A 57,671-nucleotide genomic window follows, 5' to 3' on the forward strand; every position below is an offset into this window, starting at 1 on the left:
AAGTCTTTGATTCCAAGGCCAATTTTGTGCTTTTTGATGCTCATGGCTCATACAAACGAGTATTTACTGCACTTGCAGAACAAGGCATCTCAATTCGTAAATTAGGAAAAATTGGCAATCATGAAGGATGTCTTAGAGTTTCAATAGGTACTAAAGAGATGAATTCAAAGTTCTTACTTGCAATCCGTGATTTATTGGGATGACTTTAACAAAAAAATCTGATGGGGTTTACATTGATGAAGCAAGTATTGATGTATTAGATGAAATAGATGCTGTGATATTTGATTGTGATGGTGTGTTAATTGACATCACAAAATCATATGATTTGGCAATAATTAAAACTACGAAATACATTCTAGAAACTTTTGCAAAAATAAATAACACTATAGATGTTAATTTTCAAATAATTGATGGATTCAAATCTTCTGGTGGATTCAATGATGAAGTTGATCTCACATACGCTGCAATAATTTCTCTCTTTGCAGCAAACAAATTACAAAAAGATCCCTCTACTTTTATTTTTGATGTGATAAAAAATTCTGATTCTACAGGTATTGAGTCTGTAGAAAAATATATTGAAAATCTAACTGATATATCTGAAATCAAAAATCAATTATCATACCCTGGTTCACATCATGAAAATATTTTATATCAAAATTTTGATCAAATTTTTTATGGTCCTGGATTATATGAGAAATTATTTAGAAAGCCATCTAAATTTAGTGCTCCTGGCTTAATTGAACAAGATGATGTGATTTTAAATGACTCATTACTTGAAAAATTACAAAATAAATTTGATTCAAAAATTGCAATGGTTACTGGTAGGGGAAAAGAATCTGTTAGATACTCATTAAAGGAATTATTGCAGAAATTTAATTTAAAAAATTCTATATTTCTTGAAGATGAATCACGAGATTTAGCAAAACCCAATCCTAAATCTCTCTTAGATGCAATTAGTGGTATGAGTAGTGCTAGCACATTATATGTAGGAGATTCAATGGAGGATTTTATCATGGCAAAGAAATCCACTGATTTAGGACACAAAACTATTTTTTGTGGAATTATAGGTACAAGTAAAAATCCTCAAGAAAAACTTGAGTTATTTGAGAGAAATGGTGCTATATTGGCGTTGGACTCAATTAACTTGCTTCCAAAGGTATTAAATTTAGAATAAAACAAATTCTATAGTCTGAGAGAAATATGGCCCCCAGAAAAGCATCAATCAATCGAAATACCAAGGAAACTAACGTTCAAGTATCTGTAAATATTGATGGATTTGGAAAAACAAACATCAAAACTGGTATTAATTTTCTTGATCATCTAATTGTATCTTTTGGAAAACATGGTATGATGGATTTAAAAATTAATGCCAAATCCAACGATGGGATTGAGCACCATCTAATTGAAGATACTGCAATTACACTGGGACAAGCAATTGACAAAGCATTAGGATCTCGAGTCGGAATAACTAGATTTAGCTATGCCTCAGTTCCCATGGATGAATCTCTATCTGAAGCATCTATTGATTTGATAAAGCGTCCCTTTTGGAAATCAACTCTATTAATCAAACGAAATAAAATTGAAGATGTCTCAAAAGAAGATCTTGAACATTTTTTCCAATCATTACTGCAAAATCTGAATAGTTGTATTCATCTTACTGTAAAATATGGGGATAATGATCACCACAAAGTTGAAGCTGCCATTAAATCACTTGCTGTTGCATTTAGAAATGCATCTACAAAAGACAAAAAACAAAAAGGAATTCCAAGTACTAAAGGTTCAATGTAATGGTCAGAGTAGCAATTTTTGATTATGGAGCTGGAAATATTTTCAGCCTAAAAAATTCTTTAGAAAAATCAGGAGCAACAGTAAATGTAATTACAAATTTTGATGAACCTAACAATTATTCCGGTTTATTGCTTCCGGGTGTAGGAAACTTTGATCCTGCTATTAACAGTATTCGAAATTATTCTAAAACTGAATTCAAAGATTATGTGGGGGATATGCCTGTACTTGGAATTTGCCTTGGAATGGAAATGTTTTTTGAAAAGAGTGAAGAAGGAAAAGAAAAGGGATTGAATGTCATTAATGGTGAAGTAATTGTATTACCTCCATCTCTAAAAGTTCCTCATATGGGTTGGAATGATCTTGAAATAAAAAGACCCGGAAAGATCCTTGAGGGTGTTGATGATGGTTCATGGGTTTACTTTGTACACTCTTACAGAGTAAAACCTAATTCTGATAGTGTAATCACTGCAGTCTCTGATTATGGAATTAAAGTTCCAGCAGTAGTTGAGCAAGACAATTTTATTGGAACTCAATTCCACCCTGAAAAATCAAGTTCTGTTGGAAAAATAATGATTGAGAATTTTCTTGATGTGTGTAAAAAATGAAAATTATTCCTGCAATTGATTTAATGGATGGGCAAGTAGTTCGACTTTACAAGGGTGATCCAAAACAAAAAACTGTGTATAGTGATGACCCAATAGAAATTGCAAAAAAATGGGAAGTCAATGGTGCTGATATGCTGCACATCGTTGATTTGGATGCAACTTTAGGGTTGGGATCGAACATTCCGATTATTAAGAAAATTCTAGAACATATTACAATACCTGTTGAAGTTGCTGGAGGTTTAAGAGATGAATCATTAATTTTAGATCTGATCAAAATATGTGATAGGGTCGTAATTGGTACTTTGGCATTTAAAGACAAAAAATTACTCAAAAAATTACTTTTATCTTTAGGTCCTGAAAAAATTGTAATCTCGGTTGATCACAAAGATGGTGAAATAGTAATTCATGGATGGCAAGATAAGACTGAAATAAAATTAATTGATTCTATCAAAGAATTTCTTGATATGGGTTTTACAGAATTTTTATTGACAAATATAACTCGTGATGGAACTATGGAGGGTCCAGACTTGGTATTTTTAGAACAGGCTTGTAATCTTGAAAAAACAAATATTATTGCAAGTGGTGGGATATCAAATGTTAATGATGTTAAAGATGTTAAAGAAAAAAACCCCTATGGTGTAATACTTGGAAAAGCTCTTTATGAAAATAAGATTACAATAGAAGGGGCAAAGAAAATAAAATGACTCTAACAAAGAGGATCATTCCTTGTCTTGATATAAAAGATGGTAGAGTAGTAAAAGGACTCAATTTCGAATCAATAAAAGATGCCGGTGATCCTGTTGAATTGGCAGCAAAGTATAGTGATGAAGGTGCTGATGAATTAGTATTTTTAGATATTACTGCCTCAGATGAAAAAAGAGAAACAATCAAAGATTTAGTTAGAAAAGTTGCATCAGTCATTGATATTCCATTTACTGTAGGGGGTGGTGTGAATTCCTTAGAGGACGCACGAAATATTTTACTTAATGGTGCTGACAAGGTGGGTGTTAATACGGGTGCAATAAAAAATCCTCAACTTGTAACTGAACTAATGGAATTATTTGGTCGTCAATGTGTAGTAGTTGCAATTGATGCTAAAAAAAATTTTACTATTAAAGAAAATGTAACCATTTTTTCTGAAGATGATAGAAAATTTTGGTTTGAAGTTTTTATTTATGGTGGAAAAAAAGGCACTGGAATTGATGCAATTCATTGGGCAAAAAAAGTAGATCATCTGGGTGCTGGTGAAATCCTCCTTACTAGTATTGACAAAGACGGCACAAAAGATGGTTATGATATTTTACTTACAAAATCAATCGTGGATTCTGTATCAATACCTGTAATTGCTTCTGGTGGTTGTGGAAAACCAGATGATGTGGTTGATGTATTTAAAAAAACAAATGTAGATGCTGCTTTGGCAGCTTCTATTTTTCACTATGAAACTCATGGGGTAGAGGGTGTGAAAGTATTTCTAAAAGAAAAAGACATTCCTGTAAGGTTATAAAACCAATTTTTGTTTAACAAATATGCAGAAATCAATTGATGATATAGATTTTGAAAAAAGTGGAGGTCTTGTTCCAGTAATTGTTCAGGATGCAAACACAAAAGATGTTTTGACTCTAGCTTATACAAACAAGGAATCTCTGACATTAGCAAAAAAAACTGGTAACTCTTGGTTTTGGAGTCGTTCAAGGAATAAATTATGGATGAAAGGAGAAGAATCAGGAAATACACAAAAGATTAAGGAAATTTTAGTTGATTGTGATTATGATGCAATAATTTATCTTGTAGAACCATCAGGCCCTGCATGTCATTTGGGTGAAAAAATCTGTTTTCATAATTCTTTAGAAAAATAAATTAACATACAGGCTTATAGCTATCTTCATCGCCTGGAAGAATATCTTCAGTAATTCTAAATTCCAAATTTGGATAATCTGTTCCTCTAAACACCACTCTCCAATCACCAATGAAGTCATCAACTGTACAATATCCATTAATTTTTGAAAGTTGTGGTTGCAAATAATAATTGAATGCAGGCTTATTTGCACCATCAAAAGGAATAGTCCAATAAACAGAATAATGAGTACTATTCAAAGGCCTGAGAAATACAACTTGTCCTTTTTCCTCAATTCCTAATCCTCCGATCGTAAGAAAAATTTTCTCTCCTAGAACATATTCACTACGATCAATTTGAAATGGACCTGAAGTAATCCATTCTCTATCTTTTGGTGTATATTCATTTTCCAAATTTATTTTTTCAATTTCATCAAATTTTTCTTGGATCTCTGGTGTGACCTCTTCTGTTGGTCTTAATTCTTTATCTAAAACATCTTCAACTTCCATTGTATTGGATTCTTGATTAATGATAATACTAATTCCTATTATTATCAGGATTATTCCTACAGTTATTGGAATTATGATTTTGTTAAAACTCATAAAAATAATCTTCTAAAAATCACTAAAAACCTTACTCATACTAGAAACTTTATCCATTTTTTTCTTGGTTTTTCATCAAATTTTTCTTTTTTCTAATTATTTTTTTATATTTGGAATTATTTACCATTATATTTTTTAGTAGGTAAAATTAAGTATCACTTAACTTGATATTAGGATTTTTTATTTATGTTTATAGAGGAAAAATTGATCTTGACTAGGACATCGTTACAATGTAGAGAATGTAAAAAGGAATATGATAACGCTTTCAAGTATATTTGTGATGAGTGTTTTGGGCCCCTTGATGTAAAATATGATTTTCCCCAGATTACAAAGAATACATTTACAAATCGTGAACACACCTACTGGAGATATTTTGAATTATTACCAATAGAGAACAGATCTAATATCGTAAGTATTGGTACTGGAATGACTCCTCTAATCAAGGCTAATAACCTCGGAAAAAAATTGGGACTAAACAATCTTTACATCAAAAATGATTCTGTTAATCCAACATTTTCATTCAAAGATCGACCTGCAGGCGTTGCAGTATCAAAAGCAAAGGAATTTGGATTGTCTGCAGTTGGATGTGCATCAACTGGTAATTTAGCATCAGCTACTGCAGCACATGCAGCAAAAGCTGGATTACCTTGTCATGTATTTGCACCCAGTACAATTGAGATGGCAAAAATTACACAGGCATTATCTTATGGTGCAAACTATATTTCAGTTGATGGAACATATGATGATGCAAATAGAATTGCTGCCCAAATTGGTGACAGTAAAGGAATTGGAATCGTAAACATTAACATGCGTTCTCACTATGTAGAAGGCTCTAAAACATTTTCATTTGAAGTTGCCGAGCAACTTGATTGGCAAGTACCTGATCAATTGATAATTCCGGTAGGGAGTGGTGCAATGCTTAATGCAATTTGCAAAGGCTTTGAGGAATTAGAAACTGTTTCATTACTTGATGGTGTTTCTAACATGCATATGATTGCAGCACAACCTCATGGATGTGCCCCGATAGTTGATGCATTTAAGAAAAATTCCAAAGAAGTAATCCCAGTTGAAAATCCTGATACTGTTGCAAAAAGTTTAGCCATTGGTGATCCTGGTGATGGTCGATATGTTCTAAAACGATTAGCTCAATACAATGGATGTGCTGAAGAATGCAACAACAAGGAAATTCTTGATGCGATTTTACTTCTTGCACAAACTGAAGGGATATTTACTGAACCTGCAGGAGGAGTCTCAATATCGGTTCTTCAAAAAATGGTAGAGCAAGGAAAGATTGATGTAAATGACAAAGTTGTATGCTATGTAACTGGTAATGGTCTTAAAGCAACTGAATCAATCATGGAAATTTTGAAAAAACCTGATGTAATGAAAGCAGACATATCTGAAATATCGGCGGTAGTAAACTAGTGGCAAATATAATATTTACAATACCTTCTGTATTGAATCAAAGTGGAGGAGAAAAAAAGACTGAAATTTCAGCTTCTTCTCTTACAGATGCATTTGCAAAAATTTCTGAGTTGATGGGTGATGATTTTAAGAGACGTGTATTAGAAGGCGATGGCACGCCACGTTCATTGATTAATATCTATATCAACGGAAAGAATGCAAAATTCTCAGATGGAATGCAAACTGTTCTTAAAGATGGGGATGAAGTTTATATTTTACCTGCAGTTGCTGGCGGTTCTGAAGATCTATCTTCAAAAGAACTTGATAGATTTTCACGTCAAGTAATGCTTGAAGAGATTGGATATAATGGGCAATTAAAACTAAAAAATGCAAAAGTTTGTGTTGTTGGAGTTGGTGGTCTAGGAAATCCAATCACAACAAAGCTTGTAGCTATGGGTGTTGGAACTCTAAGAATTATTGACAGAGACGTAATAGAATTATCTAACTTACATAGACAAACAATGTTTGATGAAGATGATGTAGGTCAGGTGAAAGTTGAAGTAGCTGCAAAAAAATTATTGAAACTAAATCCTGAATGTAAAATAGAAGCACTTGCAGTTTCTGTTAATGATTATACTGCACTAGAAGTAGTTGAAGGATGTGATGTTGTAATTGATGCGCTTGATAGTGTTAATGCACGATATGCATTAAACAAAGCTTGTGTAAAATTTGGAATTCCATTTGTTACTGGAGCTGCAGTTGGAGTTTCAGGACAAGCATTTACAGTTTTACCAAAAGAATCTGCATGTTACTATTGCATGTTCCCTGATCTAAATGAAGATACAATGCCAACATGTAGTATTGAAGGTGTACATCCATCAATACTTTCTATCGTTGGTGGTATTGAAGTTGCAGAAACTGTAAAAATAATTATTGGAAAAAAACCAAGTTTGTCAGAAAAAATACTCCATATTGATTTGGAAAATCTTGATTTTAACTCTGTTAAAACATTCAGGGCTGAGGAGTGTCCTATTTGTGGAACAGGAACTCTCGAAGTTATTCCAAAGGAAGAATTAATTCTAGAAGAATTATGTGGGAGAAACAGAGGAAAAAGAACTTACTCCATAACTCCTACTGAAACATTTGATCTTGATGTAAACAGTGTAACTAACATGGCAAAAGAAAAAGGATTCATCGTAGAAAATCAGGGCGGACTTGGATTGTCCTTGAGGACCAATGAATTATCAGTAAGTTTTATGAAGAAAGGTTCTGCTGTTGTAGTTGGACCAAAAGATGAATCTGATGCTATTGCATTATACAAAAGTCTTTTAGGTAAAGAGATCAAAGCTTGAAAATAGCCTGTAATATTTACATAAATTTGTAAAAATACACACAAAATATACAGATCATTAATATAATTTAGTAATAATTAGAATTAAAATAGTAAAATATTATAAAATTTATAAAATTATTAAAAATTAAATGAAATAATCTCAATATTTGCCAATATTGTGGACAAATTGTCCATTAGGCTTAAATACAAACTTTAAAGAAAAATGCTAATAACATGAATAACGAAATAGGACGTAAAATAACTAGTCTTACATTAATGACAATTATGGTTGCCGGTGGACTGACATTTGCTATCCCAGGTGTAATGCCTGCAGCACATGCAGCCAACGCTAACCTATTTGTTTCCGCAGAAAACTCACAGTTTGATAACTACATGTCAGGACCTCAAGTAATTGAGGTCGTGGTCATTGACAATGATATTGATGACACAGATGAGGCAAAAGGTGAACCAGACGTTACAGTAAACGGCAAGATCCTGAGAATGGTTCAAGCCGTAGATGGTAACTGGTATGGTTACTTTGCAGACAGAACTCAGGCATCTATTGCAGACTTCACTGCACAAAATTTCAACGGTCAAGCCGGAGTCGGCTTAGACTTTGGTACACTTTGTGCAACTGGTGCAACCACCAATACTGCCGTCGGCGTAAATGTTGACGATACAGTTGGTATTGCTCTACCATTCAGTGGCGGCGCAGCTGCTACTACTGGTGGACAAAATGGTACAGCAACAGGTACAGTCACAGTACTATGTTCAGGTTCAACAACCGGTTCAACTAACGGTACAATGAACGTTGTTAGAGAAGCCAAGGATCCAAATCTCACCTTAACTGGTGATACAAATGGACAAATTGGTCTTAACGCAACTTCTTCATCCGCTACTACAATCGGTAATGATCAATTTGATCATGTCTGGCCTTTCGTGCAATTATACTCTCTAAACCCAACTGGTAACGTTGTTATACAGTACAACAAAGGTGGTGGTGTTCAATCAACAACACTTACTTTTGATACTGTAGATCAATTTGCCGGAGCAGCTACTGATAGTACCGTGTATACACGTAATGCACAAGTTCATGCAACTATTACAGACCTTTGGTTAAACATTGACCCAACCGACGAAGACTCTTGGACATTTGGAACAGCAGCAGGTTTGCTAAGTACAAACTACCAAGTCTTTGACGAAAATGGTGCACGAGCTGGTGCTAGTGTTGGTGGTGGTATCATAGACATTTCCGGAAATCTCACAAACATGATGATTGAGGATAATGGTATATTGAGAATCAACACAAACACACAAAGTGCCACAACTCCGGTTTTAACCATCCAAGACAATGATGACTCTGACATTACATGTGCAACTGCTCAAACAGCAACCACATGTAGTGCAACAGGTCTCGCAGTCTCAGGTTTAGGAGCAGGAACTAATCCAGTCACAATAACAGAACAAGGACCAAACAGCGGTGTCTTTGGAACATATGATGAATCAGATATTTCAGTACTCAAAACAACCAGCGGTGCCCTCAGAGGTACTTCTGCAACAATTGATTACAATGAGACACCAGTTACCATACTTGTAGGATTTGACTTTGCAACAATTGACATTCAACCAGTAGATGATGAATGGAACTCTGGTGAAGAGATTCCAGTCGTATTGGTTGATGGCGATGCAAACAAAAACAGTAGAGTAGACGAAGATTTAGATCTAAATAGTGCAGATGTTTCTTTAATTCCATCTCTAAGAACTGGTGACCCATTCACATTAGGTGAAGGTGATTCATCACTTAGAGTATTCGTAACAAACGCGACTGTAAATCATCAAAAACCAACAGCAGGTCAAACCACTTCATTTGGTTTTAACACTGCAGCAGGTTTCAACATGACTGGTGTTTTGACAGTTGAGAGTTTCTCCCAAAGAGGACTTTTGAATGTCACATCAACTGGATCATTAAATGCTCCAGCAGCCGTTAAAGGAATTTTCATCGACTTAGAGACAACACAAGAAGAACTAGCAAAAACAATTAGAGATAATAGGTTGTCAACCTTCACAGGTTTCAACTTCCTCAATTATGATGTTAGATCTTTAGGTGCTACATCTGGATCAGTCGGAATCTATCTCTTAAATGACACAATGCCAATTCTAAATAACAATGGCTTCTATAACGCTAATACAACAAACAATGCAATTGCATTGGTATCTGGCGGTACAAGTCAAGCCTTTGTTAATATGACTGGTGTTAATGTCCAAGCTGCTTTGTTTGGTGATACTACAGCTGATGCATCTACTAATCTAGGTTTAGCTATTGTGCTTAATAACACAGGAGTTACACTTGATCCAGTAGAGCCAATTGTAGTAGACTTCTTCTCCTTTGGATTCACAAATGATGGTTTGTTAGCTGGCACAAGAATCGCCAACCAAATTATCAGAATGGAACTAGAGGAAACAGGTGATAATACAAGTACCTTCCAAGGTTCACTTGAATATATCATGGTTAACCAAGTTAACATCAACAATGTTGATACATACAACGGTCTATCTACAATTGCCGATGATCCAACTTTCATCGTCATTGAAGATTTGACAGATGAGGATGCTCCAAGAGTCAACTATCTTGACTTAGGTGCAGACGGTGTTTCAACACAAGTTGCTGATCAAGAAGAAGCCCCAAGTCATTCTGGTGTCGTATCATTCGACTCCAATTCATACAAGACTGCTGACACAGTTACAATTACACTTGAAGACTTAGATCTTAACACAGACTCTGATCTTATTGATATCTATACCGTAGTTAATCCATCAGGTGCTGGTGGTGAACCAAACGAAGATGTTGTCGGAACTGGTACTTTCAGTACTACCGCACAATCTAATGGTACATCCATCACACTATCAAATGGTGAAGAACTCGGTAGATTACTAGATGTTACATTCGATGATCAAAGATGGACAACACCACAATTCGGTGCATGTGGCGCAACCTTAACCGGTGCTGCAGCAACCGACTCTGGACTTGGCGCAACTGGATTTACTCTAGTTGAAACCTCCAAAAACAGTGGTAAATTTGTAGGTGATTTCCAAATTCCAAATGCATGGTGTAGATCAGGTGCAACAACATCTGAAACTGTCACCGGTCTCGACATTGAAGTCAACTATGTTGACTTTAGAGACGCATCTGGTGAAGTCATCGAAGTTGGCGACTCCGCAGGAGTTCGCGCTAACACTGGTTCAGTAAGTCTTGATAGAACTGTCTATCCAGTACCATTCGGTGTTGTATCAGACTTTACAGCAGACACCACTGAAGAATCACCAAACGGTAGAGCAATATTCCCAATCCATGCAAGTGGAATGAATACTGCTGGAACCACTAGATCCGCAGAGGGTCTACAAACTGGTGAATTCTTAGCAGATGGTGATCTGACTATCCACATTAGAGTTAACGATCCAGACTTCGATTTATCTGCAAGTGGTGAAGACTCCATTTCAACCAACAAAACCGGAACACCTCAAGTAGGTCCAGTTAAGGTCTCTGTTATCAGAGGTGCCTCATCTGTCATACTCGGTTATGCCGGTGGTGATGCAGTACTAACTGGTACCATCGATACTGATGGTAACACACTAGATGCTGTTAGAGCCTTTGGTCCAATGGACGAAATCGCACCAGACGCAGGAATATTCGAAATTGACATCGGTTTAAGGTATACTGACGGTCCAGCAAGCACCACATGTCCATCAACAACAGCTGATTGGGCACCACTAAATGGAGCTACTGACGTTGCCGCCAACCCAGAAACAGACAGATTTGATATTGCCGCAACATCAGGTGATTACTGTATCTTGCAAGGAGATATTCTCCAAGTAGAATACACTGATCCAGCTGATGCATCAGGTGATGTTAACACTGTTACTGATTCTGCTACCTTTGATCTTAGAAACGGTGTACTGCAATCCGACAAATCAGTTTACATTATTGGATCCGACATGATCTTGACCCTTATTGAACCAGACTTCGATCTGGACAATGATCAGGCTGAGACTTATGATTTGGACTTGATTGAATGGGACTCTGATGCCGCAACTGTTACCATGGGTAACGCTGACGGTGAAGGAGCAACATTTGACCCAGAACCACTTAACTTCAGAGAAACAGGTGACTCTACTGGTATCTTCCAGATTGTTATCGAAATCCCAGAAGAATTAGCTGGTGACAGATTAGAAAGAGGAGAAGAAATTGTTCTCGAGTATACTGACTGGGGTCCATCAGGAGCTGATTATGTAGGCAATGAAGATGAAGATGTCAACTTGACAATATTCACTTCTAACTTCGGAGCAACTGTAGAACTTGACCAAAAAGTATACACATGGACTGACAAAGTCTATATCACTATTGTAGCACCAGATCACAACTTTGATAGTGACTTAGTTGACGAAATCGGTAACACCGATCTCGATCCAATCAAAGTCGCAACCAGAGGCGCTGATCTAGACAAGTACAAACTTGTTGAAACAGGTACTGACACAGGCATCTTTACTGGTGAGGTTATCCTTACTGGTTTCACACACGATGCTGATGGTGACAGTACCACAGGTACTAATGGTAATGATGTAGTAACCGCAAGTTCCACTGGTAGTGGTCCAACAGATGGACTCTTATCAGCTGATGATGATGACGGACTTACAGTCTCCTTTGAATTCTCAGAGGATGAAACAGTAGTCGGCTCAGCACTTATCAGATGGAACATTGGTGAGGTTCAGTGGCTTGAAGCAAGTTATCCAGCAAGCGGAACAGGTGTTGTAAGAGTAATTGATCCAGACATGAACTTAGATCCAGAAGCAGTCGACAACTTCGATGTCGATGTGTGGTCTGACTCCGATGCCGGAGGTATTGACCTTACTGTAACTGAGACTAATGAGGCAACCGGAATTTACGAAGGTACTGTGTTCTTCACAACTACTGACGAATCTTCTGGTCACAGACTCAGAGTCGCAGAAGGTGACACTGTCACCGCAGAATATGAGGACAATACACTACCAGATCCGTACACAACTGCAGATGAACTTGATATTACTGCCACTTCACTAATTGGCACTGTAGTACCACCTCTCGAGAGAGCACCAGCTGCTAACTTGAGAACCGTTGATGCATTCGGTAACAGTTTAGATACTGTATCCGTTGACCAACAGGTACAAATCAGCGCTGACTTAGCAAATGGTCAGGATAGAGAGCAAGCATTCGCATACTTGGTACAGATTCAAGATGGTAACGGTGTTACAGTCTCACTAGCATGGATTACAGGTTCACTATCTAGCGGTCAATCATTCAGCCCAGCATTATCATGGATTCCAACCGAAAGTGGTAGCTACACAGCAACCGCATTTGTTTGGGAGTCAGTTGATAATCCTACGGCATTATCACCACCAGTTAGTACAACCATAACTGTACAGTAAGAAAACTAGTTCACATTATCCTTTTTTTCTTTTTTTTGAATCTTCTTTAACGTAAGTTATAGACAATTTTTCCAGAAGTAATATCTAGGAGTGAATCGACAATTAATTAAAATGAAATTTCAACTTTTATTTTCCATTTTAATTGTTTTTTTAATCATTAATACTCCGAATTCATTCTCAGAAGAACTGGAATTATTTACAAATAGTAAGGTATACGCACCTTCTCATACTTTACAAGTTTATGGGAAAGGTTTACCTGAAGAAAATCTAATCATACGTATCTTTGCTCCAGATGAATCCATTGCAAAATTTGATCAAATAACTACAGGCTTTGATGGCTCTTTTAATTATGGATTACTTACATGGCCGCAACCATCAACAAATTTTCCTTATGGTACATACACTGTGGAAGTAATTAGTACACAACAAAATGGCATATCGCAAAAAATTGACGTAAAGTTTTCATCTACAACAGAACTGATTGATATTCCTGTGGAAAGAATTGTAAACACACTGGTCTTTGCACCTGAAACTGCTGCAATTAATCAACCAATCAGGGTCTTTGTACAAACAACTAGTGATGGTCTTTTAATTGGAAATGAACCTTCAAAATTATTAGGAACTACACACGTACACTTACCTTCTGGAATCTCAATCCCACTATCAAATTCATTTAAGACACTTCATCAGGGATTATACTTTGTTGATTATACTCCGAGAGAGGAAGGAACTCATGTGTTTCATGTAGTTGCATTTAGTCAGGGAACCACATCTCATGGTTCTGCAGCTACTAATGTTCTAAGACAGGATCTTGGAGGAATTTCAGAGCAAATTATCACACTAAATTCTATTTTAGATGAAACATCAGAGGAACTGAATGTGCTCAAATCAGAAATTGCCGGATTTGACACAACTCTAGATCGTGCAAGTATTCAGATTGATGAAAATATTGGGACAATCTCTACATCTGTAAAGTTCATCACTGAAGCTTCTTCCCAGCTTAATGCATTAATGTTACCAATAATCGCATCAATTGGATTAATAGTTGCATTGCAAGTAGCAATTCTCACTAGAAGAAGATAGTTATAATAATACAAGAAAAATAAATTAACTAATGCCCAAAGCGGCTATTTTCTTTTCAATAATACTTTTCTCTTCTGTATTGACGAATTCTTATGCATTAACTCCTGGAGATTTGATTTTAGAAAATGATGAATCTAAAATCACGTTTGATTCTGAAATACTGAATGTAAATTCTAATTTTTTTACAGAAAATGATTTTAAAAGATATCTAATTTTTGGAGCAAACACACAAGATGTTGATTTTTTAAAAAATAATTCAATCTATGGAATTCAGTCCGATTCTGGATTTTTTTATGTCTCGATTCTTTCTGAACAATCAGCTTCTAATCTTATTTCTCAGGGTTTCCATGTAATTGAGGATTCTAAATTGGATTTCCATTTATCTGATGATGTAATAACAGACTCTTCTAGAATTGGTGAGATTACTGGTTCAACTGTTGTGAAAAAAAAATATGGTGCATCAGGAAATGGTACAATAATTGCAATTGTAGATACTGGAGTTGATTTTTCAAATCCTGACATTCAGCATTCAGTTGCACGAGACAAACTTAATCATCCTATAATGCTTGATCCCGATGGACAGGGGGTAGTTCTAACAAATTCAACTTTTTTTGCATATATTGATAAAAATAATATCATTAGAAATTACAGCAAACCAATTCCGCAAGATATGACCTCATCAGCTTATGTAACTAAAGATGGGGTTTTCCTAAATTTATCTCAAGGTGGGAAGGGCACTAAAATCCCAATTTACAATTCATTTTTTCCTCAAATAGGTTCATCCCCCATTTTTGAAGGTATACTAGATAAAGACATGAAAATTGGTACAGATAATCGAAATTACATCCAATCCAAAAGTGGTGTTTATCATCTCGGTGTAATTTATCAAGGTGGATTACAAGGACCATTAGCTAGAATTCAAGTTGTTCCAGTTCTTGTTGTTGATTCATTTACTCCTGGAGTTTATGATACAATAATTCCTGATCTTAGTACTTCATGGAATGATTACACTAGATTTGATCTCAAACCTGGTCAGAAACCAAATTATGATTTTGATTTTACTGATGAAAAACCAATTGTGTTAGGTAGCGGTAACGAATTTCTTGTCTATGACTCTAACAATGATGGAAAAAATGATTATAGTGCAGGGACATTTGGTGCACAAGTTCTTGATGTTTATGGTGTAATTAAAAATAATGTAACTGATATCGATAAAACATTACAAGCAATTAACGGCACTTTATTGCCTGCATTAGATACAGAAGGAAACTTTTTTGGAATAATGACTGATTTTATGGGACATGGAACATCTAGTGCAGCATCAATTACTTCACGAGGTCAACAAACCTATGACATTTACAACAATACAGAAAAACATTCTATTATTGGAGTTGCACCTGATGCAAAGATTGTACCAGTAAAGGCATTATGGTTTGGTGATACGGTTTATGGGTGGTTGTGGTCAGCAGGATTTGAAAATAAAGATCATTCTTGGAAGTTTTCAGGAACATCCAAAGTTGACATCATATCTAATAGTTGGGGAGTATCAAACTTTCCGTCATTCAAAGCGTCACCTGGAATGGATGTACTATCATTAATTCTGAGTATACTTGTTACTCCGCATTCATTAGATGATGACTATCCTGGAATTACAATAATTTCTAGTGCAGGAAATTCTGGACATGGGTATGGTACAATTGGCTTGCCAAATGCTTCACCATTTGGAATTTCAGTGGGTGCAACAACAAACAATGTATTTGTTGGATATGGACCATTCAAGGATCAACCACGATTCGGAAATACCACAACTCATCATAATCACATTGTTGATTTTTCTAGTAGGGGCCCTAGTTCGATAGGGGATCCAAAGCCTGACATTATGAGTATTGGAGCTCACGGTTTTACCCCATCAAATGTTATTAAAATTAAAAAAGATTCCAAAGATGAATCTTTTTCATTATTTGGGGGAACTAGTATGGCAGCTCCATTAGTTTCTGGAAGTGCTGCAATCTTGATGGAAGAAATGAGAAAGCAATCTCAGGAATATGATCCATTTTTGATTAAAAATATCCTGATGTCTACTGCAACTGATCTAAAAAATGATGCTTTCACTCAGGGCTCCGGTTTAGTAAATGTTGAATCTGCCTTAGATTATGTTCATGGAAATGAGGGCGTTTTCATAGTGTATAACGATAAATCATATGATAACATCAAAAAAATTCTTGAGCCTGGATTTAAAAATATTAATTCAACTGCAATTGGATTTGAACAATTCCAACTTCCATCAACTCCTCTTCCTATGACTAGTTGGTTTGGAGGTCAAATGAATCCTGGAGACAGAACAACTACCACTTTTACAATAAAAAATCCCACCAATGAAACACTAAACATTGATGTAAAATCACAAACTTTGTCATTAATCACAAAAAATCAATTTGATGCAAAAACAATTCTACGACAGCAAGATTCTATTTTGAATAAGACAGATACATTCATTCCAAATTATGTTAAACTATCTGATGTATCCAATCATGAAACAGTTGGTGATTTTTTCAATGAGAAAAATCCTATTCCTGATGACTCATCTTTAATGATAGTAAATGTTAATTTTCCATTTTCAGATTTCATGAATAGTACATCTAAAGTATATGCAGACGATCTCAAAATTTCTTCGTTATATCTTTACGATTGGATTGATAATAACAATGACACAAAAATTACTAGTGATGAATTATCTATGGTGAACAGAGCTGGCTCTTGGGGAACAGTTCAAGAATTGAGAGTTACAGAACCAAACAAAAAGTTTGAAGGCGTTCCATTAGTTGGGGTATATCCGGTGCCTACGAGATATTCATATTGGCTAGGCGACACAAAACAAAACTCTACCTCTATGGACTATACAATTTCAGCAAGTTATTATCAGAAAGATAAATGGGCAATGCTTTGGCCAGAATCTGAAACAATATCTGTTCCCGCAAAAGATACTGCAACAATTGATGTCACATTAATTACTCCAAATGATCTGCAAACCGGTGTTTATCAAGGATTTTTAACATTTGAAAGTAACAGACATACTGTTAATACTCCAGTATCCTTTGTGATTAAACAACCTGTAATTGAAAATGAGACAACAATATTGATTCAAGGAAAACAAAGTGATGATGTACTTTATGGAAATGGATACACCAAAGGTGCCTTTGATATGGTTAATCGTTACATGGCAGGTGACTGGAGACAATATTATTTTGATATTCAAAATGAATCTATCAACTCTGGTTCAATAGAACTATCGTGGCTTAGTGATAATACAAATCTTGCAGTATTTGTAATGGATCCCTCAGGAAAAATAATACAAACAAATGTTCCTTCAGGTGTATTTGGTCATTTTCTTAAATGGCCTTCGCTTGATTGGCTGGGCAATTCTCTTTTCAGTCAAGGTGGTGGTTTTTTTCCTGTAAAAAATAAAGATGATACCTCTACAGTAATCTATGTTCCAATAAATCAAACTGGTACTTACACACTTTTGACTCATTCAACATTGTTTGGGGGGAATTCCACAACTGAACCAATTACTCTATCAGCCAAGTTTACAAATATTTCTCCAGAAATGTTATCAAACAATCAACCCCTCAAAAATGAATCAGAAACTATAATTCCTGATTTGAAAGATGATAATTCAACACTTGAGAAAACCTCTGAAACTCCAACCCTAATTCAAACTCAATCTGATTTATCTATAGAATCTGATTCATCTTTTAGTATGGGCATTGCAATTGGTGTTGTAATTGGAATTGCGATCGGAATCATGTTTATTTTCATCATTAGACAAAAACCTCCCAAATAATTGAACAAGGTTTATAAGCAATTTGGCGAGTACGTCAGCTTGAATGTCAGAGCTTGGGACCAAAAAGTCTGGCGGATTATCCCGAAGAGACTTTCTAAAGTTAATGGGTGCCGCAGGGACAGGATTAGCATTTGCTCCATTTGTCCCATTTGGTAATTTCATGCCAAATCCTAACCAGGCAACTCTTGAAAAAGTCCCAGTAATTTTACCTGATGGCACTCAAGCAAATATCAATACTTTTCCAATTAATCACGCCGAAGTAATTACATATCCCTCAACTGGTGATGCTGCACTTGATGCAGAAGCATTTCGTAAATGGCAATTCATTAGACTTCCTGAAGAATTAGGTGGCAGTAAAAAAGATTCCAAAGCTATTCGAGCATATAGTATGATATGTTTGCATCTTTGGTGTTTATGGAAATATTGGCCTGATGAGGGACGAAAGAGAGGTGAATGTCCTTGTCATGGTAGTATGTATGATCCTGTTACTGGAACAGCTTTTGTGGGTCCTGCATCAGTGCAAGCTGCACCATCAAATACTTTACCTGAATTAACATTAGAGGTTGATTCTGACGGATTTGTATTTATTTTACCGCCAAAGTTTAATGCAAATGATAATGGAGTAATTGGATATGGCCGTTTCGCTTGAGAGAAGAACTGGAGCTGTTGGCTTCCTTTACTGGCTTTGGGATGGCGTAGATAGAACTATCTTTACTGCAATCAAGTTTTCATTTCCTGCAAGATTTGTAAGTCCATTTGGATTCTTGGGAATGCTAACATTTACTGTATTTATTATTCTTGGAGTTTCAGGAGCTCTTCTCATGTTTTACTATCAACCGATTTTGGATAGAGCGTGGGATAGTGTTCAATTTATCAATGATGAAGTACCATTTGGTTTTCACATAAGAAATATTCATTATCATGGCTCCAATGCAATGGTACTCTTAGCTGTACTTCACATGTATTATCAATACTTTAGTGGAAGATACAAAATCAGAAACGAAGTTTTGTGGATGACAGGAGTTATTCTTGGTGTTGTTACAATTCTTGAAGCATTTACTGGATATGATGTTATATTTAGTGAAAGAGCAGAACTTGCAATTAGTATTGCAGCATCGCTTACAACATCAATCCCTGTTGTAGGGCCGACAATTCGTGATGCGGCGCTGGGCAGTGGCTTTTCAGATTTTGTATTAAGATTCTATGCACAACATGTTTTCTTGTTACCAATTGTAATGCTAGGACTTATGGCAGTTCACTTCCCAAGATTCTTGGTATTTGATGTACCAATGGTAATGGCAATTGGTGGTGCAATTCTAATCACTGGAGGTGTCTTCCCAATTGATATGGGATTCAAGTTTGAACCCACGGTACCGCCTGGTGTAACAGTACCTGAATGGTATCTAACAGGAATTTACGCCTTCATGAGGACTCAGTATGACAAGTTTGTAACTGGATTGCTGTGGCCGTTATTGTTTATCGTATCACTTGTACTAATACCATTCATTGATAGATACAAGAAATTCTCATGGAGAGACAGACCAATCATTACTGCATTTGGTATTACTAGCCTTGCTCAAATCATGGTTACGACATACTGGGGATTCTATATCTCACCAGATGTATCAATTCCATTAGTTGAGCGTTTGGTAATTGATCCGATATTCTTCTACTCTACAATGATATTGATGGTGCCATTAGGATTTGGATTTACTTATATGATGATCAAACTTGCAAATGAGGCTGAAAGAAAATCAAAACTTGCAAAAAGTACTGGTCCAAAGAAGGTTGCAACAATTAATCTTTCTGAAAAATGGATTAACTGGTTGCTAGTTGCACTTTTGGCATTCCAAGTATTCCTCAACATTGCAGCTTACAATGCTGCATTGATTGGTATGAAGAACATTTCACTATTCTTTATTGGAATTGTTTTGTTGGTATTTGCCGCCTTCTTCCATATCTACAGATATGCACTAAGTCAAGAAAAGAATGCACCCCCACCAGCACCTACTCCTATTCAAGATGAAAAACCAAAACTTGCAGAACCTGAAGCATCTGTTGAACAAAGCAAACTTCCTGAAGGTGATTCTGCACCAGAAGGAAAACCTGAACCAAAAGAATTAGCACCTGAGGTTCCAACACCCAAGACTCAAGCAGATTTAGGAGTTGGTGCAAATAACAATCAAAATCTTGGTTCTGGAGACCTTCCAAAACCATGATTGAAATAATTCTAAAGAAACTTTATAAGAACTTGGGAGAGGTAAAAAAATTATGAGCACTCCTACATCTAGTCATGCATATGGAATAGGATTAATTGCACTCATCATTGGTATGTCTGGAACTTTTGTCTTTTACACTTCATTCTATCTTCCAGAATCTTTGGCAAAGCCATCAGTTGACGAGCATATCTTGAATCCTGAAAAAAGTTTACTCATTGAAATTGTACCTGGTGCTGTAATTGAAGGAAATCAAAACTATGTTCCCAATAAAGCAAATGCTCTACTTACTATAAACAATCTTGTAGTATGGGAAAATAATGATGATACTGCACATACTGTAACACCTGATCATAGACATTCTGATAGTTATAGTGGTGATTTTGGGTCTGAAGGTGTTCTCAAACCCGGTGATACATATGAATTCCTCTTTACTGAACCACAAGAAGTTCATTATCACTGTCAACCTCATCCATGGATGACCGGTTCAGTGATAGTGGAGAAGAGTAGATTCTAGATAGAATATTTTGCAAAAATTATCTGACTTTCAATTTCTTTGTGTTGCTCAATAATTGACGCTCTAAATTTTACTTCATGTTCTTGTTTTGGCTCGAATTTTATTATTGCTGTAAATTCTGCTTTATCTTCTGGCATTACATCTTTGTTGATAAATAATCTGGAAACATTTTGTGATATGTTTTTGCCATTGTATGATTTGTAAACAATGTGCTCATTAGAGTCTAAAATCTGTGTGTTAATTACAACTCCGTCATATCTTCCTGGATATGAAACTAAAATCGTTCCTTTAATTTCGGAATTGGGATGAATATTAGTTGAATCAAGTTCGAATTCTATATCTTTCACAAAACATCACATCCGAATTAGAATAAATAATTTTGTTAAATGGGCCCAAAGGGCTTCGATCCCTTGACCATTGGATTAGAAGTCCAACACTCTATCCATGCTGAGCTATAGGCCCAAAAACCTAGAAATTAATTGCCATTTTAAGGGTTTACAGCCACTTTTTTTGAAAATTCTCTCTTTCCATTTTAAAGAGAAATTGTTGTGAATAGCCTGCATATGGACCGAAATGATTTACAATTTTTTGATGTAAATACTCATATTGTTTTTCTGTAATTGTTTTGGTGTTGATTTGAAATTCATTTGAATAGTATTTTTCTAAAATCCTGATCATCCATCTATCCAATGGAAATGATTCTAATTTTTCCAATGAAAACAACATTACACAATCTGCAACTTTGTTTCCAACACCTGGAATCGTTCGAATAATTTCTTTAGTTTCTTGATAATTACGATTCTCCAAACCTTTAAAATTAATTTTTTCTTCTACGATCATTTTTGATGCTTCTTTGATAAATTTAGCTCTATACCCCACACCACAATTATTTATTTCATCAATTGACGCTTTGGCAAGTTTTTCTGCTTTAGGAAATAAATAAAACTCCTCATTGCCATATTCTACTCGGATTCCAAACTTTTTTGATAATTTTTCTAAACTCATTTTGATTTTTTGGATGTTAGAGTTTGACGAGACAATAAAGGAAATCAAACATTGGAAAGGATCTTGTCTGAGAATCCTTAATCCTGGATATTGCTTTACAGCTTTTCTTACTGTTTTATCTTTTGAAATTGATTTTATTATGTCATCTAAATTATCATTTTTCCTCAAAAAGTCTACTTTTGAATTTTGAAAAGATTTTACATTGCCATCTTTATCAATGCGTAGAATATCCCCGCCATTTACCCCATACCAAAAATTATCAATTTTTTTCCAAAGAAATACTTGTCCACTATGAATAGAATTTTCAACATTTATTGCGTATTTTTTTTGCATTTTAGACGGTTATTTCGTCATTAACTGCAGGTGAATATGCCTCTAAACCAAATTTCTCATGAATCTCTTGGGCAAACATATCACATGATTCAGTATCGCCATGCACAGTCAATACTTTGGGATTTCCCTTAATTTTTTTGATCATATCAAATAATTCTTTTTTATCTGCATGCCCTGAAAATTCAAATTGTTTGACTTCAGCCTCTACATTTAGATCTCTTCCTCTAGTTGATACTTTTCCGGTGTCTAGTAATTTTCTACCCGGTGTTCCTTCTCCTTGATAAGAAACAAGAGCTATTCCATTTTTACTATCAAAAGATAACTGTTGCAAATAATAAACTGCGTTTCCTCCAACCAACATACCTGCTGGTGATATTACAACACATGGTTCTTCCATTGCACGTTTTCTATCTGCATGTTCTGTAATTGCAGTTGCACTCTTTATTGCATCTGAAAATATTTTTGGATCTCTTAGATAATCTGGATGTCTAAACATTATCTCATTTACCTTTAATGCCATTCCATCCATAATGATTTTGTGTTTGAAATTTGCACTTCTTAAAACACATGCAATCTCTTGAGAGCGCTCAACTGAAAATGATGGGATAAATAATATTCCTTTTCTATCCATTACTTCATTTGCAAATTCAATTAATTCTGCTTCTGATTCTTTTCTAGGTTTTTGCTCATTTTTGGCATATGTGCTCTCAGTAATTAGCAAATCAATTTCTCCAATGTCTAAATCCATCTCTCGAAGCATTCTTGAACCGTGAGTCTTGATATCACCTGTGTAAAAGAGTCGTTTTTTCTCTGATTCTACTAAAACTGTGCTTCCACCAATAACATGACCTGATTCTCTTAACTCAAAAGTTGCATTTCCTTTAGTTATTTTTTGTCTAAATCCAATTTCTTTTGCATTTTTCATCATATTGTTTACTTCAGGTAAGTCAAATGGATGTGAATTTTTTTCAATTTTTAGCATATCTTCAATTAGTAATTTTGATAAATCAAATGTTGGTGGAGTGGCATAAACATCTGTATTCCCACTTACAAACAATGATGGTACATTTCCTGAATGATCCAAATGAGCATGAGTGATAATTATGGCATCCAAATCTTTGGGTTTTACATGAAGGGGGTATTGTGGGGGTGATCCTCTTCTACCAAATAATACCCCATAATCTAGCAAGAGATTTGTTCCATTACAATTAACTAAAAAGCCCGATCTGCCAACTTCGTTTGCAGCTCCCAAAATTTTTACATTCAAGAATTATGATGATTTTTTATCGACGTTAAAACCTTCTTAGAGATTACCCGATCATTATGTCTATCATGGAATCTACACAAGCTTTAATTAGTGTAAGCTAAGATTCGATCCTCATGGGAAGAAGCTTCCAAGAATGGTTAGGACAACAAGATCAAGCCGTCGTCGCTAAAACACGTGCTGGTGACGAAGCAAACAAACCACTCCTAAACCAACTTAACTGGATTTGGGTAAACAATCTGATGAATCAGAAAGCAGACCTTAATCCATCTTCAGCTGAACTACTTGACTGGGTAACCTCTGGTCAAATAGACGCAATGAGAAAATAAACGTGTAAAACACGTTATCTTTTTGTTTTTTCAATTTTTGAATCTAAATTCTGCGCATATTTTTTGAGTCGATCTTTTTCATAACAGAGTTATGAATTTCGATCATGGTTTAAATAGTGACTAAGCAATCTAATCTTTGTAATGCCAATAGCAATACTTCCAGACATTGATGAACAAAGATGTATCGGATGTGCACTATGTGTAGAAATCTGTACAACTCTTGGTCCAGATGTCCTTAGAGTAAAACCTGTTGAAGGCTGGAAGAGAGGTAAAGCATTTGTATTTTATCCAGAAAGATGTATTTCTGATGGTGCATGCATCGGTGTATGCCCAACAAAATCAATCTTTTGGATGAGACCAATGAATTACACTGCTGGACAACCAGTACCTCTTCACAAAAACGGTATCTTCATCAAAGGTTGGGCAGAAGACGCAGCACTATAAGCTGAATCTTTTAGCACATTCTTTTTTCTTATTTTTAATTAAGCAATTGATTTTCGCTTGATTTCTTTTGGAATTGTTTTTACAAAATGTTTTAGGAAATTATCTTTTTTGTCATAATGAATTTCTGAAAACTTGTTGTTTGCAAAAAACTCATTCCATGTCTTTTCAAATACGGGGAATTCATTTGGTTGAAAATCAATTCTTGCAGTTTCATGGTGAGCTGCTGGAAATATATCTGAAATCTCAATTGGAATTAATCCCAAAACGGGATTGTACTGACATACTTGAAATGAATCAAATTCTTTGAATTTTCTTTTTAATCCCAAATATTGATTTGATAAATAACCTGGTTTTGTACTGGATTCTTTTGTAATGATCATCTTTTTTTTCTTTGATTTGAATTTTCTAACTATTCCATGGTATGATTGAACTTCTGGACGATGCTGATCCTCTTTAGAGAATAAGAAAATGGCTTTTTCTTTGAATTTTGGTGTACCTAAACCCAGAAAATCAGAGTTTTCAATCATTACCTCAATCATCTCAAATAATTTAGGATGTGCCCTTGCTTTCTTAATTACATATTCCCATAACCTGCCCTCATAGATTGTCTGCTTTACTCTATCAACTTCAAGTTTGATTGCATGCAGATTGTGTATTGCTAATTCATTTGTTCTCTGAACTTCATCAAGACGGCGTAATTCATCTGGTGAATATTTTGAACAGATTTCGCAATTGCAAGGAAATACTGTGATGTCTGACAAATACCTGGTTCCATCATCAGTAATGTATCTTGATTTTTTAGCATATAGCATGTATGAGGCTGAATCAAACGTATCACAACCCAATGCTATGGCAAATGGGATTGTTAGAGGATGACCTGCACCAAAAAGATGTAAAGGTATTGAATGGGGCATCTGTTTTTTTGCAGCAACAATCATCTGGGCTAATAATCTATATTCATATGACTCCATAAACTCAACAGGACTTCCTAAAGCGAGCATTTGAAAACCAATCTTAACTAAACTCTTTGTAGATTTTGCAACAAGTTCAAAATGTTCTCCTCCTTGAATTGGACCAATCCAAATCTGACCATTCTTTTCACTAGTCTCAAGTGTTTGCTGTGAGACTTCAAGAGTATGTTTGACATATGCTTCTGCTTTTTTAATTGGCATTCCATATCCTGTTGGCTTATCAAGTGGAATTGCAAAATCTGTCAGGATTCCTTTTTCAAATTTTGCCATTTCTGGCGGTGTGACTTTGACATCGCCATATTCTAAAACCTGATATCCGCCAGAGTCAGTCATTATTGCCCCATCAAAATCTATTATCTCATGAATTCCTTTCTTTATGGCGTCATCGCCATAATTGTTTCTTGTAATGTATGCATTTGTAATAACTAAATCAAAACCAATCTCACGGATTTTTTTTGATGGAATAGTCTGTTTTACTGGGTGAATTACAGGGACATAAGCCGGCGTCTCAATTTTCCCATGATTTGTATAAATAGTCCCAATTCTTCCAGCTAAATCGGTTTTAGATATTTCAAACAATTAATTTTACAGTCTTAAAGGCGTTATTTAATCAATCAGAAAAAAATTTTTGTAAATCATTATTTTTTGTAACTAAATCAAGCCAATCCACATTTTCATTTCTTTTGTTAGTAGAAATTATGGAGATGACATTTTCTTCATTTTCTTCAATGGTTTTCCCTGTCATATCAATCTGAACTGTCTTTTCCTCGAATCTATTAATTGCATCATGTGCAATAATTCCTAATATTTCACTGCCTGTATTGTCTTTAATTTTTTTATCTGAATATTTTCGATTTTTGTATACTGTAATCAAATCATATGGACTCCTTCTTAAAACAATCACTATCTTTACTTGGCTTTTATCTAAAACATATGGTGCTAAATGTCCTACAATCAAAAAGTTATCAGAAATTTTTCCCACAAGTATTTTTTTTAGCTTCTCAGTATCAATATCATTAACATCTTTATTTTCTTCAAATAATCCTGACTCCTTTGCAATTTTATTAATATCAATAATGGGCAATCCTAATCTATGAGCAATTTTTTCTGCAACCGTATGTTTTCCTACACCTGGATTTCCTGTAATGACTATTGACATGTTATAAAATCATCACGAACCAGATTAAACGATTTCTGCAATACTAATAAGTAGAATTGAGTTTTTGTCAATATTGCAAATTGGTTTATTAGGTAAAGCAAATGTTGGAAAATCCACATTTTTCTCTGCAGCAACTCAAACTCCTGTAGCATCAGGCAATTTTCCCTTTACAACTATTGAACCAAATGTTGGTGTGGCATATGTCAAAGCTGATTGTGCCTGCAAACATTTTGGCATTAAACATGAGAATGATTATTGTGTGAGTGGAACTCGTCTTATACCTGTAAAGCTAATAGATGTTGCAGGATTAGTTCCAGGAGCTCATGAAGGAAAAGGATTGGGAAATCAATTCCTTGATGATGCCAGACAAGCTGAAGTTTTGATTCATGTAGTTGATATTGCAGGTACTACTGACATTCAAGGACAACCAGTTCCAGTTGGAACTCATGATCCTTTAGAGGATGTAGAATTTGTTCAAGATGAATTTGATCAATGGTTTGCAGATATTCTAAAAAGAGAATGGGATAAGATTACTCGAGAAATAGATCAAAAAAGAGCAAAACTTACAGACGGTATTGCAAAGCGATTCACTGGTTTAGGAATTAAAGATTTTCAAGTACAGGAAGTGTTACAAAAACTTGGCCTAATGGCTAGAAATCCAAAGGAATGGAAAGATTCCGATATCCAAACCTTTGTCAAAGAGTTAAGAAAAAATACAAAACCTATGATTATTGCTGCAAATAAAGCAGATCTATGCACTGATCTTAGTATTATTGATAAAATATCTGACTGTGTTATTCCTTGTAGTGCTGAGACTGAATTATTATTGCGAAAGGCATCAAAATCTGGAATTGTAAATTATTCTTCAGGTGATACAGGTTTTACTATTCCTGATGGAAAAGAAATTCCGCCTGCTCAGCAAAAAGCACTAGATTTAGTAAAGTCCGTTTTTTCTAAAATCCAATCCACTGGAATACAAAAAATTCTAAATACTGCAGTTTTTGATTCTTTAAAATTCATCGTTGTATATCCCGTTGAAGACGAGACCAAACTAACCAACAAAGATGGTGTGGTTTTACCTGATACTAAATTACTTCCTCTAGATTCTACTGCAAAGGATTTGGCGAGTTTAATTCATGCAGATATTGCAAAAGGATTCTTGCATGCAATTGATTGTAAAACAAAGCAAAGAATCAGCGGTGATCAAAAACTAAAAAATGGCGATGTCATCAAAATTGTATCAACATTAAGTCGTGGATAATATGCTAGGTTTAGGAATTGAAAGTACTGCACATACTTTTTCCTGTGCAATAATTGAAAAAAAAGGAAAAAAGGGGAAAATTCTTTCAGATGTTAGAAAAATTTATCGGCCAGCAGATGGGGAGGGCATTCATCCCCGAGAGGCATCACGCCATCACATAGAACACAGCTCTTCTGTATTATCTGAATGCCTAAAAGAAGCAAACTCATCCATCAGAGATTTGGATATTATTTCTTATGCTGCAGGACCTGGATTGGGTCCATGCTTACGTGTAGGTGCTGTAGTTGCAAGATCTTTGTCTTCATTTTATAAAATTCCAATTTATCCTGTAAATCATGCAATAGGACACATTGAATTAGGAAAATTACTTACTGGCGCATCAAATCCATTGGTACTTTTGGTATCTGGGGGACATACGATGCTTTTGGCATTTCTAAATAAACAATGGAGAGTTTTCGGTGAAACTCTTGATATTACACTTGGTCAGCTTCTTGATCAATTTGGAAGATCCATTGGATTTCCTTCACCCTGTGGAAAAAATATTGAAGAGTTGGCATCTACATCATCAAACTATGTTACCCTTCCATATTCTGTAAAAGGAAATGATGTCTCTTTTTCAGGACTATTATCTGCTACAAAAGCTGTTGCTAAAAAAAGTAAAATCGATGCATGTTATTCTCTTCAAGAAACTGCTTTTGCAATGATTAGCGAAGCTGTTGAACGTGCATTATCATTTACTCAAAAAAGAGAATTAATGATAGTAGGAGGAGTTGCAGCAAACAAAAGATTGTCTGAAATGCTCAAAGATGTTTGCAAACGTCACAATTGCAAATTTTTTGTAGTACCATTACGTTATGCAGGTGATTGTGGTAGTCAAATTTGTTGGACTGGACTTTTAGAATCTCAAGTAAAATCAGGATCATCTCTAAAAGATACCTTTGTAACTCAATCTTGGAGATTAGATACTGTCAAAGTTAATTATTGATTTTTGTATTCAGCTATTTGTTTTTCAATAGTTTTAGTCCAATCTTTTGTATTAAAAACTCCAAACTTGTAAGTTTGTTCACCCTCATTTGTTTTTGCAGTAAAACATACTTTTTTCATTAGTAATCCCTCTTTCCATACTTTGATGACATCATCTAATTTGATATCTAATATGGTATCCCCAAAATGTTTTGAAAAATCCATAATTCTCGCATTAGTTTTGTCAAATGCTAATCTCTTATTTGTTAATGTTAGAATTCCAGCTCCTAAATTATCTTCACCACAATCCTCTTGTTTTATTTTATTTTCCCCTTTTTCCATGATTAATTTTTATTGAATTCCTCAGGATATAACGTTAATGAAATTAATCAAAAAAGGTGCAGAAGCTGATATCTACCAAACTATGTGGCAAAACTCTAAAGCAATATTAAAAATTCGAAAAGTAAAAAATTATCGTAACCCCTCACTTGATGCAAAAATACGTAAACAAAGAACTATTAAAGAATCTCAAATGATATCTAATGCTCGAACATTTGGAATACCTACACCATTAGTTTATTTTGTAAATTTAAAAAAATCATATATCATAATGCAAGAAATTCCTGGAACACCAGTTCATGATTTATCTGAATCTAAAATTATTAAATTCTCAAAAGAAATTGGAAATCTGGTTGGGAAATTACATCAAAACGGTATCATGCATGGTGACTTGACAACTTCGAACTTTATTCTATTCAAAAATCTGGTCTATGTCATTGATTTTGGATTGTCTCAAAATTCAATAAAACCTGAAGATCATGCAGTTGATTTGAGACTAATCAAAGAAATCCTTAACAGCGCTCATGCTAAAATTATGAAAAATGCTTGGAAAAATTTTCTTCTAGGTTACAAATCTGTAGTAGGTGACTCATATCATACAAAAATTGCTAAATTGGTTGCAGAGATAGAAAGTCGTGGTAGATATGCAGAAGTCGTTTGATCTATTCTTTGTATCTTCAAATAATCACAAGTATGTAGAAGCCAAAAGCATTCTAGAAACTTTTGGAATCAAACTTGGTTTTCTAAAATCAGAGTTGGAAGAAATTCAATCAAATTCTCTTGATGAGATAGCAATGAGAAAAGCAAAAGATGCATTTTCTAAATTTAAAAAACCTGTAATTATTGAAGATGATGGATTATTCATCAATTCATTGTCTGGTTTTCCTGGACCTTATTCATCATACGTTTTCAAAACTATTGGCAATGATGGAATTCTTAATTTGTTAAAAAATAACAGAAAAGCAAAATTTGTTTCAATTATTACATATTGTGATAAAACAAATTTCCAATCGTTTACTGCAAAACTAGATGGAATGATATCTAAATTCCAAAAAGGGAAAGGTTGGGGGTATGATCCGATTTTTATTCCAAAAAATTCACAAAAAACGTTTGCTGAAATTAATGAGAAAAATAAATTATCTCACAGATACAAAGCTTTGAAAAAATTTTCTAATTGGTATTTGCATAAGTAGGAATAAAACGATCAATATATCGTTCATTATTTTGTAAAATAGAAATTCTTGATACTATACTTTCATCCATTATTGAAAATATCTTACTTTGTTTTGCAATTTCCTCACTAAATTTTCTCACTTCTTCCATTTCTAACATGTTTGCATGCTCCAATCTATTTGTAGAACGGCCAATGTGCATGTATGATTTCAATTCAATAAAATGAGGACTTGCTTTTCTAAACATTTCAGCAAAAGCTGGAATAACTTCTTTTTGGTCGTTATAATTTCTGATTAATGTGACTCTAAGTACTGTTCTTGTATTTAGATCCTTTAACATATCCAAAGTTCTATTCCATCTTTCCCATGAATCATCATATTTTGGCTTGTTAATTCTGATAAATGATTCATAATCTGCAGCGTTTGTAGACAAATACAATTGGGTAGGTAGTGCATCTTCATCTTGTAATTTTTGAATCATATCTGGCTCTTGTCCATTTGTTACAAGGAAAATTGATTTTGTTGCCTCTAACGAATTTAGATATTTAATTAATTCTGGTAATTTTGGATACATTGTTGGTTCACCAGATAAAGAAATTGCGTAATGACTTGGTAGTAATGATTCATCTAATCTCTGTTTATCATTTCTTGAATCTCCATAATATCCATTGATCAGTTTTTTTCTTTCAGCCATTAATTTTGTCAAGATCTCTTTTGGTTCTGCAACTTGTTCTGGTTCCATTTTCATTGAATCATAAAATTCCATGGGTCTCCAGCAATATACACAACGATTCTCACAATGCATACCAGCTGGAGAAAACTCCATGCATCTGTGAGTTGAAATTCCATAAAATTTGTGTTTGTAACAACTTCCTTCATGTTTGAATGATTTTTTTGTCCAATGACATAATTCTACTGTAGAATGATCAGCAACACCATACTTTGCTTTTTTTAATTGAGCAGAGATTGCAGGCTTTATCTGAATTAATGGATCATCTGCTTCTACTACTTCGCCTGAACAACTCATTATTCCAAATCTTGTTCTGGTTTACTTAAATTGATCGAGTTTTTCTCCAAGATGGAAAATATTTCCAAAATTATTAAAAATCTGAGCCGATTTCAGAGTGAGGTTTAATTACTGGATCCTCTGGGTAATTTTAGGCATTGAAAAAAATACACATTTTACCGTTCCTATTGTTGCTTGTAACTACATTAACCAGCATGCCTATCAGTCCAGCTTTTGCTGATGATGACTTGGATAAAGATGGCGTTGATGATTCAATTGATGCTTGTCCTAATCTGAAAGAAGATTATGAAGGTACAATTGACGGTTGTCCATCAAATTTTGTTCCATGGTATGATGAAGACTTTGATGGAATAGAAGATCATCTTGATCAATGTCCAACTCTTAAAGAAAGATACAATAAATTCCAAGATGAAGATGGTTGCCCAGATTTATCCCCAAGTGGAGGACCTGGTGGTTTACCTGATTCTGACGGTGATGGCATTGTTGATACTATTGATAATTGTCCTAACCAACCAGAAACTTTCAATGGTATCTTAGATACTGATGGATGTCCTGATGATTTTGGTAAGGGTGATAGAGATAGAGATGGAGTTCCAGATGCAGCTGACAAATGTCCTCTAAGTGCTGAGACTTACAATAGATTCCAGGATGAAGATGGTTGCCCTGATTCTGTAAATGATTTTACTTTTATTGATACTGATAATGATGGTTTACAAGATAAAGTTGATTTATGTCCAAAAGAACCTGAAGTGTATAACGGGTATAGAGACACAGATGGTTGCCCTGATGTTGTTTTAGATACTACCTTTAATGATAAAGATGGTGACGGAATTGCAGACAAGTTTGATATTTGTCCTAACCAACCAGAAACTTTCAATAGATTTGCAGATTATGATGGTTGCCCTGATTCGGCTCCTGCACTTGATGGAGTTCTAAATGATGCAGATGGTGATAGAATAAAAGATATTGATGATGTTTGTCCATTAGAACCAGAACGATACAACGGATTCCAAGATGAAGATGGATGTCCAGATATTCCTCCTTATTCAAGTGATGTAGATTCTGATCTTGATGGAATTCCTAATAGCATTGATCAATGCCCTGACGTTAAAGAGACTTACAATAGATTCCAAGACAATGACGGCTGTCCTGACTTTGTTGGTGTTAACAAAGGAATGCCAGACACTGACGGTGATGGCATAAATGACTATGTTGATCTTTGTCCTAACCAACCAGAAACTTTCAATGGTGTATTTGATAGAGACGGTTGTCCTGATACACTATCTACACAAGACAGAGATAGAGATGGTGTTGCAGATGGTGTAGACAAATGTCCAACCGCAAAAGAAACTTACAACGGATTCCAAGATGAAGACGGTTGTCCTGACAGTGTTTCTGGATTAGGCAACTTTGACTTTGATAGAGACGGAATTTCTGATTTGACTGATAAATGTCCACTTCAACCTGAAACTGTAAATGGATATCATGACTTAGACGGTTGTCCTGATGTTGCAGTATTAGATTCAGATGGGGATGGAATTAGAGATGATTTAGACAAGTGTCCAACATCACCTGAAACTTGGAATAGATTCCAAGATCATGACGGTTGTCCTGATAATCCATCAGAAGCAGATTCTGACTTTGATGGTATTTTAGATTCAGTAGATCAATGTCCACTTGATAGAGAACGATACAATGGATTCCAAGATGAAGATGGCTGCCCTGATTACCCTGATTATATCACTACTTTAGATTCTGATTATGATGGAATAGCAGATGATAAGGATCAATGTCCATTAGCTCCTGAAACTTACAATAAATTCCAAGACTTAGACGGATGCCCTGATTTTGTTGCAGATAACAAAGGAGTTCCAGATACTGATGGTGACGGTATAAATGATTACAATGATCATTGTCCTAACCAACCAGAAACCTATAATGGAATTCTTGATAGAGACGGATGTCCTGATAATTACATTGGAAAGAATGACCGAGATCTAGATGGTATTCCAGACGCAATTGATGCATGTCCAACTGCTAAAGAAACTTACAATAAATTCCAAGATGATGACGGTTGCCCAGATACTGTCTCAAAATCATTTGTAGTTGATACTGATAATGATGGTATCAATGATGTCTATGATGATTGTCCACTGGTAGCTGAAAATTACAATGGATTCCAAGATGAAGACGGCTGTCCAGACGTTGATGATACCCAACCTGATACTGATGGTGATGGTGTACCTGATGTAATGGATTTGTGTCCAAAACAAAATGAAGTTTGGAATAATTATGTTGATTATGACGGTTGTCCTGATACATTACCAATTGGAAATCTAAGAATTGATACTGATGGTGATAGAATATTTGATGATAATGATATGTGTCCAAACGAACCTGAAACATGGAACAAGTATTTAGATAGTGACGGTTGCCCAGATATTGCTCCTGAACAATCAAGATTCAAGCATGATTCTGACTTGGATGGAATTCCAAATGACTATGATTTCTGTCCTTTGGAACCTGAAGATTATGATGGTGATACTGATTCTGATGGATGCCCTGACCAATAGGTGCTAAAGATGAATAAACAATTTCTTTTAGGCTTTTTGATTTTACTAACATCAACCATTGGTATGTTACCCAGTGGTATTTCTGCTGCTTCAGAAATTGATACTGATGGAGATGGTGTTCCAAATAATTTAGATCAATGTCCTAATCTTAAAGAGGATTATGATCCACAATATGGTAATAACATAGACGGATGCCCTGCTGATTTTGTTCCATGGTATGATGCTGATATGGATGGAATAGAAGATCACATTGATGATTGTCCTACTGTGAAAGAAACTTACAACAGAATCCAAGATGATGACGGTTGTCCTGATTTATCTATCTATGCTGAACAAAAAATAGCTGATACTGATAATGATGGTTATCCAGATTATATGGATTTATGTCCTAACCAACCTGAAACTTTCAATGGAATTGATGATAAGGACGGTTGTCCTGAAAATTATCAAACAATAAGGGATTCTGATAGAGATGGTATTTCTGATTCATTAGATGAATGTCCACTTGAGCAAGAAAACTACAATAGATTCCAAGATTGGGACGGTTGCCCAGATATTGCCGATTCTGTTACTCTACAATATCAATTCCCAGATACCGATGGTGATGGAATTATTGATAGATGGGATTCCTGTATTGATGAGCCAGAGAACTTTAATGATTATTTAGATTGGGATGGTTGTCCTGACATACCTGGTGCATTGTCTTTGGAGGCACCTGATGCTGATTATGATGGCATTCCAGATGATAAGGATCAATGCCCATTAGACCGTGAAAATTATAATAAATTTGAAGATAGTGATGGATGTCCTGATGTTATTATTTACAAAACAGTTGGTGATGTAGATGGTGACGGAATCCTAGATCAAAATGATTTGTGCCCATTTAGTCCTGAAACTTACAATAAATTCCAAGATGAAGACGGTTGTCCTGATTATGTAGCAGACAACAAATTTGCATTTGATACTGATGGTGATGGAATTATTGATAACCTAGATTCTTGTCCTAACCAACCTGAAGTCTACAATAAATTCCAAGATTCAGATGGATGCCCAGACAGTTTTGATCCTAAATTAGATTCTGATATGGATGGAATACTAGATGTCTATGATGATTGTCCTAACCAACCTGAAACTTACAATAAATTCCAAGATTGGGACGGTTGCCCAGATACTGCTGATTCGACAATTCTACAATACCAATTCCCAGATACTGATGGTGATGGAATTGAAGACAGATGGGATTCATGTATTGATGAGCCAGAGAACTTTAACGATTATTTAGATTGGGATGGATGCCCAGACATCAAAGGAACAACTGCTGGTGATATGCTTGATGCTGATTATGATGGAATAGCAGATCATCTGGATGAATGTCCTACAATTGCTGAGCGATATAATAAATTCCAAGATGAAGACGGTTGCCCAGACAGTGTTGATTTCCAAACAGTAGCTGATGCTGACTTTGATGGTATCTATGATGATTTAGATCAATGCCCATTTGCTAAAGAAACTTACAATAAATTCCAAGATGAAGACGGTTGTCCTGATTATGTAGCAGACAACAAATTTGCATTTGATACTGACGGTGATGGAATTATTGATAACCTAGATTCTTGTCCTAACCAACCCGAAACTTACAATGGATTCCAAGACAAAGACGGTTGCCCAGACAGACTTAACTCTTCATTAGATTCTGATATGGATGGAATTGCAAATATCTTCGATGATTGTCCTAACCAACCCGAAACTTACAATAAATTCCAAGATTGGGACGGTTGCCCAGATACTGCTGATTCAACAACTCTACAATACCAATTCCCAGATACTGATGGTGATGGAATTGAAGACAGATGGGACGCATGCATTGATGAACCTGAAAACTATAATGATTATCTAGACAAAGACGGTTGCCCAGATGTTCCTGGTGCTGAATCAACAACACCTGTATATGCTGATTCAGATCGTGACGGTTACCCAGATGTACTTGATTCTTGTCCAAACAAGCCTGAAACATGGAACAAATATCTAGATTGGGACGGTTGCCCAGACATTGCTCCTGAACAACAGAGATTTGTTCATGATGATGATCTTGATGGAATAATTAATGATCTTGATCTATGTCCCAAAGATCCTGAGGATTATGATGGTGACAGAGATGAAGATGGATGTCCAGATCCATAGACCTGTTTCTTTAATTTTTAATTTCTGAAAAGAATGTATTTAACGCGAGACTTAATAAATACTTGATAATAGCGGAGTCATAGAATGGAAAAACAGTTTATTTTAGGATTTTTACTTTTACTTACTTCTACAATTGGGATGTTGCCAGGTAGTGTTTATGCAAATGAGCAAATTGATACTGATGGTGATGGAGTTCCAAACTCTATTGATTTTTGTCCTAATCTTAAAGAGGATTATGATCCACAATATGGTAATAACATAGACGGATGCCCAGCTGACTTTGTTCCATGGTATGATGTTGACTATGATGGAATTCAAGATCATATTGACGGTTGTCCAACTGTCAAAGAAACTTACAATAGGTTCCAAGATGAAGACGGTTGTCCTGACTTGGCACCAGATTCTGGAAAAGTGATAGCTGATACTGATAATGACGGTTACCCAGATTACATGGATTCTTGTCCTAACCAACCTGAAACATTCAATGGAATTGATGATAAAGACGGTTGTCCAGATGATGCTTCTAGTTTAAGAGATTCTGATAGAGATGGAATTTCTGATTCAATAGATCAATGTATCCTAGAATCTGAAACATACAATTTTTTCCAAGATGAAGACGGTTGTCCAGATGCTGTAGATGATGTGTATTCACCATATAATTTCCCAGATACTGATGGTGATGGAATTGATGATAGATGGGATCAATGCTTAAACCAACCTGAAAACTATAATGGTTACCTTGATTGGGACGGCTGTTTTGATGTACTTGGTGCATCAGCCAATGGATTAATTGATTCTGACTATGATAGTATTCTTGACTCTGTCGATATGTGTCCTTTTGACCGTGAAAATTTTAATAACTTTCAAGATGAAGACGGCTGTCCTGATGAAGTTGAATATTCTGTATCTGGTGACACTGACCGTGATGGAATTTTAAATGAATTTGATGCTTGTCCATATAACAAAGAAACTTACAATAAATTCCAAGATGAAGACGGCTGTCCTGACTTTATTGGGGATAATGCTTCTACTTATGATTCTGATGGCGATGGAATTGTTGATAATTTAGATCATTGTCCTAACCAACCTGAAACTTACAACGGAGTTCTGGATTCAGACGGGTGCCCAGATAATGTAAATTCTACACTTGATTCTGATATGGATGGTATCCCAAATACTTTAGATGCTTGTCCACTAGAACCTGAAACTTATAATTTTTTCAAAGATGGTGACGGCTGTCCTGATACAACTACTTCTATCGTTTCATCTTATATTTTCCCAGATACTGATGGTGATGGAATAGATGATAGATGGGATGCATGCATTAATGAACCTGAAAATTATAATGATTATCTAGACAAAGACGGTTGTCCCGATGTTCCTGGAATATCAAAATCCGCATTATCTGATATTGATTATGATGGTATACCTGACATATTTGATCAATGTCCGACAATTGGAGAAAGATATAATCAATTCCAAGATGAAGACGGTTGTCCAGATACTTTAGCTTATGATTCCTTTGGAGATTCTGATAGAGATGGAATTCCTGATAACATTGATCAATGCCCTCAATCTAGAGAAACTTACAATCGCTTCCAAGACTCAGACGGTTGCCCTGATTTAATTTCTGATAATAAACCAACAGCTGATTCAGACGGTGATGGAATTGTTGACAACATAGATTCTTGTCCTAACCAACCAGAAACCTTCAATGGATTCAAAGACAAAGACGGTTGCCCAGATACCCATCATTCAACTCTTGATTCTGATAGGGATGGAATTATTGATTTGTCTGATGCATGTCCGCTAGAGCCTGAAACTTACAACCATTATCAAGATGAGGATGGATGTCCTGATGCTACTGGTTCAAGTGTTTCATCATTTGCTTTCCCAGATACTGATGGTGATGGAATAGATGATAGAAAAGATGCATGTATTGATGAGCAGGAGAACTTTAATGGATACTTGGATTGGGATGGATGTCCTGATGTTTTAGCTGCTCAATCAACAACCCCAACAAAAATAGATTCAGATGGTGATGGATATCATGACGGAATTGATTCTTGTCCAAATCAACCTGAAACATGGAATAAATATCAAGATTGGGACGGCTGCCCAGACATTGCTCCTGAACAACAGAGATTTGTTCATGATGATGATCTTGATGGAATAATTAATGATCTAGATCTGTGTCCTTTAGATCCTGAGGACTATGATGGTGACAGAGATTCAGACGGCTGTCCTGATAACTAAAATTAATACAGATATCTTAAAATGGTAAATATATTCATCAAGTAAAGTTATTTCATGCTCCCAAAATTCTCAACTCAAGCATTTCTAGCTCCTATGGCAGGAGTAAGTGATCCTGCATTAAGATTACAATGCAAGCAAATGGGAGCTGGGTTAGTCGTAACTGAATTTACTAGTATTCATAGCATTATAGCAAAAGAAAAACAACTCAAAGAAAACATGCAAACTATTCAGGAGTTCATTGAATATTCTGAAGAAGAACGTCCTCTATCAGTTCAATTATTTGGTTCTGATCTTGTAGCGTTAGAAAAAGCTGCAAAAATTGTAGAACCATATTTTGATATTATTGATTACAATATGGGCTGTCCTGCACCTCACATCACTCAACAAATGGCAGGTGGTGCTCTTTTACAAGAAGTCAATCTGACTCAACAAATTTTCAGTACTCTTGTTAATGCTGTAAAAAAACCTGTGACTTTAAAGATTCGTTCTGGAGTCACTAATGCGAGCCAATATCTTTTTCGAGATATTGCTGAAATTGCAGAAGATGAAGGAATTCAAATGATTACTCTTCATCCAAGAACTGTTAGTCAGGGATATTCTGGAAATGCCGATTGGAAAATGATCAAAGAGCTTAAAGAAATTTCTAGCATCCCAATTGTTGGAAATGGAGATATCACTACTCCTGAAGATGCAAAGGAAATGTTGGATTATACTGGATGTGATTATGTGATGATTGGCCGTGGAGCTATGGGAAATCCCTTTTTATTTGAACAAATCAATGACTATCTGAAAACAAACTCTTATCATGAATATTCTTTCAAAGATAGATTGGATTCTTTTTTTGACTACATGCATCTAACTGCAAAATATAAAATCAAATTTGCAAATATTAAGAGTCAGGCAATGAGGTTTACTAAAGGAATGAAAGGAGGTTCCAAACTTCGCTCCAAAATCACCATTTCAAAGAATATTACTGAATTGGAAAAAATAATGAATGATGCATATTCTGTATCTTAGAAATTTATAAAATCATTCGATTTTACTTTACATTTGTTTATGTTATTTCGAGAATTAATATTGAATTTTTAAACAATTTGGACTAATCTTATATATTTCATAATGGCATTTTATGTATGAAAATTGGAGTTGAATCGTAATTGGCAACAGCTTATGTTCTCATAAACTGTGAACTTGGTTCTGAAGAAGCAGTAATCTCAGAATTAAAATCCATTGAAGGAGTAGTTGAAGTACATGGTACATTTGGTGCATATGATATTCTTGCCAAAGTTGAATCAGGTCAAGTTGAAGCATTACGCGAAACCATTACTTGGAAAATTAGAAAAATTCCAAAAATCCGTTCTACATTGACCCTGATGGGTATTGAAGGCCAGCAATAGGTCTCATCCTCTTTTGCTTTTATACTTAGATTGCAATACAATGTATCCCTTCAAAAAACATGTCCCCCAAAGGGATAACACACTGAGAGGAGTAGTTAACCTCTCAGTAGCACATTTAAAAAATAATCTTTTGAATTTTATAAAATAAAATAATTAGAGGGCTTCAGAACCGCTCTTTTTGGATGCAATGTTCAAAACACTATCTACATTTTCTACAACGATGATTCCATCTCCACCTTTTCCTGTAAAAGCTGCATCAGCAATTGCGTTTGAAACCTTTTCTACATCTGAGTCATCAACAATTGTACTAACTGTTGCTACTGAATTGTAGTCTTTGGTTATTGAACCTGTTCCTCTGCCAGATCTGACTTGTTGTCGTATTCCAGATCCTCTGCCTTTTCCTTCCAGAATGGTAAATCCACCAACAAGGTCATTAATTGCCTCAGTGACAGCTCCCATTTTGGTTGCTTGAATAGTTGCCTCAATTCGTTTCATTTTCATTTGTTTTTTTGTATTGGTTAAAAACAATCATATGTTTTTATTCCTATTTTATGATACAATTGGGGTTGTTGGTTATTTCATTATCCGCTGAGCTTTTTAGTATTGGAAAAAAAGGTATGATTATGAAAAGTGATGAAAGAAGATCTCATAGACTAAATTATCTTTTAAAATGTTATTTGACAAATCCTAAAGAAAATGACCTCTATCTTAGGGCAAAACAGATGGGAATTTCTGATTCTACTGCTAAGGATTACATTAGAACAGTAATTATTCAAGCCCAAAAAATCTATTCACGATAAATTCTAAAAATATGAAGAAATTTTAAATTTCTATATCTTCAAGAATGACTCAATCGAAATCTTAAACAAGGTATTCATAAATAAACAATAGGAGAGAAAAATACATGAATGATTCTTTGCTTGATGATGTCAAGGCACTTTTAGATAAAGACTTTGGGGATGATAGAATTCTTAAACAAATTTGTCGAGCTTGTGAAAATAATGAAGTAATTAGTAATTATGAAAGAACTTATGTTGAAAAACTTGCTCAAAAACATCTGGGAAAAAGACCTCAAGTTACTCCAACCCCAACAATAGAAAAGCAGCAATCAATTCCTGATGTTGTAATTCCTGAAACCCCTTCTATTCAAAAAATGCAAACATATCAATCCACAACTCCAAAAACTCGTTCAAATTCAAAAAACTCCAAAGCAATTATGGGGATAGCCGGTATTGCTTTGGTGATAATCATTGCAGTTGCAGTTAGTTTTAGTGGAACTGCTGATATAACTACAAAAGTAGAAACCCCAAAAACCCCTGTACCAATTACATTATCAATACAATCTGATTTAGCATCATACAACAAAAAAGATTTAATTTCAATTAGTGGAACATCTAATACATCTGGAACTATAAATTTGTCAATTGAAAATTCAAAGAATGAATTAGTATGGGCAGAGCAAGTAACTATAAAAAATAATGGACAATATTCTACATTAGCTATTGCTGGTGGTGAAGGATGGGAAAATTCTGGCATTTATACAATAAAAGCGGACAATGGCAAAGAAACAAAATCTATTACTTTTTCATTTAAAGCCTAACTTTTTCAAACTCTTTCCAATGAGAGTCTACTAAATCTCTAAGTTTTTCTACACTTACTTCGTGCATATATTCCCTATATACAATGAATTTATTTTTCCTACTTGATTCTTCACTGTAAATATCACTTGTATTTTGAGGAATTACTCCTGCTTTCCATTGACTCATTTCAAATATCCATACTGTTGAATCTGGATCTGAAAAATCAATATCATCACATCCTACAACATACAGGTAGCACTTTGTAGACTGATTTAATTTCTCATGTAATTTTTCATATGCTATCATTTGACCTTTAGCAATGTTGATCTTATCATTGTGAAACCCCTTGAATTCCAAGATTACAAAACCCCCTTTGTGCTCAATTAGCCAGTCAATATCTGTTCCACCTGATGCTATCATACCATGAACAATAAGATCACCTAAAACCTCTCTTCCACGAGTAAACTCTAACTCGTCAAAAATCTGATATTTGGCCTTTGGACTTTTACGAATAATTCTTTGTGGGGTACTTTCAGGTTGAATTGAATTATCCTTTTCATATAATGTATCAATCAAATCACTGGTCTCATTGGCCATAAATTTGAAAGTTTAAAACTGAATGATAAGAGAGTTTGTAAAAATTAGTACAGTTTCTGATTTATCTGCAGAAAAATTCTCCTCCTGTACCCATATACAAAACAAAATATTCTTCTGGATTCTTTTTGTCTTTTTTAGCATTTAGAGCGTCTTGATACATATCAAAATGCTCTACTAGATACAATTGCTCATCAGAATCTGTAAAATAATCAATTGCCACCAAGTTGAATCCAGTTTTAGGAGTTAACTTTATTTTTTCATCTTTAAATTCTTCGTCTGTCAATTTTTCATTTTTTTAAAATATGTGAATTGTGAAATAATCATTGATCATAAATCATTAGATTCTTTTCTTCTAATAATGCGTGTAAATTATGAACAGAACGATATACATCTGATTCTTTTTTGGCGCCAGTACAAACCAATTTTCCAGAAGCAAATAACAAAATCACTGTTTTAGGATCTAACATCCTGTGAATAAGTCCAGGAAATTGCTCTGGTTCATACATGCTTCTTGGTAAAGTTCTTGCAGCTTTTTCTAAGTGAATTTTTCCACCAAGATTAATTGCTGCAACTATATTTTGAACAGTGATAACTGCATCTTTTTTAATCTTAATCTTCCCCTTTCTTAATTTCTGAACAACTGTGTTTACAGCTTTTATTGCCATCTCTTCAGATTTAGCGCCAGTACAAACCATTTTACCTGTTCTAAAAATTAATGTCGCAGTTCTAGGACTCTTTAATCTAAAAACCAGTCCAGGAAATTGTTCTGGATGGTATTCTGTATCTGGAAATTTTTCTGTGATGTCATTAAGATCAATCTTTTGGTCTACTGATGCTGAAGCAACAACGTTTTCAACACTAACAATAGGCTTTGTTTGAGGCATAACGAGGGACTTTAAATAGCGCCTTTATATATACTAGTCATATTTTTTTGGATCTTTATGAGTCTTAATGATGTCCAATCCACTGATAGCGATATTCTTCATCAATAATATCTGAAACAATTTCGGTGTTTTTGATTTTTGTTTTTGGTAAATCAACATCAAAAAATCCTAGTTGGCCTTTCCATGGGATTGGAATTCTCAATGCTTTTGCATTTTTTAATTTAAATCCAAAAATTCTATCATGAAAATTTTTTGATGCTAAATGTGATTTTTGATCCATTTTTACTTCTTTGATTGAATTATATTTTTTAACATCATAAATCTCAGCTTTTCCAATAATTGCTCCTGTGACAAATTTCATATTCATTTTCAATCTCTTACAATCATCTGTCCTGATTTTAATTGGTGCATGAATTAAAAAATCTCCACGAAAATTAGTATTCCATTTTCGTAATTCTATAGTTTTTTTTCCAGAAATTATTAAATTAGCAAATGGTTGAGAAACTGAAAGACATTTCAAATTTTATTCAGTAGCTGCTTTGATGAATTGCCCTGGGTTTTTACCTCTTCCTTCAGGCAAATTTGTAATTCCTCCAGTTAGACTTTGAGTAACAATTCCTTTACTGGCCAAAACTTGTGCAGTCATCAGTGAAGTATTTCCAGCCATGCATACTAGCAACGCTTTTCCTTTTGCCCCATTCAGTTCGTTATTGAGCTCTTCTGGAATTTGCTGTGTTGATAATAAATCATTGATTGTTCTTGCTTTAGGTATGGATATTTTTGTTTTATCAACCCCCAATGATCTTGCAATCATTTCTATACCTTCTTCTTTTGGAGTATATTGAGTGTGAACCCAAATAATTCTATCATAATCATCTGCAATTGATGCAGCTTCTTGTAATGAAATTGTAATTGGAACTTGATTTTTTGATATTTGTTCAAAATTCTTCTTATATTTTCCAATCCCATCAGCTACAATTACTACAAATTTACTATGAACTCCTGAACTTACCATTTGTATCACAGAAAACAATGCTAAGGCTGTACTTTCTCCTATATCGTGACCTTTGTCTACAAAGAACTTCAAAAGGAATTTTGCCTTTTCATAATCTATTTCGTGTTCTGCAGCAAATGTTTCAGGCTTGTAGAGTGTTAATCCTGTAGCCTTGGCTTTAGTTCTAATTCCTGCAACATCTTGTCCTGGACTAGGAAAAACAACATGTATTGATTTTTTATCATATTTTTGAGCAACATATTGACTCAAACCTCCAGAAGTTCCCCCAGTACCAAATGAACAAACAATTTGATAATCTTCTAAGGAATCTCCATTTTCATGTAATTGTTGATCAATCTCAACACCTGTAACTGTTCTATGAATCTCTGTGTTTAATTCATTATCATATTGTTTTGGACAAAATAAATCGTAAATTTTTGCTAGTAATCTTGCTAGATTTATGATATCTTGTTTGGCCAACAATGATTCGATCTCTTGAATATTTATGTCAAAAATTTCGGGATTAAATCCAAGCTCTGATAACTGTGAACGAATATTTCCTGCAGTTGCTTTTGCAGCTAATTCATCAGCTTTATTTTCCATTCCTGGTGCTGGGCAAATATCCATATCCAAATCCATAATTCGAATGTTTTCGTTTCTTAATTCTTTAAACACACCTTCTTGTAATTTTCTAGATACAAGTGCAACAACATTTACTCCAATTTTTGATAATTGTCCAAGTGCAATTCCAAAGTTACCCGAAGTGGCTTCTATCACTGTTTGATTCCCTTTTAATTTTCCTGAAACAATTGCATCATGAATGATGTGAGCTGCAGCTCTTACTTTTATTGAACCGCTAAGTAATGTAGAATCAAATTTTCCATAAATTTTTAAATTTTTATCATCAAGATCTAATTTGTAGACTTTTTTGGCGCATTCCTTCAAATCTTCTGTTAAATCAACCAATGGCGTTGGGTTTACTATTTTGCCATTTTCAAGATGGGGGATTTTATTCCATATTTGCTCTTCAAATTTCTGTAATAGTTCATTATCAATTTCATTTCTCTGATTTTCATCCATTTTTGTTTCTCTGATTTTGCATCATTTCTAATCTCATATAAATTTCTCATAAGAAAAATAGTGTGAAATAAATTTTTGATTTTTATTTACACATCTAAAATTCTAATTACCTTGCTAGGAATATCTTTTAACCTACTTACGGCCATAGTTTTTTCATAACCTAAATGCTTTAGGTTATTTGCAATTGTGGTTGCCCTTACAGTATTGGGACCGAGGCCTAAAGATACCATGTTGATACCTAATCCTTTGAATGATTTGGTCATTAATCTAACTGCATCAGGATCTGAAGGCTCACCATCTGTTAACGTCAAAAAAATATCTGGTCTTTTTGATTGTAAAATTGGAAACATCTTATCGTACACCTCTGCTAGTGGAGTGGAACCATTAGCTACAATTTGAGCTAATCTTTTTGCAGTAATGCTGTTCCATTTTACATTGTCTGGTTTAACTGACCAGCATACAACGGCTCTATTTTCCGTACTAAATGCATATACTGCAAATTTTACTTTAAGATAAGATAAAACTTCACATAAAGATAGTGTTGCTTTTTTGTATTCCATTGCATCTGAAGCGATACTTGAAGAATGATCTAACAAAATCACAATTTTAGTCTTAATAGATTTTTTTACATCTGTAAAGAATGGCTCATTACCTTCAATGTAATTTTCCTCATCAAACTCATCTCCAGTTCTTAGATGTTGTTCTTTCCAACCTGTTTTCCATTCTTTAAATTTGATTTTTAATCCATTTATCAAACTCATATCGTAAATTACTGTTTCATCAACATTTTTTGTAGAAGGAATTTGAACTCCTATTGCTTCTGGATTCAATCCTTTGTTTTCTGTTTTTTTATTTTCGTCTAGTAATACCTTGTATTCATCAAATACATTCTCTCCTCTCATTATAGATGCAGGATCTATTGATCCAAAATCACCTTCTTTGTTCTTTGAAACTATCTTTAGAACTTTTAATAATTCTTCTTCAGATAATGCCATTCCCGCTTTCATAAAAGGCAAAGATATGGGAATTGTAAGAAGTGAATCAATATCTAAAATCTTAATTATTTGACTAACATTTTCCTCAAGCCATTCAGTATCATGATTTTCATCAATTGCTTTATTGACTATTTTATTTGCAAATGCTGATGCTTTTTTTATTTGCTCGAATTGGCTAGACTGAATTTCTCCTTTAATTGCTCCAAACATAAAGTATTGATAGAATGCTTCAACTATCCTTGCTTTTCCATAAACTGAATGTAGTTGTGGCCGTGCAACAAGCATGTAGGTGTAATTAAAGATAATCTCATCATCCATTCCTTTCCAAATTTCTCTACCTAGTTTTTCTACTCTTTGTGTTTCCAGTGTATTCAGAATAAACCCAAATGCATGATCATTACTAAGAATTTTTTTGCAGAATTTAACCCTCATTGCTTCATACCATAATGACGTTCTAAATTGACGATATTTTTGAAAATCATTCCCAATTCTTTTTTCTAGAGGTGTTAAGATTACTTTATTTTCATTTAATCTTGTTCTTGTTTCAACCTTATCTGAAATTTCTACAATCATTTTCTCTTTTTCAGCCCATCTTCTTACAAGAAAAGTGGCAATCTCTACTATAGATTCTGTTTGAAGTTGAATTGCTTGCATTTAATTACCAAACATCGAAGTAATGATGTCACTTACTTTTTGATATTCTATACTTCCCCATTGTGTGTAAACATTTCCAAAAACAAATTTTGCAGCGTCTTTTGCAGACATGCCTTTGTCTAACAATTTTGCAAAAGCAATAGTTTCTCGTAAGCTAGGTGAATAAAATAATTCTTCAACAGCAGCTGCTTGCCTTAATGTATTTGCTAATTTTATTGCCTGAATAATTTCTGATTCGTGTTCTCCAGAAATATGTTTTTTTACAATTTCTAATTCAATATCTTCTGGAGGATACTCTAATCTAATTCGTACTGGAAATCTACTTAGAATTTGAGGTGGTAATTCTTTAGTTCCGCTATGAGTTAATGGATTTATTGTGGCAACTACAAACCAATTCTCTTTTGCTTTGATTAACTCTCCTGTAGATTCTTTTAATACGATTTGGCGTCTATCATCTAACGCTTCATCAAGTCTAAGTAAAACATCAGCTTCTGCTGCATTAATTTCATCCAAGTATAGCATATTTCCTTCTTTCATTGATTTGATCAAAACTCCTTCATCAAAGGTAACAGTTCCGTTAGTGAGAGTTTTTGATCCTACCAAATGACTCTCTCTTGTTCTGAGGCTGAAATTAATTGATTGTAGATTCACATTATTGCTCTTTGCAAAATCTCTGACAAAGGATGTTTTTCCCGTACCTTTTGGTCCAATTATTAAAACAAAAAGACCTGCTTCAAATGCCTTGTTTAGTATTTCAGTTGAATTATTCCAATCAAGATATTGAACTTGTTCCAAAGTACGTTTTGATTGATTTAAACAATATTTAATATTAGATCTATTTTCCAAATGCTTCTACTTTTGTAAAAGCTTCGTCTAGTCTTTGATGCAGTGTTTTATTCCATTCATCAAATCCTGATGGATCTTTTGGATAATTGTTGTAGTGCTCAACTAACCATTGATTTTCTTTAGAAGTATATCTGAGTCCATCTGCAACTGTCTTGTTCATTGCACCTCTAATTATCATTCCAATTTTTCCTAATCCTGAAAAGTCTGGGTGTTCACCTTTACTAATTGATTCAGCATCAAGTTTACCCAAAAAGTGTTTCATGCCATAACTGATTTGCTCATTAGACATTTGTTGAATCAATCTTCTAAAGAGCTCAAGACCTGCAGTTTTGTATCCGTATTCTTTGATGTAATCTAAATTGTATTGCCATAAACCAGCTTCAGAAACATCATTTGCTTCTAATGCTTGAGCTACATTATTTCCTAAAATTGTACCTGCAATTAATGCTGGTCCTATTCCTCCTGCATCAATTGGTTTTGGCATCCATGCAGAATCACCTACCATCATGTATCCCCCTGATACCATACAATCGTTTTGTCTTCTAACTGAAACTTGGAAAACTCCTGAATTGTTGTTAATGTCTTGTGGGTCTTCTGATAACTTTGCATTTTTGATGGCTACATTTCTTGCAAGATATTCTTTCATCAGTGATTCAACATTATCTTTCTTACCAAGTCGTTTGTTTCGTTTATCTAGCAGAGATTTTTCTACACCTAATCCAATGTTTACTTTAGTCTCTCCTTTTGGAAACACCCATCCATATCCTCCCGGTGCAATATCTTGATCTAAATGAATAATACAATAATCTGGATCAAATTCAGTAAGATCCTTTTTTCCAGGTTCGAAATGCATGATATATCTTCCAGTTGATTCTAAATCTCTTCTGTCTATTCTCTTTTCTACTTTAGTGGAGTTTTGAAGTCCATTTCTGAGCATGGATGTTACACCTGTAGCATCGATTACAATTTTTGATGTTTTTTTAAATGGCTGTTTAGTTTTATTATCAATTCCTTGAACCCCTACTGCTTGTTGACCATCATAAATTAGTCCTGTAAGATTTATTTCATATTCAAATTCAATACCCATTTTTCTACATCTTTCATTTTGAATTTCTGGTAATTTTTGACGATTAAGCATAAATCCATCGCCATCAAAAGGAATTGCAGTTTCTCTATCTGGTGATAATGCCATGACTCCTTTAACATCATGTTCGATTTCTGGTCTGGTCCATTCAACTTTGATTCTTTCTGACATAAAGTCTACTGCTTCTTTTGAACATGCATCTCCACATACCCATCCAGCTAAGGATTTTCTACCGGGTAAAAATTCTGTATTTCTATCAACAACCAAAATTTTTGTATTTTGGTTTGAATAATGAGAAATTGCCTGTGCTGTAATTGTACCTGCAAGACCTCCCCCTGCAACTATAACGTCATAATCTACCACGATAATCCGGTCCGTCTATCCGTATTTAAAATAATACCATGATGATCTGTGTCGATCTCCAAAACTTTGTTCATTATACGATTAAAATGGGGTCGGTTCGTCGCGGCCTCTTCATAGCTTTAACTCAGACTGGAGCGGCTGTTATTTCCTCATTCCCAAACTGAATTGCCCTGTTATTCCTATTTAATCTAGTTGGCAATCTGAAAAATTTCTCTAAATGTTTTGACTGTATCCTTTTTGTTGTAAATAGGTGTATGGATTTTTATTTTTATTGTGTCTTTTTCACTAATTATGATGTTTCCGTTGATTAATTCTTGTTTATCTAATCTCATATGGAATCTAGAATCAATAGTTCTTTCTTCAATTTGGTCAATTAACTCCTTGATTTGTTGATTTGAGAGTAATTCTAAAAGTTTCATGATGAATTTTTGAGCCTGTTTTTTTACAATTTTTGTATTTAACAAAATTATTGGATTTTCAAAATACCCTGTAGTTTCATGAACTGTAAATTCTTCTTCTTTTATTTCTAGTAAGTCATCAAATGATTGAAAAATTTTTGAAATATCTTCTGTTGCATGAACAATTACATCAATTGTTACTTCAATCTTACCAATCATTATTGTAAAAAACTAACTTTGGTTACTTATGCTTCAAGTAACACTGTTTCTTTATCTGCAGTTCTGATGAGTTTTACTTTCTCAAGACCAACATGTCTAACTCTAATAACTTTCTTAAATGCTGCCATGACATCTGAATTAATTTTACTATAACATGTTGCCTGAACAAATTGATCAATTGTCATTTCTGGAATTGTTTTTCTAATAATATCTTGAGCAATTAATCTAAGAGCATGCTGTCTAGATGTGTTAAGTTGTCTGTGTGTTAGAGCAAGTAATTTGATTCTAAAGATGTAACCATCTTTTGTTTTGATATCTATACTAAAGTTAATTTTTGATGAACCACGTCTAACTAAACTACGCAAAAATTCTTTTGAATATTCATATCTCTTAAAGATCGTTGTTGCCTTGTCTCCATCAACCTTATGAATCTGGAAATATATTTTGTATTGATGTTGTGAAGGATCTCCTTTTAGAATGTCATATAGTGTTACTTCTAAAACTCGACCTACTGCGTTCTCATCATCTGTGATTGGAACATAAGCTATTGGTACGTTGTTAAATGAATCTGGTGCATATACTGTAACCCAGCGTTTTTCTCTCCACTTGTCCTTTACTCGACCTTTTCTACGTGCCAATTATTATCGACCTTTGAACCCAAAATATAAGGGTATGTCACTAGATCTCTTTCTGATTTCCCATGTAACTCTGTAAAACATGAGGGATTTTGATGTGCCCATCTTTTGTTTGACCATTCTCCATTAATGCTACCAAAATTCTAGATGTGGCAATTAGTGTACTATTGAGGGTATGCACGTATTGTGTTTCCTCATTTGTTTTGTCTCTAAATCGTATCTTCAATCTACGTGCTTGATAATCTAAACAATTTGAACAAGATACTATCTCTCTATAGGCATTTTGCCCTGACATCCATGCTTCAATATCATATGTTTTAGCTGAAACTTTCCCCATGTCTCCAGTTGAGAGTAACATTACTCTGTATGGAATTTCTAAATTTTGATAAAATTCTTCAGCAACTGAAATCATTTTTTCATGCTCATTCCATGAATCTTCTGGTCTAGAAAATACAAATTGTTCAATTTTATCAAATTGATGTACTCTGAAAATTCCTTTTTGATCTCTTCCATGAGCACCAGCTTCTTTTCTAAAACATGGGCTTACACCTGCATATCTTAAAGGCAAATCTTTTCCCTCTATGATTTCTTTAGCATGCATTGCAGCCATAGCATGCTCAGATGTGCCAATCATGTAGAGATCCTCTTCTTCAACTTTGTAAATTACTTCTTCAAAATCATCTGCTATAACTGCCCCTTCCATTGATTCTCGATTAATCATGTATGGTGGTTGAATTAGTGAATATTCTTTTTTTGCAAGAAAATCTAATCCATAATGAATTAATGATTGATTGAGTCTTACAAGATCATTTTTTAGATAATAAAATCTTGCACCTGCTACCTTTGCAGCTCTTTCCAAGTCCACCAAATCTAAATTTTCTGAAATATCGATATGATCATTTATCTTGAAATCAAATTCTGGAATTTTACCCCATTTTTTCATTTCTTTATTTGCATTTTCATCTGCTCCGACTGGAACTGATTTATGAACAAGATTTGGAATTGTTAGAGCCAGTCTTGAATATGATTTTTCAATGTTTTCTTGTTCTGACTCTAGTTCTGAAAGTTTTCCTGATACATTTTTCATCTCTTCTAAAATCAATGATGCATCTTCTCCTTTCTTTTTTTTCTGTGAAATTTCTAATGCCACTTGATTTTTCTTTTTTCTTAATTCATCTGTTTTGATGATAAATTCACGCCTTTTTTGATCATACTCAATTAATCCATCCAAATCAAATTCCATTTCTCTAGCTTTTAGCATCTCTTGAATAATCTGGGGGTTTTCTTTGATTAATTTTGGATCTAGCATTATTCAATCACCTTTAATGCAACTTGGATATGTTCCAACACTTCATCAATTGTTCCAATAAGATGTTTCATGTTCTTCTTACTTTCAAAATTAAAAACTAGTTTGTTATCAATATTTTCAACATAAAGACTCAATCCTTCTGGAAAATCCACATTGTCAGGTTCTAGTACTTTTTTGACAGTTTGGGCTTTTTCTTGTGATATGTTATTTAGAACTAGTTGGACTTGACATGTTAACGACATTTACTTCTAAATAATTGAGAAATTCGTCCAATTTGTCTTTAGTTATTTTTGCCCCTGCTGCTGCGTTATGTCCACCTCCAATCCCATCAAATTTTTCAGCACCAGTTCTCATAATTTCACTGAGATTGATATCCGAATTACAACCAAAAGATTTTCTTGATGAGAATTTTATTGTATTTTCTTCACCCTTTGTTCTCAAAATTACAATCTTTCCTGAATTTTTTGGAGAGCCTGCAATTAATGATGATATAGTTCCAGTCATTGTTTCAGGTACTATATCCTCACCATTTACCATGATGCATGTTTCACTTTCTGAAATTCGCCATCTCTCATTTGATAATATGCTCATATATTCTCTGATCATTTTTCTATAATCTGTTAGAATTGTTTCCCCTTCTCTGAGTATCTTGTTTCTGTCTCCCATACATATTGCCATTCCAACACCAGAACGATTAATCCTTCCACAGGAATTTAACATCGTTGAAAACTCTCTTCCGTCTCGGAGGAAACTTCTGTTATCTTCCCTTGGAAATGTATAGGTATATCCAATAAGTTCAGACATTATTTCTGTAGCATTTTTGCCTGCTGTAAATTTAGAAATTGATTCAATTACTTGTCTTTTTTCCTCCTCGTTTAATTCAGCTGGAACTCTCCACCTTCCTCCATCTTTTAGCTTAATTCCTGATGAGTTTAGAAGAGAAAGACATGCATCTCTATTCCAGGTGAGGCCCTCAATAAATGGCTGTGAAGTAAATGCAAGTGCATCTGGAAGAGGTCTAGTCTCTCTACCTACAAGTAATAAATCTAAATCGATATCTACCAGACCCTGTTCTTTTGCAGTATTTGCAATCTCAAAATTTTTACCAGTAAATGATTTCCTTTCTCCCTGATCTTGTCTGTCTCCTAATGCAGAAACTATAGCAATGGCAGACAAATCTGAATTTTTTTCATCAAGTGACATAGATGCAAGATATGCCATACCTCCTGCACAAATCTCAACTCCTCCATCCATTCCATATTTCCATGCATTTATGACATTTTGATTATCCATTTCTTTATCTGGAATTTGATGATGATCCAATACAATCCAATTATCTCCGAGAGTTGAATCAAGTTCACTTGCAAAACCTCCTCCTAGATCTGTAACTATATGAAAGTCTCTAGAGTCTGTTTTGAAGGATTCTACTACATTTTTACTAAATTCTTTTGATGTTCTTACTGTGCAATTTGCACCTGCTCTGATTAGAGCTTTGGTGATAATACTTCCAGATGTAAGTCCGTCACAATCAATGTGGGTTGTAACAGAAATTGATTTTTTTGATTTAATGCAATCTGAAATTTTATCTTTGAAATATGATAGTGACTCATCAAGTGATTTTGTCATTACTCTAATTGAGCAACCACGGATTTATATTTCCAGGTTTTAGGAATTCTTTCAATTCTCTTATAGTATACAGACAACCTGTGAACTTTGGCTTCTATTAATTCCAAAGATCTTACATTTCTATTGTCTCCCTTGTTTTCCTTTAGGTGTTTTTGAAGACCGACTGCTTTGTTTACCATATTTTCTAGGTCTTCTGGCATATCTGGTTTCAAATCATTTTCTTCAAGAATTTCACCCATACTTTTCTTAGTAATTGGTTTGATTAGTGGAATGGAATGCTGATCTCTAAGTTTAATTCCAATCTGACTTGGGGTTAAACCGTCCTTAGAGTATTTTACAACTAATTCTTCAATCTCTTTAGGACTTTGTGTAATCCATGAAGGTGCACGTAATGTAGCTGGTCTAATGGAATGTGACTTTCCATGTCTGTGTGTGTGCATTCTTCCCATGATTTGACTCATTAAAATACAGAATTAAACGTTACTTATACTGATCTCGTACATTATATCGAAAATTGGGGTTTAGAAGAAAAGTTAAATAACTCACCGGGTTCAAAACGAGCAGGTAAACGGTATGAATACAAAAATACTCTTAGCAGCATCCTTAGTTGCTGTCTTCACTATGGGATTCTATGCAGAAGATGCAGTAGTATTTGCACAATACATGGGAAACGTTGGTAGTGAAGGTGAAACCGGATCATACACTTTAGAGGAAGCACTTGAAATTCAAAGAAGAAGAATTGAAGCTGCTGAAGCAAATCCAGCCTCTGGTTCAGGAACTCCATATCTTGATGCAAGTGGTGTAGTTGGTGCCTCAGTAATCGCAGGTGCAGTGTTCGGTGGTATTGCAGGAGCATTCTTCATTAGAGGAAGATCTGGCAAATACGCAGCAATGGGCAGAGGATAATCAAACCTCACTTTTCTCTTATTTTATTATCTGTATCCTAGTGAATACTGATCTCGTACTTTCTGATAATAAAAGAAATGTATATATCGCACAAATTGAGCCAAATTATCATGACTCCTATCGTAGGAACTTTCCTAAGCATCCTGTCTTCACTAACAGGACAACTGGGACCAAACTATGATCCATTATTCTATGATGTAATGATTTACATCTTCGGAACCATGATGTTCACAGTATTCCTTCTTGGAATTATATCATTCTGGTTACGTGTACACGGATGGGCTTACAAAGACAACCGTGAGAGATGGGTCGATGAGTTGGACAGACACTTTGAAAGAGAAGGCATTGGTCTGATTCCAGACAACGGTAAATACTGGTAAAATTACTTCCTTTCTTCTTTTCATTATTTTTAAAATATCTAGTTAATACTATATGCTCACAAAAATTATGATTTTTTCAAAGTCTGCAAAAGATTAGTTTTCAGGTGGAAGGTAATCCTTGTCCTTACTTTCATCATATGCTTTTGTGGTGAATACGCCTTTGTAGTTATATCCATCTTGCAATGGATGATTGATGAAATGAGATGATTCTATTCCGTTAACGTAGATAGTTGATTTACTCTGGTCCATGTCTCTTAAGGGAAAGTCCCACATCCACAAAAAGTGACCAATTTCAAATGGGTAATCATCTTCCCATTCTACATAAATCGTCCCATCATCTGTTAGTGTATACATAGTTCTTTTACAATCTCCGTCATTTAGTCCCGCGTTAATATTTGCAGGAATCGGTGTTGGGAGACCGTCAATAATTAATTCTAAATTCACTTTCATTTTGTATGGTGTATCTCTATCATTAATGCAAACCTTGAGAGGATCATTTTGACTAAATTGACCTTGAGCTATAGTACTTGCAACTCCCACAGATATTGCAATAACTGCAGTAATTGCTAGGAATTTGAGAGTTTTTTTCCTCTTATAGGGATCCCCCATTCCAGGCCAATTCATAATGGAGAATTTAGACAGATTCCTTAAAGTCCTTTCTCTTATTCTAGCATTATTTCAATTGTGTCAAATCCATCTTGATGATCTGCCAAACAATATGTAATTTCATCTGAGTCAATTTCTAGCCATTCTGATTCGCCTTTGTAAGGAAGATAATCTTCCACAAACAAATCATTAGGACCTGTCATTCTAACAATCACTTTCTCACTTTTTGATTTTACCTCAAAAGGTAATTTGAGAACTTTACCTCTTCTCTGATTTTGTATATTGACTTTGAATTTATCAGAACGAAATTCCACTTCTCCAAAAAAATAACTCTGAAAAATATCTAATTTGATAATTTTAAAACTTAGCATGTTTTCAATACTATTTTCTAGAAGATAAAACTTGGTCTAAAATCAATACGTTGCCCGTAATAATTGATTAGAAAATGAAAAGGAAAAGGTTGGGTTGTTTAGATTACTTGCCAGGGTCTTGTTGCAAACGTAATGACATATCCAACACCTATGATAATTGATTGATATGCGATGTTGGTATATGGGATTGGTTTGATAATTGGTTCGCCTTCAACGACAACTGTTTGACCTGGACCGAGTCCTGGACCAACTTTGGCTACATTGAGTTGGGTGTGTACGTGATATACACCTGCTTCAAGTGCTTTTGCAGATAGTGAATAATCAACAATAGCGTTACCTGGAATGTCAAAGACGTTTCCTGGTGGATCTCTTGCTAACATTTCCCATCTGTTACCTGCGTTGGTTGACTCTGAGAAGATAGATAGCCATCCTCTAAGGTCTCTTTCTACAAGACTGACTAGTGTTCCTTGAAGTGTCAAGGTTTCGCCAGTTTGCAGGGATTGTCTGTTAAAGGTTTCATCCTCAATTCTGATGAAACGACTCTGGAGTTGTGCTTGGACACCGTGTGCATCTGCAGTTGGAAGAATGGATTCAACCCAGTTGAAACCTAATGTTCCTAGTGCAAGTACTACAGCTAGTCCAAATACGAAAATTCTTTTTTCGACCATAGTTATCCCTAATATTGAGGAAATAATGGACATCGTTATATGTTTTACCTTAATCACGAGGATCGATCTTTTGTTCCATGTTAATCATTGATGTTATACAATGAAAATGATAAAAAAACTATGTAATTTCTTTACTTTTATATTTAAAAAAGAATAATATTTATTAAATTTTTGATATTTATTAAAAAAAATCGGATAGAATCTCTTTATCCTCAAACTCTTACTTTATATTCCGAATTCACACCACTGTAAGCATGGCACAGATGCCCGCATTAATCCCAAAAGAAGTTGAGATTCAGAGACTTAAAAAAATCTGGCTCATCGTTATTGCTATGGGATCTACTGCAGCATCAGTCGAAGTAGATAACTTCGTTGATGGTTCTCTACATCAGACTTCTATCAGAGATAGTGCATTTACACCAGCACACTGGTGGTTGTATTCCCACTTCATCACATTACCACTTGGATGGGGTGCAGCAGCAATCTATGATAGAAAAGTTCCAGTTCTTAGAGGTCCTAATAATTCAATGAACACTGGTTTGAAGATGACCATTCTTGGTTACCTTGCAACTATGTTTACAATTGGGGTCAATGAGATGTGGCACTTCTGGTTTGTAGAAGAAATATTTGCGGTTCCAAATCACTGGATGTTTAACATGGGTGTAGTAGTTGCATTCATGGGTGCACTTGCATACGTAGTCAGAGTATATGCTCGACTCGTAGAACTAGGTGCAGAAACTCCTGGAGAGAACCCATATGTTGCAGAGATGTACAAGATGGCTTTAGAAGGCAAATTGTACAGTAGATCAATTCCATAGACAAATTGTGCAATAGCACACTTTTTTCTTATTTTATTATTTTTTAAAAATGACGTAGATCGTACGGACGCTTCAGTTTAAGAAAGATTTAAAAGGATTCTGAATCAGAATAATTCCATAATGACTCTTCCAAAAGGATTCGGTTCAGGCGGTGGCGGCGGAGCTGGTAGCGCTGATATCGAAAAAATGATTGGACGACGCGTTGAAAATATGACCGGTATGATCACAATTTCCTACTGGGCAGCTTTGTTAGCTACTTTTGGTGGTACTGCAGCAGGATACTTCTATTATCCATGGGCATATCCAACAGCAAGTGGTCACTTTGCATTCATCGTACTTGCAATCATTGAGGCAATAGGTTACATCTTCTGTGTTAAAGTCATGGAAGAAGGTTCCAACAAAAATAGTAATGGTATAGTTGGTGGTAGTATTGCTGCATCAGTAGCATTCGTACTATTCGTATCATTGTATGTTGGTTGGTAATCAGAAGGAAACCCCTTCAGACACTTCTTTTTCATTTTCATTTAATTAAATGAGGACTATAACATATTTTCATTATTTTATCATAGTCTAAAATGACGATCTTCTGCATACTCTAAAATTTTATATACTGACCGTTTCTTTGACTTGATATGGTCTGGTTAAGACGATGTACACACTACTTATTCATAGTAGTAGTTGCAGTTAACTCAACACTGTTAACAATTAATGCAGGAGACTACATCTTCTACACTGACTGGGCTTGGACTTCGTTCACGGTATTCTCAATATCGCAAACGTTGATGCTTATTGTAGGTGCTACGTATTATCTAACATTTACAGGAGTTCCAGGCACAGCAACGTACTACGCTCTAATTATGACAGTATACACATGGATAGCAAAAGGCGCATGGTTTTCGCTAGGATATCCATATGACTTCATTGTCACCCCAGTTTGGTTACCATCAGCAATGCTGTTGGACTTAGTATACTGGGCAACAAAGAAGAACAAGCACTCCTTGATACTGTTTGGCGGCGTACTGGTAGGAATGTCATTACCATTATTCAATATGGTAAACCTGATAACAGTAGCAGACCCACTAGAAACGGCATTCAAATATCCAAGACCAACATTGCCACCATATATGACACCAATCGAACCGCAAGTAGGTAAATTCTATAACAGCCCAGTTGCTCTCGGTGCAGGTGCAGGTGCAGTATTGGGATGTACAATGGCAGCATTAGGTGTCAAACTGAACACTTGGACATACAGATGGATGGCCGCATGGTCAAAGTGGGACTAAAAACTCCAACCTTTT

General features: G+C 34.8%; 59 protein-coding genes and 1 tRNA gene (1 of these 60 running past the window's edge). 33 read left to right on the forward strand and 27 right to left on the reverse strand.

What is annotated here, in order from left to right; genetic code table 11:
- The 7 genes in view from hisC to hisI are tightly spaced (at most 26 nt apart) and all read left to right on the forward strand, a layout consistent with a single transcriptional unit that may run on beyond the window.
- Positions 1 to 203: the 3' portion of a histidinol-phosphate transaminase gene (gene hisC / locus NADRNF5_RS01625; protein WP_048114993.1), read on the forward strand. Its footprint begins 868 nt before the window's first position; only the last 203 of its 1,071 coding nucleotides appear in the window; its start codon lies off the left edge, out of view; the stop codon is at positions 201 to 203.
- Positions 200 to 1,174 (forward strand): HAD family hydrolase, encoded by a 975-nt coding sequence (locus NADRNF5_RS01630; protein ID WP_048114995.1) that lies wholly within the window; start codon positions 200 to 202, stop codon positions 1,172 to 1,174. The genes hisC and NADRNF5_RS01630 overlap by 4 nt, the downstream gene beginning before the upstream one ends.
- 26 nt (positions 1,175 to 1,200) lie before the next feature.
- A complete protein-coding gene (gene hisB / locus NADRNF5_RS01635; protein ID WP_048114997.1) occupies positions 1,201 to 1,788 on the forward strand; it encodes an imidazoleglycerol-phosphate dehydratase HisB in 588 nt (195 codons plus the stop codon).
- Positions 1,788 to 2,393, forward strand: coding sequence for an imidazole glycerol phosphate synthase subunit HisH (gene hisH / locus NADRNF5_RS01640; RefSeq protein ID WP_048114998.1), 606 nt, complete (start codon positions 1,788 to 1,790; stop codon positions 2,391 to 2,393). The genes hisB and hisH overlap by 1 nt, the downstream gene beginning before the upstream one ends.
- Complete coding sequence (gene hisA, locus NADRNF5_RS01645) at positions 2,390 to 3,097, forward strand: 1-(5-phosphoribosyl)-5-[(5-phosphoribosylamino)methylideneamino]imidazole-4-carboxamide isomerase (RefSeq protein ID WP_048115000.1); 708 nt, start codon at positions 2,390 to 2,392, stop codon at positions 3,095 to 3,097. Before hisH ends, hisA begins: the two co-directional genes overlap by 4 nt.
- Positions 3,094 to 3,897: an imidazole glycerol phosphate synthase subunit HisF gene (gene hisF, locus NADRNF5_RS01650; RefSeq protein ID WP_048115002.1), complete on the forward strand. Its 804-nt coding sequence runs from the start codon at positions 3,094 to 3,096 to the stop codon at positions 3,895 to 3,897. The genes hisA and hisF overlap by 4 nt, the downstream gene beginning before the upstream one ends.
- A 22-nt stretch (positions 3,898 to 3,919) precedes the next feature.
- Positions 3,920 to 4,249 carry a phosphoribosyl-AMP cyclohydrolase gene (hisI, locus tag NADRNF5_RS01655; protein WP_048115004.1) on the forward strand — a complete coding sequence of 110 codons (330 nt, stop codon included), beginning with the start codon at positions 3,920 to 3,922 and terminating at the stop codon, positions 4,247 to 4,249.
- Position 4,250: 1 nt separating this feature from the next.
- Here hisI and NADRNF5_RS01660 read toward each other — a convergent pair whose 3' ends face one another.
- On the reverse strand, positions 4,251 to 4,829 hold the full coding sequence (locus tag NADRNF5_RS01660) for a hypothetical protein (RefSeq protein WP_048115006.1): 579 nt from the start codon (positions 4,827 to 4,829) through the stop codon (positions 4,251 to 4,253).
- 210 nt (positions 4,830 to 5,039) lie between these two features.
- Here NADRNF5_RS01660 and NADRNF5_RS01665 point away from each other — a divergent pair, with 210 nt between their 5' ends.
- The 8 genes from NADRNF5_RS01665 (at position 5,040) to NADRNF5_RS01700 (ending at position 20,686) form a co-directional block, all read left to right on the forward strand.
- Positions 5,040 to 6,254: a threonine synthase gene (locus tag NADRNF5_RS01665; RefSeq protein WP_048118756.1), complete on the forward strand. Its 1,215-nt coding sequence runs from the start codon at positions 5,040 to 5,042 to the stop codon at positions 6,252 to 6,254.
- Positions 6,254 to 7,585 (forward strand): ThiF family adenylyltransferase, encoded by a 1,332-nt coding sequence (locus NADRNF5_RS01670; RefSeq protein ID WP_048115009.1) that lies wholly within the window; start codon positions 6,254 to 6,256, stop codon positions 7,583 to 7,585. The genes NADRNF5_RS01665 and NADRNF5_RS01670 overlap by 1 nt, the downstream gene beginning before the upstream one ends.
- Before the next feature lie 215 nt (positions 7,586 to 7,800).
- Positions 7,801 to 13,026 (forward strand): beta strand repeat-containing protein, encoded by a 5,226-nt coding sequence (locus NADRNF5_RS01675; RefSeq protein WP_048115011.1) that lies wholly within the window; start codon positions 7,801 to 7,803, stop codon positions 13,024 to 13,026.
- A gap of 111 nt (positions 13,027 to 13,137) precedes the next feature.
- Positions 13,138 to 14,109: a hypothetical protein gene (locus NADRNF5_RS01680; protein ID WP_048115014.1), complete on the forward strand. Its 972-nt coding sequence runs from the start codon at positions 13,138 to 13,140 to the stop codon at positions 14,107 to 14,109.
- Between the two features lie 31 nt (positions 14,110 to 14,140).
- The gene (locus NADRNF5_RS01685) at positions 14,141 to 17,953 is read left to right on the forward strand and encodes a S8 family serine peptidase (protein ID WP_048115016.1); all 3,813 of its coding nucleotides are present in this window, start codon (positions 14,141 to 14,143) and stop codon (positions 17,951 to 17,953) included.
- Positions 17,954 to 17,996: 43 nt separating this feature from the next.
- Complete coding sequence (locus NADRNF5_RS01690; RefSeq protein ID WP_048115024.1) at positions 17,997 to 18,602, forward strand: Rieske (2Fe-2S) protein; 606 nt, start codon at positions 17,997 to 17,999, stop codon at positions 18,600 to 18,602.
- The gene (locus NADRNF5_RS01695) at positions 18,586 to 20,172 is read left to right on the forward strand and encodes a cytochrome b N-terminal domain-containing protein (protein WP_048115027.1); all 1,587 of its coding nucleotides are present in this window, start codon (positions 18,586 to 18,588) and stop codon (positions 20,170 to 20,172) included. The genes NADRNF5_RS01690 and NADRNF5_RS01695 overlap by 17 nt, the downstream gene beginning before the upstream one ends.
- A gap of 52 nt (positions 20,173 to 20,224) precedes the next feature.
- Positions 20,225 to 20,686, forward strand: a complete 462-nt coding sequence (locus tag NADRNF5_RS01700; protein ID WP_048115029.1) for a cupredoxin domain-containing protein — start codon at positions 20,225 to 20,227, stop codon at positions 20,684 to 20,686.
- Here the strand turns inward: NADRNF5_RS01700 and NADRNF5_RS01705 are convergent.
- From NADRNF5_RS01705 to NADRNF5_RS01720, 4 genes are all read right to left on the reverse strand, one after another.
- Complete coding sequence (locus NADRNF5_RS01705) at positions 20,683 to 21,033, reverse strand: hypothetical protein (RefSeq protein WP_048115031.1); 351 nt, start codon at positions 21,031 to 21,033, stop codon at positions 20,683 to 20,685. The genes NADRNF5_RS01700 and NADRNF5_RS01705 overlap by 4 nt on opposite strands.
- A gap of 40 nt (positions 21,034 to 21,073) precedes the next feature.
- A tRNA-Arg gene (locus NADRNF5_RS01710) sits at positions 21,074 to 21,148 on the reverse strand.
- 33 nt (positions 21,149 to 21,181) lie between these two features.
- Complete coding sequence (locus NADRNF5_RS01715; RefSeq protein ID WP_048115032.1) at positions 21,182 to 22,024, reverse strand: DNA-3-methyladenine glycosylase 2; 843 nt, start codon at positions 22,022 to 22,024, stop codon at positions 21,182 to 21,184.
- A gap of 1 nt (position 22,025) precedes the next feature.
- Positions 22,026 to 23,291, reverse strand: coding sequence for an MBL fold metallo-hydrolase (locus NADRNF5_RS01720; RefSeq protein WP_048115034.1), 1,266 nt, complete (start codon positions 23,289 to 23,291; stop codon positions 22,026 to 22,028).
- 113 nt (positions 23,292 to 23,404) lie between these two features.
- On the opposite strand from NADRNF5_RS01720, the gene NADRNF5_RS01725 reads away from it, so the two are divergent.
- Together NADRNF5_RS01725 and NADRNF5_RS01730 are read left to right on the forward strand one after the other, a co-directional pair.
- On the forward strand, positions 23,405 to 23,617 hold the full coding sequence (locus NADRNF5_RS01725; protein WP_048115036.1) for a hypothetical protein: 213 nt from the start codon (positions 23,405 to 23,407) through the stop codon (positions 23,615 to 23,617).
- 141 nt (positions 23,618 to 23,758) lie between these two features.
- Complete coding sequence (locus NADRNF5_RS01730) at positions 23,759 to 24,061, forward strand: ATP-binding protein (RefSeq protein WP_007403030.1); 303 nt, start codon at positions 23,759 to 23,761, stop codon at positions 24,059 to 24,061.
- 38 nt (positions 24,062 to 24,099) lie between these two features.
- Here the strand turns inward: NADRNF5_RS01730 and tgtA are convergent, their stop codons facing one another.
- A complete protein-coding gene (tgtA, locus tag NADRNF5_RS01735; RefSeq protein WP_048115038.1) occupies positions 24,100 to 25,611 on the reverse strand; it encodes a tRNA guanosine(15) transglycosylase TgtA in 1,512 nt (503 codons plus the stop codon).
- A 31-nt stretch (positions 25,612 to 25,642) separates the two neighbouring features.
- A complete protein-coding gene (locus NADRNF5_RS01740; protein ID WP_048115040.1) occupies positions 25,643 to 26,191 on the reverse strand; it encodes an adenylate kinase family protein in 549 nt (182 codons plus the stop codon).
- A gap of 73 nt (positions 26,192 to 26,264) precedes the next feature.
- Here NADRNF5_RS01740 and NADRNF5_RS01745 point away from each other — a divergent pair, with 73 nt between their 5' ends.
- A complete protein-coding gene (locus NADRNF5_RS01745) occupies positions 26,265 to 27,452 on the forward strand; it encodes a redox-regulated ATPase YchF (protein WP_048115042.1) in 1,188 nt (395 codons plus the stop codon).
- 1 nt (position 27,453) lies between these two features.
- Complete coding sequence (gene kae1, locus NADRNF5_RS01750) at positions 27,454 to 28,437, forward strand: KEOPS complex N(6)-L-threonylcarbamoyladenine synthase Kae1 (RefSeq protein ID WP_048115044.1); 984 nt, start codon at positions 27,454 to 27,456, stop codon at positions 28,435 to 28,437.
- Here kae1 and NADRNF5_RS01755 read toward each other — a convergent pair.
- Positions 28,431 to 28,757 (reverse strand): hypothetical protein, encoded by a 327-nt coding sequence (locus NADRNF5_RS01755; protein ID WP_048115046.1) that lies wholly within the window; start codon positions 28,755 to 28,757, stop codon positions 28,431 to 28,433. The two genes, kae1 and NADRNF5_RS01755, sit on opposite strands and share 7 nt — an antisense overlap.
- A 37-nt stretch (positions 28,758 to 28,794) precedes the next feature.
- Between NADRNF5_RS01755 and NADRNF5_RS01760 the strand changes: the two genes are divergently transcribed.
- A complete protein-coding gene (locus NADRNF5_RS01760; RefSeq protein WP_048115048.1) occupies positions 28,795 to 29,415 on the forward strand; it encodes a KEOPS complex kinase/ATPase Bud32 in 621 nt (206 codons plus the stop codon).
- Positions 29,399 to 29,947: an RdgB/HAM1 family non-canonical purine NTP pyrophosphatase gene (gene rdgB / locus NADRNF5_RS01765; protein WP_048115050.1), complete on the forward strand. Its 549-nt coding sequence runs from the start codon at positions 29,399 to 29,401 to the stop codon at positions 29,945 to 29,947. The genes NADRNF5_RS01760 and rdgB overlap by 17 nt, the downstream gene beginning before the upstream one ends.
- Here rdgB and twy1 read toward each other — a convergent pair.
- Positions 29,925 to 30,953, reverse strand: coding sequence for a 4-demethylwyosine synthase TYW1 (gene twy1 / locus NADRNF5_RS01770; protein WP_048115052.1), 1,029 nt, complete (start codon positions 30,951 to 30,953; stop codon positions 29,925 to 29,927). The genes rdgB and twy1 overlap by 23 nt on opposite strands.
- 194 nt (positions 30,954 to 31,147) lie before the next feature.
- Between twy1 and NADRNF5_RS01775 the strand changes: the two genes are divergently transcribed.
- The 5 genes from NADRNF5_RS01775 (at position 31,148) to NADRNF5_RS01795 (ending at position 39,360) form a co-directional block, all read left to right on the forward strand.
- Positions 31,148 to 33,526 carry a thrombospondin type 3 repeat-containing protein gene (locus NADRNF5_RS01775; RefSeq protein ID WP_048118758.1) on the forward strand — a complete coding sequence of 793 codons (2,379 nt, stop codon included), beginning with the start codon at positions 31,148 to 31,150 and terminating at the stop codon, positions 33,524 to 33,526.
- A 9-nt stretch (positions 33,527 to 33,535) separates the two neighbouring features.
- Positions 33,536 to 35,707: a thrombospondin type 3 repeat-containing protein gene (locus tag NADRNF5_RS01780; RefSeq protein ID WP_048115054.1), complete on the forward strand. Its 2,172-nt coding sequence runs from the start codon at positions 33,536 to 33,538 to the stop codon at positions 35,705 to 35,707.
- Positions 35,708 to 35,791: 84 nt separating this feature from the next.
- Positions 35,792 to 37,963, forward strand: coding sequence for a thrombospondin type 3 repeat-containing protein (locus NADRNF5_RS01785; RefSeq protein WP_048115057.1), 2,172 nt, complete (start codon positions 35,792 to 35,794; stop codon positions 37,961 to 37,963).
- A 54-nt stretch (positions 37,964 to 38,017) separates the two neighbouring features.
- On the forward strand, positions 38,018 to 38,980 hold the full coding sequence (gene dusB, locus NADRNF5_RS01790; protein ID WP_048115059.1) for a tRNA dihydrouridine synthase DusB: 963 nt from the start codon (positions 38,018 to 38,020) through the stop codon (positions 38,978 to 38,980).
- Between the two features lie 140 nt (positions 38,981 to 39,120).
- Positions 39,121 to 39,360 (forward strand): Lrp/AsnC family transcriptional regulator, encoded by a 240-nt coding sequence (locus NADRNF5_RS01795; protein WP_048071573.1) that lies wholly within the window; start codon positions 39,121 to 39,123, stop codon positions 39,358 to 39,360.
- A gap of 153 nt (positions 39,361 to 39,513) precedes the next feature.
- Here NADRNF5_RS01795 and NADRNF5_RS01800 read toward each other — a convergent pair whose 3' ends face one another.
- Entirely contained in the window at positions 39,514 to 39,855 is a 342-nt protein-coding gene (locus NADRNF5_RS01800; RefSeq protein WP_048118761.1) for a P-II family nitrogen regulator, read from the reverse strand.
- Positions 39,856 to 39,983: 128 nt separating this feature from the next.
- Here NADRNF5_RS01800 and NADRNF5_RS11235 point away from each other — a divergent pair, with 128 nt between their 5' ends.
- Together NADRNF5_RS11235 and NADRNF5_RS01810 are read left to right on the forward strand one after the other, a co-directional pair.
- Positions 39,984 to 40,160, forward strand: a complete 177-nt coding sequence (locus NADRNF5_RS11235) for a hypothetical protein (protein WP_192828339.1) — start codon at positions 39,984 to 39,986, stop codon at positions 40,158 to 40,160.
- A gap of 104 nt (positions 40,161 to 40,264) precedes the next feature.
- On the forward strand, positions 40,265 to 40,960 hold the full coding sequence (locus tag NADRNF5_RS01810) for a hypothetical protein (protein ID WP_048115064.1): 696 nt from the start codon (positions 40,265 to 40,267) through the stop codon (positions 40,958 to 40,960).
- On the opposite strand, the gene NADRNF5_RS01815 is transcribed toward NADRNF5_RS01810, so the two are convergent.
- The 14 genes from NADRNF5_RS01815 to NADRNF5_RS01880 form a co-directional block, all read right to left on the reverse strand.
- Entirely contained in the window at positions 40,950 to 41,537 is a 588-nt protein-coding gene (locus NADRNF5_RS01815; RefSeq protein ID WP_048115067.1) for a hypothetical protein, read from the reverse strand. The two genes, NADRNF5_RS01810 and NADRNF5_RS01815, sit on opposite strands and share 11 nt — an antisense overlap.
- Before the next feature lie 61 nt (positions 41,538 to 41,598).
- A complete protein-coding gene (locus NADRNF5_RS01820) occupies positions 41,599 to 41,820 on the reverse strand; it encodes a hypothetical protein (protein WP_048115069.1) in 222 nt (73 codons plus the stop codon).
- Between the two features lie 37 nt (positions 41,821 to 41,857).
- On the reverse strand, positions 41,858 to 42,421 hold the full coding sequence (locus tag NADRNF5_RS01825; protein WP_048115071.1) for a TATA-box-binding protein: 564 nt from the start codon (positions 42,419 to 42,421) through the stop codon (positions 41,858 to 41,860).
- Between the two features lie 64 nt (positions 42,422 to 42,485).
- A complete protein-coding gene (locus NADRNF5_RS01830) occupies positions 42,486 to 42,941 on the reverse strand; it encodes an ASCH domain-containing protein (protein ID WP_048115073.1) in 456 nt (151 codons plus the stop codon).
- Positions 42,942 to 42,944: 3 nt separating this feature from the next.
- On the reverse strand, positions 42,945 to 44,495 hold the full coding sequence (locus NADRNF5_RS01835; RefSeq protein WP_048115075.1) for a pyridoxal-phosphate dependent enzyme: 1,551 nt from the start codon (positions 44,493 to 44,495) through the stop codon (positions 42,945 to 42,947).
- A gap of 86 nt (positions 44,496 to 44,581) precedes the next feature.
- On the reverse strand, positions 44,582 to 46,144 hold the full coding sequence (locus NADRNF5_RS01840; RefSeq protein ID WP_048115077.1) for a vWA domain-containing protein: 1,563 nt from the start codon (positions 46,142 to 46,144) through the stop codon (positions 44,582 to 44,584).
- Positions 46,145 to 46,939: an AAA family ATPase gene (locus NADRNF5_RS01845; RefSeq protein ID WP_048118768.1), complete on the reverse strand. Its 795-nt coding sequence runs from the start codon at positions 46,937 to 46,939 to the stop codon at positions 46,145 to 46,147. It abuts the gene before it with no gap.
- 40 nt (positions 46,940 to 46,979) lie between these two features.
- The gene (locus NADRNF5_RS01850) at positions 46,980 to 48,437 is read right to left on the reverse strand and encodes an NAD(P)/FAD-dependent oxidoreductase (RefSeq protein ID WP_048115078.1); all 1,458 of its coding nucleotides are present in this window, start codon (positions 48,435 to 48,437) and stop codon (positions 46,980 to 46,982) included.
- 188 nt (positions 48,438 to 48,625) lie between these two features.
- Positions 48,626 to 49,054 (reverse strand): RNA-binding domain-containing protein, encoded by a 429-nt coding sequence (locus NADRNF5_RS01855; protein WP_048115080.1) that lies wholly within the window; start codon positions 49,052 to 49,054, stop codon positions 48,626 to 48,628.
- A 26-nt stretch (positions 49,055 to 49,080) separates the two neighbouring features.
- Positions 49,081 to 49,692, reverse strand: coding sequence for a 30S ribosomal protein S3ae (locus NADRNF5_RS01860; protein ID WP_048115082.1), 612 nt, complete (start codon positions 49,690 to 49,692; stop codon positions 49,081 to 49,083).
- A 40-nt stretch (positions 49,693 to 49,732) separates the two neighbouring features.
- A complete protein-coding gene (serS, locus tag NADRNF5_RS01865) occupies positions 49,733 to 50,998 on the reverse strand; it encodes a serine--tRNA ligase (protein WP_048115084.1) in 1,266 nt (421 codons plus the stop codon).
- Positions 50,998 to 51,240 carry a KEOPS complex subunit Pcc1 gene (locus tag NADRNF5_RS01870; protein ID WP_048115086.1) on the reverse strand — a complete coding sequence of 81 codons (243 nt, stop codon included), beginning with the start codon at positions 51,238 to 51,240 and terminating at the stop codon, positions 50,998 to 51,000. The genes serS and NADRNF5_RS01870 overlap by 1 nt, the downstream gene beginning before the upstream one ends.
- On the reverse strand, positions 51,203 to 52,624 hold the full coding sequence (recJ, locus tag NADRNF5_RS01875) for a RecJ family nuclease (RefSeq protein WP_048115088.1): 1,422 nt from the start codon (positions 52,622 to 52,624) through the stop codon (positions 51,203 to 51,205). The genes NADRNF5_RS01870 and recJ overlap by 38 nt, the downstream gene beginning before the upstream one ends.
- Positions 52,624 to 53,073: a 30S ribosomal protein S15 gene (locus NADRNF5_RS01880; protein ID WP_048115090.1), complete on the reverse strand. Its 450-nt coding sequence runs from the start codon at positions 53,071 to 53,073 to the stop codon at positions 52,624 to 52,626. Before NADRNF5_RS01880 ends, recJ begins: the two co-directional genes overlap by 1 nt.
- A 124-nt stretch (positions 53,074 to 53,197) precedes the next feature.
- Here NADRNF5_RS01880 and NADRNF5_RS01885 point away from each other — a divergent pair, with 124 nt between their 5' ends.
- Both NADRNF5_RS01885 and NADRNF5_RS01890 read left to right on the forward strand, forming a co-directional pair.
- Entirely contained in the window at positions 53,198 to 53,530 is a 333-nt protein-coding gene (locus NADRNF5_RS01885) for a hypothetical protein (protein WP_048115092.1), read from the forward strand.
- Positions 53,531 to 53,640: 110 nt separating this feature from the next.
- Complete coding sequence (locus tag NADRNF5_RS01890) at positions 53,641 to 53,910, forward strand: hypothetical protein (RefSeq protein ID WP_012215889.1); 270 nt, start codon at positions 53,641 to 53,643, stop codon at positions 53,908 to 53,910.
- A gap of 93 nt (positions 53,911 to 54,003) precedes the next feature.
- On the opposite strand, the gene NADRNF5_RS01895 is transcribed toward NADRNF5_RS01890, so the two are convergent.
- From NADRNF5_RS01895 to NADRNF5_RS01905, 3 genes are all read right to left on the reverse strand, one after another.
- Positions 54,004 to 54,534, reverse strand: coding sequence for a hypothetical protein (locus tag NADRNF5_RS01895; RefSeq protein ID WP_048115095.1), 531 nt, complete (start codon positions 54,532 to 54,534; stop codon positions 54,004 to 54,006).
- 38 nt (positions 54,535 to 54,572) lie between these two features.
- Positions 54,573 to 54,887: a hypothetical protein gene (locus NADRNF5_RS01900; protein ID WP_048115097.1), complete on the reverse strand. Its 315-nt coding sequence runs from the start codon at positions 54,885 to 54,887 to the stop codon at positions 54,573 to 54,575.
- A 98-nt stretch (positions 54,888 to 54,985) separates the two neighbouring features.
- A complete protein-coding gene (locus tag NADRNF5_RS01905; RefSeq protein ID WP_048115099.1) occupies positions 54,986 to 55,555 on the reverse strand; it encodes a methane monooxygenase/ammonia monooxygenase subunit B in 570 nt (189 codons plus the stop codon).
- Positions 55,556 to 55,809: 254 nt separating this feature from the next.
- Here NADRNF5_RS01905 and NADRNF5_RS01910 point away from each other — a divergent pair, with 254 nt between their 5' ends.
- The 3 genes from NADRNF5_RS01910 to NADRNF5_RS01920 all read left to right on the forward strand — a co-directional run bounded on the left by NADRNF5_RS01910 (position 55,810) and on the right by NADRNF5_RS01920 (position 57,656).
- Positions 55,810 to 56,373: a methane monooxygenase/ammonia monooxygenase subunit C gene (locus tag NADRNF5_RS01910; protein ID WP_048097271.1), complete on the forward strand. Its 564-nt coding sequence runs from the start codon at positions 55,810 to 55,812 to the stop codon at positions 56,371 to 56,373.
- Positions 56,374 to 56,493: 120 nt separating this feature from the next.
- The gene (locus NADRNF5_RS01915; protein ID WP_048115106.1) at positions 56,494 to 56,856 is read left to right on the forward strand and encodes a hypothetical protein; all 363 of its coding nucleotides are present in this window, start codon (positions 56,494 to 56,496) and stop codon (positions 56,854 to 56,856) included.
- Positions 56,857 to 57,005: 149 nt separating this feature from the next.
- Positions 57,006 to 57,656, forward strand: coding sequence for an ammonia monooxygenase family protein (locus NADRNF5_RS01920; RefSeq protein WP_048115108.1), 651 nt, complete (start codon positions 57,006 to 57,008; stop codon positions 57,654 to 57,656).
- Positions 57,657 to 57,671: the final 15 nt, after the last annotated feature.

This window comes from Nitrosopumilus adriaticus (assembly GCF_000956175.1).
Taxonomy (GTDB): Archaea; Thermoproteota; Nitrososphaeria; order Nitrososphaerales; family Nitrosopumilaceae; genus Nitrosopumilus; species Nitrosopumilus adriaticus.

Coding starts and splice junctions, on each gene's coding strand:
- hisB (WP_048114997.1), top strand. CDS start 1,201: ATGGCCCCCAGAAAAGCATCAATCAATCGAAATACCAAGGAAACTAAC.
- NADRNF5_RS01690 (WP_048115024.1), top strand. CDS start 17,997: ATGTCAGAGCTTGGGACCAAAAAGTCTGGCGGATTATCCCGAAGAGAC.
- NADRNF5_RS01695 (WP_048115027.1), top strand. CDS start 18,586: ATGGCCGTTTCGCTTGAGAGAAGAACTGGAGCTGTTGGCTTCCTTTAC.
- NADRNF5_RS01725 (WP_048115036.1), top strand. CDS start 23,405: ATGGGAAGAAGCTTCCAAGAATGGTTAGGACAACAAGATCAAGCCGTC.
- NADRNF5_RS01900 (WP_048115097.1), bottom strand. CDS start 54,887: ATGCTAAGTTTTAAAATTATCAAATTAGATATTTTTCAGAGTTATTTT.
- NADRNF5_RS01840 (WP_048115077.1), bottom strand. CDS start 46,144: ATGCAAGCAATTCAACTTCAAACAGAATCTATAGTAGAGATTGCCACT.
- NADRNF5_RS01800 (WP_048118761.1), bottom strand. CDS start 39,855: ATGAAACGAATTGAGGCAACTATTCAAGCAACCAAAATGGGAGCTGTC.
- NADRNF5_RS01880 (WP_048115090.1), bottom strand. CDS start 53,073: ATGGGAAGAATGCACACACACAGACATGGAAAGTCACATTCCATTAGA.
- NADRNF5_RS01630 (WP_048114995.1), top strand. CDS start 200: ATGACTTTAACAAAAAAATCTGATGGGGTTTACATTGATGAAGCAAGT.
- NADRNF5_RS01785 (WP_048115057.1), top strand. CDS start 35,792: ATGGAAAAACAGTTTATTTTAGGATTTTTACTTTTACTTACTTCTACA.
- NADRNF5_RS01825 (WP_048115071.1), bottom strand. CDS start 42,421: ATGCCTCAAACAAAGCCTATTGTTAGTGTTGAAAACGTTGTTGCTTCA.
- hisH (WP_048114998.1), top strand. CDS start 1,788: ATGGTCAGAGTAGCAATTTTTGATTATGGAGCTGGAAATATTTTCAGC.
- NADRNF5_RS01905 (WP_048115099.1), bottom strand. CDS start 55,555: ATGGTCGAAAAAAGAATTTTCGTATTTGGACTAGCTGTAGTACTTGCA.
- NADRNF5_RS01910 (WP_048097271.1), top strand. CDS start 55,810: ATGGCACAGATGCCCGCATTAATCCCAAAAGAAGTTGAGATTCAGAGA.
- NADRNF5_RS01660 (WP_048115006.1), bottom strand. CDS start 4,829: ATGAGTTTTAACAAAATCATAATTCCAATAACTGTAGGAATAATCCTG.
- hisF (WP_048115002.1), top strand. CDS start 3,094: ATGACTCTAACAAAGAGGATCATTCCTTGTCTTGATATAAAAGATGGT.
- kae1 (WP_048115044.1), top strand. CDS start 27,454: ATGCTAGGTTTAGGAATTGAAAGTACTGCACATACTTTTTCCTGTGCA.
- NADRNF5_RS01685 (WP_048115016.1), top strand. CDS start 14,141: ATGCCCAAAGCGGCTATTTTCTTTTCAATAATACTTTTCTCTTCTGTA.
- NADRNF5_RS01675 (WP_048115011.1), top strand. CDS start 7,801: ATGAATAACGAAATAGGACGTAAAATAACTAGTCTTACATTAATGACA.
- hisA (WP_048115000.1), top strand. CDS start 2,390: ATGAAAATTATTCCTGCAATTGATTTAATGGATGGGCAAGTAGTTCGA.
- twy1 (WP_048115052.1), bottom strand. CDS start 30,953: ATGAGTTGTTCAGGCGAAGTAGTAGAAGCAGATGATCCATTAATTCAG.
- hisI (WP_048115004.1), top strand. CDS start 3,920: ATGCAGAAATCAATTGATGATATAGATTTTGAAAAAAGTGGAGGTCTT.
- NADRNF5_RS01815 (WP_048115067.1), bottom strand. CDS start 41,537: ATGGCCAATGAGACCAGTGATTTGATTGATACATTATATGAAAAGGAT.
- NADRNF5_RS01755 (WP_048115046.1), bottom strand. CDS start 28,757: ATGGAAAAAGGGGAAAATAAAATAAAACAAGAGGATTGTGGTGAAGAT.
- NADRNF5_RS01680 (WP_048115014.1), top strand. CDS start 13,138: ATGAAATTTCAACTTTTATTTTCCATTTTAATTGTTTTTTTAATCATT.
- NADRNF5_RS01715 (WP_048115032.1), bottom strand. CDS start 22,024: ATGCAAAAAAAATACGCAATAAATGTTGAAAATTCTATTCATAGTGGA.
- serS (WP_048115084.1), bottom strand. CDS start 50,998: ATGCTAGATCCAAAATTAATCAAAGAAAACCCCCAGATTATTCAAGAG.
- NADRNF5_RS01775 (WP_048118758.1), top strand. CDS start 31,148: ATGCCTATCAGTCCAGCTTTTGCTGATGATGACTTGGATAAAGATGGC.
- NADRNF5_RS01835 (WP_048115075.1), bottom strand. CDS start 44,495: ATGGATGAAAATCAGAGAAATGAAATTGATAATGAACTATTACAGAAA.
- NADRNF5_RS01915 (WP_048115106.1), top strand. CDS start 56,494: ATGACTCTTCCAAAAGGATTCGGTTCAGGCGGTGGCGGCGGAGCTGGT.
- NADRNF5_RS01730 (WP_007403030.1), top strand. CDS start 23,759: ATGCCAATAGCAATACTTCCAGACATTGATGAACAAAGATGTATCGGA.
- NADRNF5_RS01870 (WP_048115086.1), bottom strand. CDS start 51,240: ATGTCGTTAACATGTCAAGTCCAACTAGTTCTAAATAACATATCACAA.
- NADRNF5_RS01920 (WP_048115108.1), top strand. CDS start 57,006: ATGGTCTGGTTAAGACGATGTACACACTACTTATTCATAGTAGTAGTT.
- NADRNF5_RS11235 (WP_192828339.1), top strand. CDS start 39,984: ATGAAAAGTGATGAAAGAAGATCTCATAGACTAAATTATCTTTTAAAA.
- NADRNF5_RS01885 (WP_048115092.1), top strand. CDS start 53,198: ATGAATACAAAAATACTCTTAGCAGCATCCTTAGTTGCTGTCTTCACT.
- NADRNF5_RS01700 (WP_048115029.1), top strand. CDS start 20,225: ATGAGCACTCCTACATCTAGTCATGCATATGGAATAGGATTAATTGCA.
- NADRNF5_RS01760 (WP_048115048.1), top strand. CDS start 28,795: ATGAAATTAATCAAAAAAGGTGCAGAAGCTGATATCTACCAAACTATG.
- NADRNF5_RS01740 (WP_048115040.1), bottom strand. CDS start 26,191: ATGTCAATAGTCATTACAGGAAATCCAGGTGTAGGAAAACATACGGTT.
- recJ (WP_048115088.1), bottom strand. CDS start 52,624: ATGACAAAATCACTTGATGAGTCACTATCATATTTCAAAGATAAAATT.
- rdgB (WP_048115050.1), top strand. CDS start 29,399: ATGCAGAAGTCGTTTGATCTATTCTTTGTATCTTCAAATAATCACAAG.
- NADRNF5_RS01780 (WP_048115054.1), top strand. CDS start 33,536: ATGAATAAACAATTTCTTTTAGGCTTTTTGATTTTACTAACATCAACC.
- NADRNF5_RS01855 (WP_048115080.1), bottom strand. CDS start 49,054: ATGATTGGTAAGATTGAAGTAACAATTGATGTAATTGTTCATGCAACA.
- NADRNF5_RS01810 (WP_048115064.1), top strand. CDS start 40,265: ATGAATGATTCTTTGCTTGATGATGTCAAGGCACTTTTAGATAAAGAC.
- dusB (WP_048115059.1), top strand. CDS start 38,018: ATGCTCCCAAAATTCTCAACTCAAGCATTTCTAGCTCCTATGGCAGGA.
- NADRNF5_RS01895 (WP_048115095.1), bottom strand. CDS start 54,534: ATGAATTGGCCTGGAATGGGGGATCCCTATAAGAGGAAAAAAACTCTC.
- NADRNF5_RS01890 (WP_012215889.1), top strand. CDS start 53,641: ATGACTCCTATCGTAGGAACTTTCCTAAGCATCCTGTCTTCACTAACA.